General features: G+C 51.2%; 54 protein-coding genes, 3 pseudogenes and 1 riboswitch (1 of these 58 cut by a window edge). Of the genes and pseudogenes, 29 read left to right on the top strand and 28 right to left on the bottom strand.

What is annotated here, in order from left to right:
• Positions 1-7: 7 nt before the first annotated feature.
• Complete coding sequence (locus KQP84_RS23865; protein WP_215848570.1) at positions 8-493, bottom strand: GlcG/HbpS family heme-binding protein; 486 nt, start codon at positions 491-493, stop codon at positions 8-10.
• 319 nt (positions 494-812) lie between these two features.
• Here KQP84_RS23865 and KQP84_RS23860 point away from each other — a divergent pair, with 319 nt between their 5' ends.
• The gene (locus tag KQP84_RS23860; protein WP_215848569.1) at positions 813-2,018 is read left to right on the top strand and encodes a CynX/NimT family MFS transporter; all 1,206 of its coding nucleotides are present in this window, start codon (positions 813-815) and stop codon (positions 2,016-2,018) included.
• A gap of 25 nt (positions 2,019-2,043) precedes the next feature.
• Here KQP84_RS23860 and KQP84_RS23855 read toward each other — a convergent pair whose 3' ends face one another.
• Together KQP84_RS23855 and KQP84_RS23850 are read right to left on the bottom strand one after the other, a co-directional pair.
• Positions 2,044-2,385 carry a cupin domain-containing protein gene (locus tag KQP84_RS23855; protein ID WP_215848568.1) on the bottom strand — a complete coding sequence of 114 codons (342 nt, stop codon included), beginning with the start codon at positions 2,383-2,385 and terminating at the stop codon, positions 2,044-2,046.
• A gap of 60 nt (positions 2,386-2,445) precedes the next feature.
• Positions 2,446-3,447 carry a D-2-hydroxyacid dehydrogenase gene (locus KQP84_RS23850; protein ID WP_252515528.1) on the bottom strand — a complete coding sequence of 334 codons (1,002 nt, stop codon included), beginning with the start codon at positions 3,445-3,447 and terminating at the stop codon, positions 2,446-2,448.
• Positions 3,448-3,629: 182 nt separating this feature from the next.
• On the opposite strand from KQP84_RS23850, the gene KQP84_RS23845 reads away from it, so the two are divergent.
• From KQP84_RS23845 to KQP84_RS23835, 3 genes are all read left to right on the top strand, one after another.
• Complete coding sequence (locus KQP84_RS23845) at positions 3,630-4,049, top strand: DUF2946 domain-containing protein (RefSeq protein WP_215848567.1); 420 nt, start codon at positions 3,630-3,632, stop codon at positions 4,047-4,049.
• Between the two features lie 107 nt (positions 4,050-4,156).
• Positions 4,157-5,845, top strand: a complete 1,689-nt coding sequence (locus KQP84_RS23840; protein WP_309140194.1) for a DUF2534 family protein — start codon at positions 4,157-4,159, stop codon at positions 5,843-5,845.
• A gap of 135 nt (positions 5,846-5,980) precedes the next feature.
• Positions 5,981-6,658, top strand: coding sequence for a pirin family protein (locus KQP84_RS23835; RefSeq protein ID WP_215848566.1), 678 nt, complete (start codon positions 5,981-5,983; stop codon positions 6,656-6,658).
• Positions 6,659-6,669: 11 nt separating this feature from the next.
• On the opposite strand, the pseudogene KQP84_RS23830 reads toward KQP84_RS23835, so the two are convergent.
• Positions 6,670-7,619 (bottom strand): annotated as a pseudogene (locus tag KQP84_RS23830) (LysR family transcriptional regulator).
• Positions 7,620-7,766: 147 nt separating this feature from the next.
• Here KQP84_RS23830 and KQP84_RS23825 point away from each other — a divergent pair.
• From KQP84_RS23825 to KQP84_RS23785, 9 genes are all read left to right on the top strand, one after another.
• Positions 7,767-8,726 (top strand): PDR/VanB family oxidoreductase, encoded by a 960-nt coding sequence (locus KQP84_RS23825; RefSeq protein ID WP_215848565.1) that lies wholly within the window; start codon positions 7,767-7,769, stop codon positions 8,724-8,726.
• Positions 8,723-9,949, top strand: a complete 1,227-nt coding sequence (locus KQP84_RS23820; protein WP_215848564.1) for an amidohydrolase family protein — start codon at positions 8,723-8,725, stop codon at positions 9,947-9,949. Before KQP84_RS23825 ends, KQP84_RS23820 begins: the two co-directional genes overlap by 4 nt.
• Positions 9,939-10,391 carry a RidA family protein gene (locus KQP84_RS23815; protein WP_215848563.1) on the top strand — a complete coding sequence of 151 codons (453 nt, stop codon included), beginning with the start codon at positions 9,939-9,941 and terminating at the stop codon, positions 10,389-10,391. Before KQP84_RS23820 ends, KQP84_RS23815 begins: the two co-directional genes overlap by 11 nt.
• Before the next feature lie 14 nt (positions 10,392-10,405).
• The gene (locus KQP84_RS23810; RefSeq protein ID WP_215848562.1) at positions 10,406-11,281 is read left to right on the top strand and encodes a creatininase family protein; all 876 of its coding nucleotides are present in this window, start codon (positions 10,406-10,408) and stop codon (positions 11,279-11,281) included.
• Positions 11,282-11,294: 13 nt separating this feature from the next.
• Positions 11,295-12,266 carry an ABC transporter substrate-binding protein gene (locus KQP84_RS23805; RefSeq protein ID WP_215848561.1) on the top strand — a complete coding sequence of 324 codons (972 nt, stop codon included), beginning with the start codon at positions 11,295-11,297 and terminating at the stop codon, positions 12,264-12,266.
• Positions 12,263-13,105: an ABC transporter ATP-binding protein gene (locus KQP84_RS23800; protein WP_215848560.1), complete on the top strand. Its 843-nt coding sequence runs from the start codon at positions 12,263-12,265 to the stop codon at positions 13,103-13,105. Before KQP84_RS23805 ends, KQP84_RS23800 begins: the two co-directional genes overlap by 4 nt.
• Positions 13,102-13,902 (top strand): ABC transporter permease, encoded by an 801-nt coding sequence (locus tag KQP84_RS23795; protein WP_215848559.1) that lies wholly within the window; start codon positions 13,102-13,104, stop codon positions 13,900-13,902. The genes KQP84_RS23800 and KQP84_RS23795 overlap by 4 nt, the downstream gene beginning before the upstream one ends.
• A 23-nt stretch (positions 13,903-13,925) precedes the next feature.
• Positions 13,926-15,320, top strand: a complete 1,395-nt coding sequence (locus KQP84_RS23790) for an FAD-binding oxidoreductase (protein ID WP_215848558.1) — start codon at positions 13,926-13,928, stop codon at positions 15,318-15,320.
• Between the two features lie 86 nt (positions 15,321-15,406).
• Positions 15,407-16,678 carry a TonB-dependent receptor gene (locus KQP84_RS23785; RefSeq protein WP_215848557.1) on the top strand — a complete coding sequence of 424 codons (1,272 nt, stop codon included), beginning with the start codon at positions 15,407-15,409 and terminating at the stop codon, positions 16,676-16,678.
• Between the two features lie 39 nt (positions 16,679-16,717).
• On the opposite strand, the gene KQP84_RS23780 is transcribed toward KQP84_RS23785, so the two are convergent.
• A complete protein-coding gene (locus tag KQP84_RS23780) occupies positions 16,718-16,948 on the bottom strand; it encodes a hypothetical protein (protein WP_215848556.1) in 231 nt (76 codons plus the stop codon).
• 149 nt (positions 16,949-17,097) lie between these two features.
• On the opposite strand from KQP84_RS23780, the gene KQP84_RS23775 reads away from it, so the two are divergent.
• From KQP84_RS23775 to crtB, 6 genes are all read left to right on the top strand, one after another.
• The gene (locus KQP84_RS23775) at positions 17,098-17,646 is read left to right on the top strand and encodes a YtfJ family protein (RefSeq protein WP_243079266.1); all 549 of its coding nucleotides are present in this window, start codon (positions 17,098-17,100) and stop codon (positions 17,644-17,646) included.
• 228 nt (positions 17,647-17,874) lie between these two features.
• Positions 17,875-18,795, top strand: a complete 921-nt coding sequence (locus tag KQP84_RS23770) for a polyprenyl synthetase family protein (protein WP_215848555.1) — start codon at positions 17,875-17,877, stop codon at positions 18,793-18,795.
• A complete protein-coding gene (locus KQP84_RS23765; RefSeq protein ID WP_215848554.1) occupies positions 18,792-20,099 on the top strand; it encodes a glycosyltransferase in 1,308 nt (435 codons plus the stop codon). The genes KQP84_RS23770 and KQP84_RS23765 overlap by 4 nt, the downstream gene beginning before the upstream one ends.
• A complete protein-coding gene (crtY, locus tag KQP84_RS23760) occupies positions 20,083-21,249 on the top strand; it encodes a lycopene beta-cyclase CrtY (protein ID WP_215848553.1) in 1,167 nt (388 codons plus the stop codon). The genes KQP84_RS23765 and crtY overlap by 17 nt, the downstream gene beginning before the upstream one ends.
• A complete protein-coding gene (locus KQP84_RS23755) occupies positions 21,246-22,724 on the top strand; it encodes a phytoene desaturase (RefSeq protein ID WP_215848552.1) in 1,479 nt (492 codons plus the stop codon). The genes crtY and KQP84_RS23755 overlap by 4 nt, the downstream gene beginning before the upstream one ends.
• On the top strand, positions 22,721-23,650 hold the full coding sequence (crtB, locus tag KQP84_RS23750; protein ID WP_215848551.1) for a 15-cis-phytoene synthase CrtB: 930 nt from the start codon (positions 22,721-22,723) through the stop codon (positions 23,648-23,650). Before KQP84_RS23755 ends, crtB begins: the two co-directional genes overlap by 4 nt.
• On the opposite strand, the gene KQP84_RS23745 is transcribed toward crtB, so the two are convergent.
• The 4 genes from KQP84_RS23745 to KQP84_RS23730 all read right to left on the bottom strand — a co-directional run bounded on the left by KQP84_RS23745 (position 23,589) and on the right by KQP84_RS23730 (position 26,271).
• Positions 23,589-24,122, bottom strand: a complete 534-nt coding sequence (locus tag KQP84_RS23745; RefSeq protein WP_215848550.1) for a sterol desaturase family protein — start codon at positions 24,120-24,122, stop codon at positions 23,589-23,591. The genes crtB and KQP84_RS23745 overlap by 62 nt on opposite strands.
• 135 nt (positions 24,123-24,257) lie before the next feature.
• Complete coding sequence (ahr, locus tag KQP84_RS23740; RefSeq protein WP_215848549.1) at positions 24,258-25,274, bottom strand: NADPH-dependent aldehyde reductase Ahr; 1,017 nt, start codon at positions 25,272-25,274, stop codon at positions 24,258-24,260.
• A 13-nt stretch (positions 25,275-25,287) separates the two neighbouring features.
• Positions 25,288-25,872 (bottom strand): flavin reductase family protein, encoded by a 585-nt coding sequence (locus KQP84_RS23735; RefSeq protein ID WP_215848548.1) that lies wholly within the window; start codon positions 25,870-25,872, stop codon positions 25,288-25,290.
• A gap of 129 nt (positions 25,873-26,001) precedes the next feature.
• A complete protein-coding gene (locus KQP84_RS23730; RefSeq protein WP_215848547.1) occupies positions 26,002-26,271 on the bottom strand; it encodes a hypothetical protein in 270 nt (89 codons plus the stop codon).
• 324 nt (positions 26,272-26,595) lie between these two features.
• Here KQP84_RS23730 and KQP84_RS23725 point away from each other — a divergent pair, with 324 nt between their 5' ends.
• Positions 26,596-27,150: a DsbA family protein gene (locus KQP84_RS23725; protein WP_215848546.1), complete on the top strand. Its 555-nt coding sequence runs from the start codon at positions 26,596-26,598 to the stop codon at positions 27,148-27,150.
• A gap of 75 nt (positions 27,151-27,225) precedes the next feature.
• Complete coding sequence (locus KQP84_RS23720; RefSeq protein ID WP_215848545.1) at positions 27,226-27,639, top strand: ASCH domain-containing protein; 414 nt, start codon at positions 27,226-27,228, stop codon at positions 27,637-27,639.
• Between the two features lie 453 nt (positions 27,640-28,092).
• Here the strand turns inward: KQP84_RS23720 and KQP84_RS23715 are convergent, their stop codons facing one another.
• From KQP84_RS23715 to KQP84_RS23635, 17 genes are all read right to left on the bottom strand, one after another.
• Positions 28,093-29,061, bottom strand: coding sequence for a HesA/MoeB/ThiF family protein (locus KQP84_RS23715; RefSeq protein ID WP_215848544.1), 969 nt, complete (start codon positions 29,059-29,061; stop codon positions 28,093-28,095).
• Between the two features lie 9 nt (positions 29,062-29,070).
• Positions 29,071-29,829: a thiazole synthase gene (locus KQP84_RS23710; RefSeq protein ID WP_215848543.1), complete on the bottom strand. Its 759-nt coding sequence runs from the start codon at positions 29,827-29,829 to the stop codon at positions 29,071-29,073.
• Positions 29,830-29,831: 2 nt separating this feature from the next.
• The gene (thiS, locus tag KQP84_RS23705; protein ID WP_215848542.1) at positions 29,832-30,029 is read right to left on the bottom strand and encodes a sulfur carrier protein ThiS; all 198 of its coding nucleotides are present in this window, start codon (positions 30,027-30,029) and stop codon (positions 29,832-29,834) included.
• Entirely contained in the window at positions 30,029-30,958 is a 930-nt protein-coding gene (locus KQP84_RS23700) for an FAD-dependent oxidoreductase (protein ID WP_215848541.1), read from the bottom strand. Before KQP84_RS23700 ends, thiS begins: the two co-directional genes overlap by 1 nt.
• A 140-nt stretch (positions 30,959-31,098) precedes the next feature.
• A riboswitch (TPP riboswitch) is annotated at positions 31,099-31,217 on the bottom strand.
• A 100-nt stretch (positions 31,218-31,317) separates the two neighbouring features.
• A complete protein-coding gene (locus tag KQP84_RS23695) occupies positions 31,318-32,097 on the bottom strand; it encodes an ABC transporter ATP-binding protein (RefSeq protein ID WP_215848540.1) in 780 nt (259 codons plus the stop codon).
• On the bottom strand, positions 32,094-32,780 hold the full coding sequence (locus tag KQP84_RS23690) for an ABC transporter permease (RefSeq protein ID WP_215848539.1): 687 nt from the start codon (positions 32,778-32,780) through the stop codon (positions 32,094-32,096). The genes KQP84_RS23695 and KQP84_RS23690 overlap by 4 nt, the downstream gene beginning before the upstream one ends.
• Before the next feature lie 9 nt (positions 32,781-32,789).
• Positions 32,790-33,515 (bottom strand): ABC transporter permease, encoded by a 726-nt coding sequence (locus tag KQP84_RS23685; RefSeq protein ID WP_215848538.1) that lies wholly within the window; start codon positions 33,513-33,515, stop codon positions 32,790-32,792.
• 6 nt (positions 33,516-33,521) lie between these two features.
• On the bottom strand, positions 33,522-34,370 hold the full coding sequence (locus KQP84_RS23680) for a transporter substrate-binding domain-containing protein (protein ID WP_252515527.1): 849 nt from the start codon (positions 34,368-34,370) through the stop codon (positions 33,522-33,524).
• Between the two features lie 20 nt (positions 34,371-34,390).
• Complete coding sequence (locus tag KQP84_RS23675; RefSeq protein WP_215848537.1) at positions 34,391-35,578, bottom strand: M20 metallopeptidase family protein; 1,188 nt, start codon at positions 35,576-35,578, stop codon at positions 34,391-34,393.
• A gap of 340 nt (positions 35,579-35,918) precedes the next feature.
• A complete protein-coding gene (locus KQP84_RS23670; RefSeq protein ID WP_215848536.1) occupies positions 35,919-36,878 on the bottom strand; it encodes a fimbrial protein in 960 nt (319 codons plus the stop codon).
• Positions 36,879-36,888: 10 nt separating this feature from the next.
• The gene (locus tag KQP84_RS23665) at positions 36,889-39,435 is read right to left on the bottom strand and encodes a fimbria/pilus outer membrane usher protein (protein ID WP_215848535.1); all 2,547 of its coding nucleotides are present in this window, start codon (positions 39,433-39,435) and stop codon (positions 36,889-36,891) included.
• Between the two features lie 137 nt (positions 39,436-39,572).
• Positions 39,573-40,259: a fimbrial biogenesis chaperone gene (locus KQP84_RS23660; protein ID WP_215848534.1), complete on the bottom strand. Its 687-nt coding sequence runs from the start codon at positions 40,257-40,259 to the stop codon at positions 39,573-39,575.
• Positions 40,260-40,344: 85 nt separating this feature from the next.
• A complete protein-coding gene (locus KQP84_RS23655; RefSeq protein ID WP_215848533.1) occupies positions 40,345-40,866 on the bottom strand; it encodes a fimbrial protein in 522 nt (173 codons plus the stop codon).
• Between the two features lie 354 nt (positions 40,867-41,220).
• A complete protein-coding gene (locus KQP84_RS23650) occupies positions 41,221-41,826 on the bottom strand; it encodes a TetR/AcrR family transcriptional regulator (RefSeq protein WP_215848532.1) in 606 nt (201 codons plus the stop codon).
• 99 nt (positions 41,827-41,925) lie between these two features.
• Positions 41,926-42,834, bottom strand: coding sequence for an alpha/beta hydrolase (locus KQP84_RS23645; RefSeq protein ID WP_215848531.1), 909 nt, complete (start codon positions 42,832-42,834; stop codon positions 41,926-41,928).
• Positions 42,835-42,928: 94 nt separating this feature from the next.
• A complete protein-coding gene (locus KQP84_RS23640) occupies positions 42,929-43,252 on the bottom strand; it encodes an AzlD domain-containing protein (protein WP_215848530.1) in 324 nt (107 codons plus the stop codon).
• A complete protein-coding gene (locus tag KQP84_RS23635) occupies positions 43,249-43,914 on the bottom strand; it encodes an AzlC family ABC transporter permease (RefSeq protein ID WP_215848529.1) in 666 nt (221 codons plus the stop codon). Before KQP84_RS23635 ends, KQP84_RS23640 begins: the two co-directional genes overlap by 4 nt.
• 102 nt (positions 43,915-44,016) lie before the next feature.
• On the opposite strand from KQP84_RS23635, the gene KQP84_RS23630 reads away from it, so the two are divergent.
• Both KQP84_RS23630 and KQP84_RS26355 read left to right on the top strand, forming a co-directional pair.
• Positions 44,017-44,565, top strand: a complete 549-nt coding sequence (locus KQP84_RS23630) for a helix-turn-helix domain-containing protein (RefSeq protein ID WP_215848528.1) — start codon at positions 44,017-44,019, stop codon at positions 44,563-44,565.
• A gap of 275 nt (positions 44,566-44,840) precedes the next feature.
• A pseudogene (locus KQP84_RS26355) lies at positions 44,841-46,021 on the top strand (NAD(P)/FAD-dependent oxidoreductase).
• A gap of 4 nt (positions 46,022-46,025) precedes the next feature.
• Here KQP84_RS26355 and KQP84_RS23620 read toward each other — a convergent pair.
• A complete protein-coding gene (locus KQP84_RS23620) occupies positions 46,026-47,396 on the bottom strand; it encodes an aldehyde dehydrogenase family protein (RefSeq protein ID WP_215848527.1) in 1,371 nt (456 codons plus the stop codon).
• Positions 47,397-47,846: 450 nt separating this feature from the next.
• Between KQP84_RS23620 and KQP84_RS23615 the strand changes: the two genes are divergently transcribed.
• From KQP84_RS23615 to KQP84_RS23595, 5 genes and pseudogenes are all read left to right on the top strand, one after another.
• Positions 47,847-48,776, top strand: coding sequence for a RepB family plasmid replication initiator protein (locus tag KQP84_RS23615; protein WP_215848526.1), 930 nt, complete (start codon positions 47,847-47,849; stop codon positions 48,774-48,776).
• A gap of 1,126 nt (positions 48,777-49,902) precedes the next feature.
• Positions 49,903-50,190 carry a hypothetical protein gene (locus KQP84_RS23610; RefSeq protein WP_215848525.1) on the top strand — a complete coding sequence of 96 codons (288 nt, stop codon included), beginning with the start codon at positions 49,903-49,905 and terminating at the stop codon, positions 50,188-50,190.
• 292 nt (positions 50,191-50,482) lie between these two features.
• The gene (locus KQP84_RS23605) at positions 50,483-51,682 is read left to right on the top strand and encodes an AAA family ATPase (protein ID WP_215848524.1); all 1,200 of its coding nucleotides are present in this window, start codon (positions 50,483-50,485) and stop codon (positions 51,680-51,682) included.
• 7 nt (positions 51,683-51,689) lie between these two features.
• Positions 51,690-52,659, top strand: a pseudogene (locus tag KQP84_RS23600) (ParB family protein).
• Positions 52,660-53,129: 470 nt separating this feature from the next.
• Entirely contained in the window at positions 53,130-55,178 is a 2,049-nt protein-coding gene (locus tag KQP84_RS23595) for an FUSC family protein (RefSeq protein ID WP_215848523.1), read from the top strand.
• 102 nt (positions 55,179-55,280) lie between these two features.
• On the opposite strand, the gene KQP84_RS23590 is transcribed toward KQP84_RS23595, so the two are convergent.
• Positions 55,281-56,582: an SLC13 family permease gene (locus KQP84_RS23590; protein ID WP_215848522.1), complete on the bottom strand. Its 1,302-nt coding sequence runs from the start codon at positions 56,580-56,582 to the stop codon at positions 55,281-55,283.
• A 325-nt stretch (positions 56,583-56,907) separates the two neighbouring features.
• On the opposite strand from KQP84_RS23590, the gene KQP84_RS23585 reads away from it, so the two are divergent.
• Positions 56,908-57,671: the 5' portion of a sugar porter family MFS transporter gene (locus KQP84_RS23585; RefSeq protein WP_215848521.1), read on the top strand. 688 nt of this gene lie beyond the right edge of the window; 764 of the gene's 1,452 nt are visible here — the first part of the coding sequence; it begins with the start codon at positions 56,908-56,910; its stop codon lies beyond the right edge, outside the window.

Raw genomic sequence — 57,671 nt, 5'->3', positions numbered from 1 at the left:
TGACGTTTTAAGACGCATCAAAGCTTTTCAATGCTTCGAGCGCACAGGTTTCATCAAGATGGCCGCCCGGTGCACCGCCAATACCGATAGCGCCAATCACCTGGTCGCCGCTCTTCACCGGCACGCCGCCCGCCAGTAGCAGATAACCTGGAATCGCGGTCATATTGGCTGCGCCTGGATTTTTCTGCGCGGCTTCCATTACCTTGCCGCTGCTGTTTTTACTGCTTAATGCGGTGAACGCTTTCATGCGGCTGGCTTCTACCGTATGCGGGCCTGCATTGTCCATGCGCTGTACTGCTTTAACAATACCCGCGCGATCAACAACCGTTACTGCCACGTTATATTGTTGTGCTGCACAAGAGGCGATGGCTGCGCTTGCCAGGCTATTCGCCTGATTTAACGAAATATTTTTTTCAACTAGCGTTGCGTTATTTGAAGCAGCATAGGCCGAACCAGAAGCTAAAAAGGCGAGTGTCATTAAAGCGATTTTCATGTCAGTTCCTGAGTAAAGTAAGCGGCTGATAACTCTACCCACCTTAATCAACGCTGAACATTCGGGTGATTACCCTTAATGCCTGGTAAAACTACCTGGCGACTATTTTAGGTTGCTGTAATGATGGCGTTTTTATCAAAACAGTTTCACCACAAACGCGTAATAGTGTTAAGTCGCTTTATTCTCTCTGTTTTTTATCAACGCTTTACACCACCTATATCCATCATTAAAGTAGCGCGCAGACATCAAATATGATGCGTAAGCGTTAACGTCAACCAACGCACCACCTGCAGCTTTGCTGCACTTAGTGATGTTTATCATGACGACTGTTCAAACACCGGCTAAAGCCTCCTCCGTTATTTCGAGTTCTGGATTTTTCCTCTTTGTTTTATTGCTTACCGCGGCCAACCTGCGCGCGCCGATTACCGCCGTTGGGCCGGTGCTGGAAGATATCCGTCTGACATTTGGCCTAAGCGCCAGTGCTGCGGGCCTGTTCAACTTTATTCCGCTGATCCTGTTTGCTGTGTTAGCGCCCGTAGCGGCGTTTATGAGCCAGCGAATTGGCCTGGAGCGCAGCTTATGGGGCGCGCTCTGCTTAATTACTGCGGGTTCAATCGTTCGCTGGAGCGAAAGTGAAACCGCGCTCTGGTCAGGAACCGTGTTATTAAGCGCAGGGATTGCGGCGGCCAATGTGTTGTTACCGCCCCTGATCAAGCGCGACTTCACCAAACACACCGCCAAGTATATTGGTTTATATGCGGCAACCATGTCGATTACCGCCAGTCTGGCATCGGGTGTTGCGGTGCCGCTTACCGCGCTCTCCGATCTTGGATGGCGCTTGTCGGTGGGCGTGTGGGCGGTGCCAGCGATGATTGCACTCCTGGTCTGGTTGCCGCTGCTGCGCCATCGTCATCAACAGCCAACATCAACGTCATCCACAGAAAACCTGCCCACTCGCAATCCCTGGCGAACCCTTATCGGCTGGCAAGTCGCGCTGTTTATGGCGCTGCAATCTCTGGCTTTCTACACCTTGATCGACTGGTTTACGCCCTATGCGCAAGCCCACGGTTTTAGCCAGGCGCAAGCCGGATGGCTGCTGTTTTGGTATCAGGCTGTGGCAATTGTGGCCAATTTAGGTTGTATGGTGGCGCTGAAACGCGTGCGCGATGCCAGGTTGCTTGCGTTCATCGCTTCATCTGCGATCTTTTTTGGCATGCTGGGATTACTGCTGTATCCGCAGTTAGCGATAGTTTGGCTGACACTGGCAGGATTAGGCGCGGGCGCATCGCTGGTGCTCTCTCTTTCGCTGTTCAACTTGCGCGCCCGCCATCACCGTCAGGCTTCACAGTTATCCGGCATGGCACAATGCGTGGGTTATGGATTGGCGGCGCTGGGACCGCTATTTTTTGGCATACTGCATGAGCACAGCGGTAACTGGACATTGCCGTTTAGCGTGCTGGTGGCGTTGAGTTGCGTGCAAATGTTGCTCGCACCGCTGGCGGGCAGCGCGAAGCAGATTAGCTAAGGCCCAATCCCATCCGGCGGAAATTCTATTCCGCCGGAATCTCGTAATGCACCGCCAGCCACACCGTGAGTTCTTCGCTACTTGTCCAGTTAATGCGATGACGGCACTGCGCCGGAATATTCACGAAATCACCAGCCCTTAAGACTCGCTCGTCCGGCTCATTTTCCAGTTGCAAACCGGCGGCCCCCTGAATCACCATCACCCATTCTCCTTGCTGTTGGCAATACCAAAAATCAGGCGGGCTGGCTTGCCCACTGGAAACGATACGCTCAATGCACAAGTTGGGTCGGCTGAGGATGGTTTCAAACGTCTCCTCTGCCCCCTTTTTAGCCGCTTCGGGAAACGTGTGTAAAAGATTGGTGAGCATGAGAATGACTCGTTGAAATAAAAGGGATGAACAGGCGTGAAGCCTGCCCACGTTGACGTCTTAACTGACGACGTTTACCGGCGCGCCCTGCTGGAAACCCGCCAGATTAGCCGTAATACCTTGCAGTAAATTATGAACGCCGCTTTGACTTGCCCAGGCAATATGCGGCGTCAGCAGCAGCGTCGGGAGTTCAGCTTGCACCAGCGGGTTGTCACGTCCTGGCGGCTCGCTACTCAGCACATCCAGCGCGGCACCACCAATCGTTGCGTCGCGCAAGGCAGCCGCCAGATCGGCTTCGTTGATCAATCCGCCTCGCGCGGTGTTGATCAGCAGTGCCTGCGGTTTCATTTTGCTCAGGGATTCGCGGTCAATCAGCTGGCGCGTTTGATCGCTCAGCGGGCAATGCAGCGTAATCACATCGCTGCTGGCTAACATCTCCTCGAAGCTGACATAACCTTCGCGTATCGTCTCACTGCCTTTGCGCTCGGCATACAGCACGTTCATACCTAATGCTGTCGCCATACGTCCCACTGCTTTGCCGATATCACCTTTGCCGACAATGCCCAGCGTTGCGCCAGCAATATCCAAAATTGGCTGACGGTGTACACAAAAATGGGGTGAATTTGGCCAGGCCTGATGTGTGCTGTTGACGTAATCCACCAGCTGACGGCGCAGTGCGAAGATAAACGCGATGACGCCTTCTGAAACGCTGCGTGTTGAATACCCAGGCACGTTACTGACCACAATACCGCGCTCGCGACAGGCGTTGAGATCGATACAGTCATAACCGGTTGCCGCTACGCAGATGTAGCGAAGGTCGGGAAGTTGCGCCAGCGTTTCCGCTCGCAGCGGGACTTTGTTGGTGATGGCGATGGTCGCGCCAGCCAGCGCTGCGACAATACTCTCAGCATCAGTATTCGCGCGAAATTGCCAGTCGCTACACCATTCAGGTTGTGTTGGGGGATCGGCAACGTTTCGCCATCGAGGGTAACAATTTTCATTTTTCGTCCTTTTATCGTTTTTGAATAACCCACACCAAAAGCCAGCAAAGTGGACCCGCATTTTCACACGACAATGTTATTAATATGTATTTCGCGAGTAACCACTAGGTTAATGGAGGCAGCCGCGAAAGTGAATATGTTCAAAAGGTGCGAATTTTTTTGGCAATAGCGCCACTTTTTTAACCCCTTTAATGATGTCGCGTTACACTGCCGCCTCTAAATTCTGACGTAAAATGCACTCTTATGACCTTTTCTGCGCGGCTGCAACATCAACTCACTGCCTGTATTGCGATACTGGCCGTGCTGCTGCTGTTTGTTGCGCCCGTGGTGTCGAAGAACCTTGCAGAACGTCATGACAAAATGGTTATGACGCACGACATGTCAGCCATGCGTGCCGATATGTCGATGATGCATCATCACACCGATATGCCCATGTCCGATCATGCAATGACGATGGATGAAAGCTTCGCCTGCGGTTACTGTGATTTGCTGGTGCATGTTCCGTTGATGTTGTGGGTGTTTGTCACGCTGATCTGGCTGATGCTGGTGATCTCCCGCGCGCCCCCGACGCCTGCCCTTGTTCAACCGCTGTTGCGACGCGTTACTGGCATCCATCGCCCGCGCGCACCGCCACATTCTGCGTTCAACTTCACTGCTTTTTGACTTGTTCTTCTTGCGCACGTTTGCGCCGGAAGGTGTCTCCTGTCTTTTGAATAGTGTGGAATGGCTATGTCGTCATCACGGGAACTTTCCCCAGCACCCGCGGCGCGGTGCTTAATCTTTTTCGTCGCCTGCATTTTTATATCGGCTTGTTTATCGCGCCGTTTATCTTCGTTGCGGCCTTAACCGGCACCTTATACGTGCTGACGCCCCAACTGGAAAACGCGCTTTACAGCAATACCTTAACCACTCAACCACAAGGCATAGCCAAACCTCTGTCTGAGCAAGTTGAGGCTGCACGCCATCGTGCTGGACAGAATGCGCGAATTTATGCGGTACGCCCGGCGCCGGGTGAAAATGACACGACGCGCGTGCAATTTACCCAAGCCAATCTTGGCCCTTCTGAATCGCGATCCCTCTTTATCGATCCTTATACGCTTAACGTAAAAGGTGACATGACGGTGTTTGGCACCAGCGGTGTATTGCCGCTGCGCACTTTGATTGATCAGATGCACAGCAGCCTGCTGTTGGGCGATTTTGGGCGTAACTACAGTGAACTTGCGGCATCCTGGTTATGGGTAGCGGCGCTTGGCGGCATTGTGTTGTGGCTAGGCACGCGGCCGCGTCGTCAGGTTAAAAAAGCTAAAAGCGGTTTTGCCCTGACGCGTCACTGGCACGTCACGCTGGGCTTGGTGTTGTCGCTTGGCCTGGTGTTTTTCTCTGTAACCGGTTTGACCTGGTCGCAGTGGGCAGGCAACAACATCAACAAAATGCGTAGCGATTTTAACTGGCTAACGCCGCAGGTTGTCACCGCGCTGAACAGCAGCGAACCCGCAGCACCGGCCGATCCTCATGCTGAACATCATGGCGCGATGGAAGGCATGGATATGTCCAGCATGAAAATGCCGACAAAAGCGGCCAGCCCGCGCGTGATTAATCAACCGAATATTGACTGGGATCGGGTGCTCGATGCGGCACGTGGCGCAGGCATTGATGCGGCAAAAGTAGAATTACGTCAGCCAAAAAACGCTGAGCAAGCCTGGACAGTGACCGAAATTGATCGCAGCTGGCCAAGCCAGGTCGATTCCGTTTCCATTAACCCCAACGATTTCAGCATCGTCGATCACGTTGAATTCGCCTCTTTCCCGCTGATTGCCAAGCTGACGCGGTGGGGTGTGGATGCGCATATGGGCGTGCTGTTTGGCTTACCGAATCAGTTGATTCTGGCGCTGTTTGGGTTGGGCCTGTGCAGCATGATTGTGTTGGGTTATCGCATGTGGTGGATACATCGTCCGGCGGTGCCGCAGCTTAATCCAGCACAAACGCTCTCCTCCGCATGGCTGGCGTTGCCGCTGTATACCCGAAGCGCCTCGCTGATTGTGGTTCTCGCATTGGGTTATGCCTTGCCGGTAATGGGCTTTAGCCTGCTGGCTTTTGTCCTGTTGGATATTCAGCGCTGGCGTAAAGCGCAACGTGCAGCACAACCTAAAATCGAAACGCCGCTGGATCAGCAGTCGCCGCTGGCGATCATTCAGTCACGCTTCGCCGTTAAACGTAAAGAGATGCGCTATTTTTTGCGCAGCGTCACGGTGCTGGCCCTGATTGTGGGCACGGTAATGTCACGCGCCATGATCAGCGGTGTGATTGAGCAGTATCACATTCCGTTCAGCGACTGGTCGCTGACGATGTATATCACACAGGCGATGATGATTCTGCTCTACTCCACCGTGTTTACCGGTCTGTTCTCCATTCCGCTGTGGTATTTCTTCCTGGGCGAAAGCGACGAGCAAGGTAAATAGCGAGCCTGTCGCCTGCCATATTGGCGGGCGACACCTCATTCAAAAAGTTGACTGGGCTCAGCAAAACCAACGACTTCTCATTTTCAGCGGATCGTTTATGATCGTTGCCATCGACTCAATCTTTAAGGACAAACCATGAACATCATGCGTGCTAATCCTGAACAACTGTTTGAATACGGCCCTTTTACCGTGCGTCGTCAACGTCCGGGCGAAGCGCTTAGTCCGCTGGTGAGCGTTGATCTCATGACGCTAAAACTCGATGCCCGCATTCCGATGCAGGAACATCGCGATGAAGAGGTTTTCACCTATCTCTGGCGCGGTTCCATGCTGCATCAGGACAGTAATGGCGAGCGCACGTCACTCTCCGCAAAACGCGTGATGCTGGTGAACGCCGGCGAAGGCGTACGTTATGAAGAATCGGTGCCGCTGTTTGAGGCCGAAGTGTTGCAGGCGGTGATTAAACCCGCGCAGCCTGGCGGTGAAGCCATGACGCAGGTACTTGAGCGCGATCAGGGTGTGTTGCCAAATGGCTGGACTGAACTCGCTGGCCCCGAAGCGTCAGATGCTCCGCTGGAATTGCGTCAGAATGCCTATATTTATGATGCGCTGCTGGAGCGCGGCCAGACGCTTGAAGTGCCAAAGCAACCGGGTCTGATCGCCTATATCGTCGTGCTGGAAGGCGTGATCAACATTGGCGATCAGCGTTTGGGACGTGGTGACGCGGCCAGCGACCTTGATGAGATAAACGAGATCACTGGCGAACGCGATGCCAACTTAATCTGCTTCCTGGTGAAGCCAGATAGCGCCGCGTAAATCCGGCAGCGTTACGTGATGGCGCGAGACCCTTTCTCTTGCGCCGCTATCGCCTGTTCGTTTTGCATCATGGCAAAGAACGTCTCCAGCTCACGTAACATCATTGACGCAGCAATCGAAAGCTGGCGCTGCGGTGCAACACACAGCGACAGCGTGAACGGCTTCAAAACCGGATCAATCAGCGGAATGAACTTCAGTTCACCGCGCCGATGCTCATCTACAATATCCAGCCAACACATGATGCTGATGCCTACATCATCACGCACCAGCGAACGCAGCATATGAATATTGTTGGTTCGCCCTACTTCGTTCAAGGTAATCCCCGAGGTATTCAGCAGCGCTTCCAGCGGTTCAGCCAGCATAAGCGGTGCTGATGGCACGATAAATGGCCAGGAATCGCAGTGGCTAAAGCGGATCGATTCCAACTCTGCCAACGGATGCTGGCTGTTCACCACAATGCCCAGCCGCAAATCCGCAAAAGATTTAACCAGCAACTCGCGTGAACTTTGTGGATTCAGCATGATGCCAAAGTCTGCATCACCCGCGGTTAGCGCATTGGCGATATGAATATTGCTCATGGTGGTCAGGGTAAAAGAGATGCCCGGATATTCTTGCCGGATACGCTGCAAGATGGACGAAAAAAGCCGCGGTTAATGGCATCAATCGTCGCAATATGCACATGTCCATGCCGTAGCCCGCGCAGATCTTCCAGCTGGGTGCAAACGCGCCCAAACTCTTTTTGCCAGCCCTTAGCGGCATTAAGCAAAATTTCACCCGCCGCTGTCATACGTAATCCTGATGGATGACGTTCAAACAGAGGCATTTCCAATTGCTCTTCTACCCGCAAAATCTGCCGATCTATGGATGAAGCCGACACGTGCAACACCTCGGAAGCCTTGCGCAGCGAGCCTTGGCGGGCCACTTCGGTGAAATAAATCAGGAATCGGGAAAACGCGAACATAGGGGTGCTCTCTTTTTGCAACGCTTCATGCGAATTTAACAGATGGACGCTCACACTGCGGCAAAATAATAATCGCAGTCATGATAAAAACAGTGGCGCACACTGCGATATTGCAGGCCGACGCGCCCTATCGCGTACAGGTTTACCATGAAGCAGGCAGAGACTTTCGCCGTCACCGTCATCGCAAAGCAGTTCAACGGTAAAGGCAATCTGTTATTGACCCTCAAACGTGCCGATGCGCTGGCGTTACCCTCTTATACGCCGGGCGCGCACATTGATGTCGCGATCCCGCTCTGCGGCAAGCGCCAGTATTCACTCTGTTCTGCGGCTGAAGCAGAAGATGAATATCAAATATGCGTCCGCCTCGATGCTGCCAGCACCGGCGGTTCGCATTGGCTGCATCATCAGCTGAATCAAGGCGACAGCCTGACCATTTCCGCGCCGCGCAATCATTTTCCGTTACCGACTTCATCGCGCACGCTGCTGTTCGCGGCTGGCATTGGTTTAACGCCATTACTGGTGATGGCTGAAGCGCTGGCCGCTCGCGCGGCGGATTTCACCTTGCATCTCTACCTGAAAAATCGTGATGAGCTGGCGTTTTCTACGCGTCTGAAATCGTTGGGCGATCGCGTGGTTTATCACTTCTCCAGTGAAAACGAAAGTTTGCGCCAGCACATTCCCGATGATCTGCTGTTTATTGAAAACAGCGTCATTGTTGCCTGCGGCCCGGAAGGTTTTATGCAAAATTTGCAGCGCCTCAGCCAGCAATATGGCTGGAACAGTGACCAGTTTTATACCGAACGTTTCAAGCCCAGCACGGTCACTCAACCGATTAACACCGACAGCTTTGATGTTGAAATTGCCTCCAGCGGCGCACGGTTCACGATCAAGCAAGAGGAAAGCATTGCCGAGGTGCTTGAGCGTGAAGGCATTGAGATCGATCTCTCCTGTGAGCAAGGCATGTGCGGTACCTGCGTAACGCGGGTAATAGCGGGTCAGCCCGATCATCGCGACGATGTCCTGAATATGAAGCAAAAAGCGGCCAACGACTGCATCGTGCTCTGCTGTTCGCGTTCACATTCTCCCCTGTTGGTGTTGGACTTATGAGCCCGTTCAACGGCGTGACCGGCGCACGTTTGCCCCGCTGGCTTTTACCTGAAAGCTGGCCGATGCAGGGTAATCAGCCGCAGCGTGCAACGCTGCACTTTCAGGATAGCGGCGTAAAAATCACGCCTGATGACGCCGTTTCTCGCGACAATTACCTGGCGCTGAATGGCGCGCTGGTGCTGCCGCCGCTGATCGAACCGCACGCGCATCTGGATAAAACGTTTACCGTACAACGCAGCCCGGCGCAGCGTCCCGGCTTGCTGGCAGCGATTGAAGCGATGCACCAGGATCGCACCAGCTGGACGTCTGAGGATATTCACCTACGAGCGAGTCAGGCGTTGCAGTGGGCAGTTGAAGCGGGTGTAGGTTTACTTCGCACACACATCGATTGGTTTACAACAGATGCTCCGCCTGCCTGGCAAGTGGTTGGCGAATTGCTGCATCCGCTTTGCGCCATTGAGCGCGTAGCGTTAGTGCCTCTGCCGCTGTTTGCGCATGCCAAGGATGCCGAGGAAATTGCCCGCCAGGTTGCTGGCAGTAGCGGCGCTTTGCTGGGTGGGTTTATTCATAGTAGCAATTGGGATTCACAGGCTTTCTTGCAGTTGATGCAGGCAGCAGAACGCTGGCAACTCGACATCGATCTGCACATTGATGAGGAGCTAACAGAAGGCGCTCAGGGTTTGCGCTGGCTGGCAGCGTATTTGCAACAACATCCTTTTAGCGGACATATCACCTGTAGCCACGGCTGTGCATTAACGCATCAGGCCGACGGCGAAGCCACGCTCGATATCCTGAAACACCATAACGTCACGTTGATCGCCCTGCCAGCCACCAATCTGCTGTTGCAGGATGCGGTACCTGACCGCACGCCGCGCCAGCGCGGTTTAACCCTGATTAAAGAGGCAATGACGCGAGACATCCCGCTGCTGCTTGGCGCTGACAATGTGCAGGACGCCTTTTGTCCATTCGGCAGTTACGACCCGCTCGACACGCTGTTCAGCGGATTATTAAGCGCACAACTCAGTGACGCCTTTGATCAGGCTTCCGCGTTGATTTGCCGCCGCACTGCGTTACACGCCCATGCGCCTGTGTTCACGCATGACTTATTGATTTTCCCCGACGCCGACCTCGCGAGCTGGCCGCTACGCCAGCGCCAGCGCTACCGACTGGTTAATGGCGTCGTTCATTCCCTTTCCGCTGGAGAACCTGTTAATGGCGCTTGATGAAGGTGCGGGTAAACCGCTGGCCCACTATGCCGCGTGGCGACGCGCGGGTGATTACATCTTTCTCTCCGGCATCATTCCGGTTAATCCGCAACGCGGATTGATTGTTCGCGGCTACGACGACATTCCTGCCGCTGCGCAGCAACGTTTGGGTCGCAGCGGAGAGTTCTCTACCGATGCCAAAGAGGGGCCGATCCTGGCGCAAAGCTGGTACGTGCTGGAGAGCATCCGCACCACCATCGAAAGTGCCGGTGGCCAGATGAGCGACGTTTTCAAGCTGGTGCAATATTTCCGCAATCTCGACCACTTCCCGCATTACAGCCGGGTACGGAAACTGTTTTTTAGCGATGCACCGGTTTCTACCGTAGTGCAGGTCAGTGAAATGCTACCCAGCCCCGATGTGCTGATTGAAGTTGAAGCCACGGCGTGGTTGCCGCAATAACACGAGGATTTGAAATGCTTAATGGTTACATTCCGGCCAACCGCTTTTTGCCGTTTCTCAGCTGGACCGACATCGCAGCACTGCCGAATAAAGAAAACACTGTGATTGTGTTGCCGACCGGTGCCATTGAACAGCACGGGCCACACCTGCCTTGCGCGGTGGACAGCGTAATTTCGTCTGGTGTGGTGGGTCACGCGTTAGCGCGCTTGCCCGCATCGATTCCGGCATTTGCCATTCCGCCCATAACTTACGGTAAATCTGACGAACACCTGCATTTTCCCGGCACCTTAACGTTGACCGGCGAAACATTGCTGCACACTATTTTAGAGATCGGCGAATCGATTTATCGCGCCGGTTTCCGCAAATTTCTGATGGTCAACGGACATGGCGGCCAGCCGCAGCCGCTGCAAATGGCGGCGCGCGAACTGCGACTGCGCCATGGCGATATGATCATCATCATGCAAGACACCTTCAAAGTGCCAAACTGCGCCGAAAGTTTTATGGACGATAAAGAGCGTCAAATGGCGATGCACGCCGGCCATGCTGAAACCGCATTGATGCTGGCGCTGGCACCAGAAACGGTACAGATGGAAAAAGCGGTCAGCAATTATCCCCCTGAATTCCCCTGCCCAACGCTTTCCAGCACCAAACCGATGGCGGCTTGGGTTTCTTACGATTTTGGCCCAAGTGGCGTGATTGGCGACCCGCTGCCGTCTACACCCGAACAGGGCGCAGCCATTCTCGATTCGCTGGCTGAGAGCTGGGCCAAAGCGATCACTGAAGTACATGAAATGCGGTGGATAACGCGTGAAGCGCCTGCATGGGGAAAAGCGCTCTGGCACGGCAAAGTGTTAGACCATAACGATGCAGCATCACTGTTAAAACAATAATCGGGGATTGGGTATGAAAAAAACATTGAGCCTTGTTGCAGCACTTTCCGTGGCCCTTTCCGCACCAGGCATGGCCGCAGAAAAATTCACGTTTATGACTAACTGGTATGCACAAGCTGAGCATGGCGGTTTTTATCAGGCGCAGGCGCAGAATCTTTACCGCGATGCCGGATTAGACGTCACCCTGAAAATGGGCGGGCCGCAAGTGCATACCATGCAGTTGATGGCAGCAGGCCAGGCGGACTGCATCATCAGCGATAACATGCAGGCGCTGCAATCCTGGCAATCTGGCGTTGAAGCGATGCCGGTTGCCACCACCTTTCAACATTCGGCAATTGTATTTATTACCCATCCTGATGTGAAAAGTCAGGCCGATCTGCAAGGCAAAACCTTTTTGCTGGCTTCAGAAGCGTATACCTCTTACTGGCCTTGGGCGCAGAGTGCGCTCAACCTGAAAGCGGCCCGCGCCCGCCCTTATACCTTTAGTATTCAGCCGTTCTTAGCCGATAAAACGCTGGTGCAGCAAGGCTATCTGACCTCAGAACCTTTTGCAGTACAAAAAGCCGGGGCACAAGCCAACGTTTATCCGATCAGCGAGTGGGGTTATCCGCCGTACGGCAACAGCATTGTTTGTATGAAATCAACAGTGGAGAAGCGTCCGCAGGTGGTAGCGGCCTTTGTTAAAGCCTCGATGCAGGGCTGGAAAAACTACCTGCAAGATCCCAGCGCGGGCAATGTGCTGATCAAGAAAGAGAACCCAAATATGGGTGATGACCAGATCGCTTTCAGTCTCGCGCAGATGAAGAAATATCAGATGCTAACCGGCGGTGATGCGCAAACTCAGGGCATCGGTATCATGACCGAATCGCGTCTGAAACAGACCTATCAGCTGCTGGTTGAGAATAAACTGATCGATCCGGCGAAAGTCCCGTTTGAGGGAAGCTACAACCTGACGTTCATCCAAGACGCCAAGGTCATGCCATGAATAAAGCCAGCCGATTGACCTTGATGAGCCACGACAACGCGCCGGTAACGCTACCCGGTGCAAGCGCGCCGCCGGCGATTGACGTGCTCTCCGCTGAGAAGATTTATCCCAACGGCACGCGTGCATTGCTGCCGGTTGATTTGACCATTCGTCAGGGGGAATTTGTCACCCTGCTCGGGCCATCCGGCTGCGGCAAAAGTACCTTACTGAAAATGATCGCCGGATTGATTGAACCCAGCGACGGTAAGCTGATGCTTTTTCGCCGCGACCGCCGAGAAAAGCAGCGAGATTTACCGCTCTCTTTCGTGTTTCAGGAAGCGACGCTGATGCCGTGGAATAACGTGCATAAGAATGTGCGTTTGCCGCTGGATTTAGCCGGTGTGCCGCGCCCGGAAGCGGACACGCGGGTGAAAGAAATCCTTGAGTTAGTGGGATTGAGCCAGTTTGGTCACGTTTTGCCGCGTGAGCTTTCCGGCGGTATGCAGATGCGCGTCTCCATTGCGCGCGGTTTAGTAACGCGGCCCAAAGTGTTGCTAATGGATGAACCCTTTGGCGCCTTGGATGAGATCACCCGCAACAAACTTGATAGCGATCTGCTGCAACTGTGGCAAGAGCAAAACTTGACGGTGGTGTTCGTCACCCACTCGATTCAGGAGGCGGTATTTCTGTCGCAGCGAGTCATCATGATGGCGGCGCGACCTGGCCGCGTCGTTGATGACATTGCCATCGATGCGCCCTTCCCCCGTGATGATGAATTCCGGGTCAGCCAGCCATTCACGCTGTATGCCCAACAGCTTCAGCGCGGCTTGTTCAATGCCAGCCAGGAGAGCAAATCATGAAAACCCCGTTTGCTGCACGCCAGTCATTTCAAAAACTGTTTTATCCACTGTTGATGGCGGTGGCAATATTACTGCTATGGCAATGGCTGGTCACCGCTCTGCAAGTACCGGTGTTTTTGGTGCCCTCGCCGCTGGTGGTGGCGCAGAGCCTGATGCAAAATTTCCCTTCGCTGTTTATGTCGCTGCTCTACACCATGAAGATCACAGTGATTTCGTTTGCTGTGGCCATAGTTATTGGCTCGGTGATCGCCTTTTTACTGGTGCAGAACCGTTTTATCGAGACCGCGCTCTTCCCCTACATTGTTTTTTTACAAGTGACGCCGATTGTGGCGATTGCGCCATTGATCATCATCTGGGTGAAAGACACCACCTTGTCGCTGGTGGTGTGCGCCACCTTGATGGCAGTCTTCCCTATCATCTCCAACACCACGCAAGGCTTGCGTAGCGTTTCGCCTGGGTTGCTGAGCTATTTCCAGCTTAATCACGCTTCGCGTATGCAGATTCTGCTGCGTCTGCGCATTCCTTCCGCGTTGCCCTATTTCTTCGGTGCCTTGCGCATCTCCAGCGGTTTGTCGTTGATTGGTGCGGTTGTGGCTGAATTTGTCGCGGGTACCGGCGGCACCGATACGGGTCTGGCTTATCAGATATTGCAGGCCGGTTATCAACTCAATATTCCGCTGATGTTTGCTGCGCTGTTATTGATTTCACTGGCGGGGTTTTTGTTGTTTGCCGTGATGTCATGGCTTACGCGTCGCGTACTGGCCGCCTGGCATGAGAGCGAACTCAGCCACAGCTAATTTACTTACCACAGGAATGCATAATGTCTGATTCTGTTCGTCAATCCGCGCTGTCTGCGGTGGTCGCGGCGTTGCCTGCGCTCGATTGGATTAAAGAGGCCCCCAAGGTAAAACGTCTGTCGCGAGACTTTCATTGGTTCAGCCCAATCCTTAAAAATCTGTTGGACGATAAATTTGCCGAACTGGCGGTGCGTCCGCGTGATGAGGAAGAGCTGGCGGCTGTGGTAGCTGCCTGCGCTGCACAACGTTTGCCTTTAAATATTCGCGGCGGCGGCACGGGCAATTACGGTCAACTGATTCCGCTCCACGGCGGCGTGATGGTTGATATTACGAAGCTGAACGCGGTGGTGGAAATGGGTAAAGGCAGCGTACGAGCACAAGCGGGTATTCGGCTTGGCGATCTCGAAGCCTATACGCGTCCGTTTGGTTGGGAACTGCGCTGCATGCCATCAACCTGGCGCTTAGCCACGGTTGGCGGTCTGTTTGGCGGCGGCTTTGGCGGCGTCGGCTCCATCAATTACGGTCCGCTGGCCGCACCAGGCAACGTGCTCTCGGTGCGAATAATGACCATGGAAGAGACGCCACGGATTATTACGCTGAAGGCGCCTGAAGCCATGCTGTTGCATCACGCGTACGGCAGTAACGGTATTGTGCTGGAGATTGAACTGGCGCTGGCGCCCTGCCATCACTGGATCGAACGGCTGGATAGTTTCAGCGATTTCGCCAGCGCAATGGCGTTTGCGGATGCGCTCGCCCGCTCACCGGGCTTGGTTAAACGCCAAATTGCGGTGATGGCAGCACCTATCGCCGATTATTTTACCGATCTCGCGCCTGAGCAAATATCAGGCAAGCATGTGGTGATTTCGGTCGTCGGCAGTGAAAGTGACGCATTGTTGCCCGCTTTATTAACGCAGCATGCTGGACAGTCCGTGCTGCGTTACAGCGATGACCAGCATGAAGGCCATTCACTGATCGAATATTGCTGGAATCACACGACCTTACAGGCATTGAAGATTGATAAAACCCTGACCTATCTGCAAACCGCCTATGCACCAGACAACTATCTGCAACAGGTGCTGGATATGGAGCAGCGCTTAAATGGCGAGGTCATTTCGCATATAGAATTTTTGCGCGACATGAATGGCGCACTAACGTGCAGCGGCTTACCTTTGGTGCGTTATAGCGATGAACATCGTCTTAACAATATAATGCAAACTTACCGCGATAACGGCGTGAAGATTAATAATCCTCACGTGCTGCATATTGAAGAGGGTAAACAAGGGATGATTCGCCCCGATGTTGTTGCAATGAAACGCGCATTCGATCCGCATAATTTACTTAATCCGGGTAAACTGCGCGGTTGGGACGTTCGTGAGACGCTGCCCGACGTTAAAATAAACGGCGTTACCGCAGTATAATAAATCATAAATAATCTACCGCTTGCTGCATTAATAAGCAGACGGGCGGGCTTTGCTCTATTTTAGACAGGAAAAGGTTCAGGAAAATGCACTTAAAAACGCTTTCATTTGCGGCATTGTTGTTTCCGTTCACCTCCGTAGCGATGGCCGCTACGCAAAGTAATATTGACTCAAGTTGCCAATATGGCACCAGCGGCGTTGACAACTTTACCGACATATTCACCTGCGGCACGGTAAGCGGCAGCCTGCGCACGCTTTATTATTCAACCCACAATGCTTATTTCTCTAAAGGTTTTAATCAGGACACTGTGAGTTACGGTGGCAGTTTGAAATATGAAACCGCCCCATTTTATGGTTTCCGGGCGGGCGTTAGCGGAATATTTTTACGCGGAATTGATCATCCAGATGAAGCGCATACCATTAGTGATATTGGCGATAATCAAACCAATGTCGGTGAAGCTTATTTAAGCTGGCAGAAAGATGACTTTAAAATAACTGCGGGCGATCAACGCATCGATATTCCTTTTGTCGGTGATTATGACTGGCGAATAACGCCGATACTTTTTCGCGGCGTTGATGCGCATTACGGCGACAAGCAAAACTTCCTGCATGCAACCAAAGTCTGGCGTTATAAACCGTGGGGAGACGACCAGTTTCTCGACAGCACCGCATATACCGATGTAGATGAACGCACCAACGGCATGTGGGGCATTGGCGGCGGACGCGCTACGCAATGGGACGATAAAACCTTAAGCGGTCAACTTTGGTATGAAGAGTACGCGGACTATTCTCGCATCGTATTCGGTGAAAGCCATTTACGCTGGCAAGAAGCGACCTTCCAGCCTGATTTTGGCCTGCAAGTTATTCGTGGCACCAGCCAAGGTAAAGCGCTGGCGGGCGAAGTCAACAGCACTTCTTACGGTGCACAGCTGGCGCTGAGCTTTACGCCATCACTGAGCTGGAAATTGGGCTATGACCACATCGCTGCCAGCGGTGACAGCTGGAATAATGGTTCGCTGGTGACACCTTACGCGCACAATACCTCGTCTGGCCCCTACTTCGCACAACCCTTCTTTACCAGCACCCAGGATTTAGGCAGTGGCAATGCGTGGTCAACGGACGTGAACTACGTCATGAATGAAAACCTGTCGATTGGCTCGCGTTATTCTTTTATGGATCTTAAACCGGCTGCGGACTCCTCCAGCATCAATCAGTCAGAATACCTGGTTTATTTCACCTGGAACTTTACCGGCGTATTAAAAGGCTTGAGCCTGACCGATTTTGCCGGAGTACAGACTTCGCCGCTGTATGACTCAGATTTCTGGCAGAATCGCTTGTCACTGCAATACGACTTCTAACACCATCACGGGAAGGCTGTATATCGCCTTCCCCTGTTTTTAGTTGATCCCCTCATCCCATTGCGCCGCCTTTGCGCGCTGTAACGCATGCTTAAATTGCCGCACCTCTTCGCGGCGCCAGTGTCGCTGAGCCAAAGGGGCCGACTCCGTTGCCTGGGGTAAGGGAATGCCGGCCAGCGTTCCGCGATTACACATTGCTCTGACCAATCTCGGTGAAGAAACACCGATATAGCGCGCCATCTCATTCAACGTCATCAAGCCGCTACGCATTTTCGCCTCCTTTTTTCGGTAATAAGGCATTTTTGAGCTATTTCTCGGTTCATTTATTGATCTGAAACAGTGTTAAGCGATAAAGCGTCCGCCGATTCAAAAAGTTGCTACGCTGATAGCCATCAATATCCAAGAAATGAGAGGCTCACTTGCTACGTTCTGCATTGATATCACTGACACTATTTTCTTCATTAGCCAACGCACATAACGTGATGCTTGGCCAGCCGGTGCCTTCAATCTTTATCGCCGATAAAGGTGAAATGGTAATGCAGCAAGGGAAACTGAATTATCAAAAATGGCGTAGTCAGGCGCTGACCGGTAAAGTGCGTTTGATTATTCATGTCGCAGGAAGGATATCGGCAAAGGAGCAAACGGCAGGATTGATCAGCGCATTAGAACACGCCGCTTTACCGCGTAACACTTTCCAAACCACCACTATCGTCAATACCGATGATGTACTGCCAGGCAGTGGCATATTTGTGGTGCGCAGTATTGAATCCAGTAAGAAATCGACCCCATGGCAGCAATTTATTATTGATAACAGCGGTGTTGCGCAGCATACATGGCAGCTTAAACCGCAAGGTTCAACAGTCATTGTGGTTGATCAACATGGCATTGTGCGCTTTGCAAAAGATGGCGCATTAACCTCACAGGAAGTTATTCATGTGATGAGTGAATTGCGAACGCTGCTCGGATAATTGGCCACATTTCATCGGCTCAGAAACGTTAAATTTTTGGTAAAGAATCGATGAATGTTTCTGAATTCCCCACCTTTTATTAATCCTCAACTAATATTGATTATGTGGTTTTTGACCACCGTGCCTTGAATACCTGCCAACCATAATGTGGCAGTAAACATACTATGAATATGGCATCGACTTTGTTTCGACTTGCTGTGCATTCATCTGCTAATAAGGACAGCCTTAATGACGGCTTGTGCAGAAAAACAGGTCAATTATCCTCACAGCGATATTTCAATGCTATTGAGCGATATTGAACTGCGTCTTGATGAACTTTTACCGGTAGACGGTGAGCGCGATTGCGTTGGTGCGGCAATGCGCGAAGGCACTTTAGCGCCCGGTAAACGTATTCGCCCCATGCTTCTGCTGTTAACTGCACGCGATTTGGGCTGTGATCTGAGTCATCGTGGACTGCTGGATCTGGCTTGCGCCATTGAAATGGTTCATGCAGCCTCGTTAATCCTCGACGACATGCCCTGCATGGATAATGCGCAAATGCGACGCGGCCAACCCACTATTCATTGCCAGTTTGGCGAACATGTGGCGATTTTGGCTGCGGTTGCGCTGCTCAGTAAAGCCTTTGGTGTGATCGCCTGCGCGGAAGGCTTACCCGCCAATGCGAAGAATCAGGCGGTGACAGAATTGTCTCACGCTGTTGGGTTGCAAGGCTTGGTGCAAGGGCAATTTAAAGATCTCTCTGAGGGTGACAAACCGCGCAATGCGGATGCCATTTTGATGACCAATCAATTCAAAACCAGCACCCTGTTTTGCGCCTCAATGCAGATGGCATCAATCGTTGCGAATGCTTCCTCAGAAGCGCGTGAAAAGCTGCATCGCTTCTCACTCGATCTTGGGCAGGCGTTTCAACTACTTGATGATCTTGCTGATGGCATGACGAATACCGGCAAGGATTGTAATAAAGATGCCGGGAAGTCGACGCTGGTGAATATGTTGGGCGCGAAAGCGGTGGAGAATCGTTTACGCGATCATCTGCATCGTGCCAATCAGCATCTTGAAGCGGCTTGCCAGAATGGTTATGCCACGCAACATTTTATTCAAAGCTGGTTCGAGAAAAACTCGCTGCTGTCAGCTAAGGATGCTGCATGAGTCACTTCGCGGTCGTTTCGCCGCCTTTCTATAGCCATGTGCAAGCCTTGCAAAATGTCTCACACGCGTTGATAGCGCGAGGCCACCGCGTGACCTTTATCAATCAAATTGACGTTCAAACTTTAGTTAGCACGCCCGCTATTCAGTTCCGTCCTGTTGGATTGACTAGCCATCCCGCAGGTAGCCTGGCGCATACCTTAAAACTGGCGGCGCATCCTCTTGGCCCCTCCATGCTGCGCCTGATCACTGAAATGGCCCGTACTACCGATATGTTGTGTCGGGAATTGCCTGCTGCGCTAACTGCATTAGCGGTTGATGGTGTGATCGTTGATCAGATGGAACCTGCCGGTGCTTTAGCCGCAGAAGCGCTGGGGTTGCCTTTCGTTTCGGTTGCCTGCGCATTACCGCTGAATCGTGAAGCCGATTTGCCGTTGGCCGTCATGCCGTTTGATTACAAAAATGATGACTATGCCAAAGAGCGCTATGCCACCAGCGAGAAAATATATGACTGGTTGATGCGCCGTCACGATCGCGTGATTGCTCAACATGCCAACAATTTCGGCCTGACGCCGCGAAATAAGCTGCACGAATGTTTATCCCCGCTGGCGCAAATCAGCCAGTTGATCCCAGAGCTCGATTTCCCGCGTTATGCCCTGCCCGAGACTTTCCACGCCGTCGGCCCGCTACGCTCGCTTACGCAATCCACTTCATCCGCTGAAAACTATTTTGATGATAACGACAAGCCGCGCATTTTTGCCTCGCTGGGCACGTTGCAAGGCCACCGCTATGGCTTATTTAAAACCATTGCGCGCGCCTGTCAGGAAGTGGATGCACAGCTGCTGCTGGCGCATTGCGGTCGCCTTTCACCTTTTCAGGCGGAAAAGCTGGCGCATAACAGCCATACGCGCGTCGTGGATTTTGCCGATCAGTCGGCGGCTCTGGCACAAGCGCAAGTGGTGATTAGCCATGGCGGACTCAACACTGTGTTGGATGCGGTAAATCATCTCACGCCGCTGTTGGCGTTGCCGCTGGCGTTTGATCAGCCCGGTGTTGCCTCACGCATTGTTTATCACGGCATTGGACGAAGCGCTTCACGCTTCACCACCAGCCATGCAATGGCGCGCCAACTGCGTTCGCTGCTGAGTAACGATCACTATCGTCAGCGCATGCGCACGTTACAGCCCGCGCTGCGCCAGGCGGGCGGAAGTGAAACCGCGGCGGCCATTATTGAACAGGCAGTCAACACGCGCCGTCCGGTGTTGCATCCCGCATTTAAAGGAAGCCTGTATGCAACCGCATTATGACCTTATTTTTGTTGGCGCTGGATTAGCAAACGGCTTGATTGCACTGCGCTTACAGCAGACGCATCCTGAACTTTCGCTGTTGCTGATTGAAAGTGAACAGCAAGCGGGTGGCAATCATACCTGGTCCTTTCATGCCGACGATCTCACGCCGGAACAGCATCGCTGGATCGCTCCGCTGATTGCTCACTCCTGGACGCACTATCACGTGCGGTTTCCGCAACGCACTCGCCGTCTTAACAGCGGCTATTTTTGTGCTACCTCACAGCATTTTGCCCGCGTGCTGTATGAGCGATTTAGAGACAACTTGCTGACGCACACTCAGGTGACGGCAATCACGCCGGTGAGTGTGCAACTCGAAGATGGACGTATGATTACCGCCGATGCGGTGATTGACGGGCGCGGCTACCAGCCGGATGACGCCCTGCTGGTGGGTTTTCAGGCTTTTGTCGGTCAGGAATGGCAGCTTAAGCAACCGCACGGCTTAACGGCGCCAATCATCATGGACGCCACAGTTGACCAGCAGCAAGGCTATCGCTTTGTTTATACCTTGCCGCTCTCTGCAACCCGATTGCTGATTGAAGATACGCATTACATCGATAACGCGACGTTAAAGGCTCCGCAGGCGCGCCAGCACATCAGCGCTTACGCAGCGCAACAGGGTTGGCAGCTTGATCGGTTAATGCGCGAAGAGCAAGGCGCGCTGCCCATTACGCTGACCGGTGATCACCAGGCATTTTGGCAGCAACGTCCGCTGGCCTGTTCAGGATTACGTGCCGGTCTTTTCCATCCCACCACCGGTTACTCCCTGCCGCTGGCTGTCGCCCTGGCCGATCGTATTGCTGCAAGCAGCCGCTTTTCCGCTTCATCGCTACAGGATCTCATCCGCCACTTTGCCCACGAAGCCTGGCAGAAACAGCGTTTCTTTCGCATGTTGAATCGCATGTTGTTTTTAGCTGGACCGGCTGATCAGCGCTGGAAAGTGATGCAGCGTTTTTACGGATTACCAGATGGCCTTATTGCCCGCTTTTATGCGGGAAAATTAACCTTGCCCGATATGGCACGCATTCTTAGTGGCAAACCGCCGGTCCCTGTCGTGGCAGCTTTGCAGGCTATTTTGACTACACCTTCCCGTCTACGAGCGATACGATGAAAAAAACTGCAGTAATTGGCGCAGGCTTTGGTGGCCTCGCATTGGCTATTCGCCTTCAGGCGGCAGGTATTCCCACCCTTTTACTTGAACAGCGCGACAAGCCTGGCGGTCGCGCTTACGTTTATCAGGACCACGGTTTTACTTTTGATGCCGGGCCAACGGTAATCACCGATCCCAGCGCGATAGAAGAGTTGTTTACGCTGGCTGGCAAACAGATGAAAGAGTATGTCGATCTGCTGCCGGTCGCGCCGTTTTACCGTTTGTGTTGGGAAAATGGCAACATTTTTAACTACGACAACGATCAGGCGCAGCTTGAGCAGCAGATAGCGCAATTTAATCCGCGTGATGTCGAAGGTTATCGCCAGTTTTTGGATTACTCCCGCGCCGTTTTTAAAGAAGGTTATCTGAAACTCGGGACGGTGCCGTTTTTATCCTTCCGCGACATGATCCGCGCCGCGCCGCAGCTTGCGCGTTTGCAGGCCTGGCGCAGCGTTTACAGCAAAGTCGCAAGCTATATCGAAGATGAACATTTGCGGCAGGCTTTTTCCTTCCACTCATTGCTGGTAGGCGGAAATCCTTTTGCCACTTCCTCGATTTACACGTTGATTCATGCACTTGAGCGTGAATGGGGTGTCTGGTTCCCGCGCGGCGGCACCGGCGCGCTGGTCAATGGCATGGTGAAATTGTTCGAAGATTTGGGCGGTGAAGTCGCGTTGAATGCAAAAGTCAGCCGGTTAGAAACTGAAGGCGAAAACGTCAAAGCGGTACATTTGCAGGATGGTCGCGTATTCCCCACGCGTGCCGTCGCGTCGAATGCCGATGTGGTGCATACCTACAATGACTTGCTCAGCGAGCATGCGGGTTCAACTGCGCAGGCCCGTTCGCTTAAGGGCAAACGCATGAGCAACTCGCTGTTTGTCCTCTACTTCGGCTTAAATCACCATCACGATCAGTTGGCGCATCACACCGTCTGTTTCGGCCCGCGCTATCGCGAATTGATTGATGAGATATTTAATCATGACGGCTTAGCTGAGGATTTTTCGCTTTATCTTCATGCGCCTTGCGTCACCGATCCATCGCTTGCGCCAGCGGGTTGTGGCAGTTACTACGTGTTAGCGCCGGTACCGCATCTGGGAACAGCCAATCTCGACTGGTCGGTAGAAGGCCCACGCCTGCGCGATCGCATCTTTGACTACCTTGAGCAGCACTACATGCCGGGGCTGCGCAGCCAGTTAGTGACGCACCGCATGTTCACCCCTTTCGACTTCCGCGACGAATTAAACGCTTACCAAGGTTCGGCGTTTTCAGTTGAGCCGATTCTTTCTCAAAGCGCCTGGTTCCGCCCACACAACCGCGATAAGCATTTGCATAATCTTTATTTGGTGGGTGCTGGCACGCATCCAGGTGCGGGCATTCCTGGCGTCATCGGGTCGGCCAAAGCCACCGCAGGGTTAATGCTGGAGGATTTGGCATGAATAATCCGTCATTACTCGACCACGCGGTGGAAACCATGGAAGTGGGCTCGAAAAGCTTTGCAACCGCGTCAAAGCTATTTGATACCAAAACCCGTCGCAGCGTATTAATGCTCTATTCCTGGTGTCGTCATTGCGACGATGTGATTGACGATCAGCAATTGGGCTTTGCTTCAGACATCGTCTCATTGCAAACACCAGAGCAACGTTTAGCTCAGCTTGAAGTTAAAACGCGTCAAGCCTATGCCGGATCGCAAATGCATGAGCCCGCTTTTGCGGCGTTTCAGGAAGTCGCAATGGCGCACGATATTTTACCTGCTTATGCTTTTGATCATCTCGAAGGCTTTGCCATGGATGTGCGTGAAGTGCGCTATGAAACATTCGATGACACGCTGCGTTATTGCTATCACGTGGCGGGTGTTGTGGGATTGATGATGGCGCAGATTATGGGGGTACGGGATGCCGCGACGTTGGATCGCGCCTGCGATTTGGGGCTGGCGTTTCAGCTCACTAATATTGCGCGTGACATTGTTGATGATGCGCAAGTCGGCCGCTGTTATTTACCCGAACAGTGGTTGCAGCAAGTGGGTTTAAACGGCATTAACTATGCCGCTCCAGAAAATCGTCAGGCTTTAAGCCGGGTCGCAAGGCGCTTAGTCAAAGAAGCGGAACCTTATTATCATTCGGCAACCGCTGGATTAGCGGGCTTGCCACTGCGTTCAGCTTGGGCGATTGCGACTGCAAAAGGGGTTTATCGCAAAATTGGGGTCAAAGTGAATCAGGCGGGCAAAAAGGCGTGGGATCGTCGCCAGTCCACCAGCAAGCCCGAGAAGTTAGCGTTGCTGGTGTCGGCTTCAGGTCAGGCGGTTATGTCTCGGATGATGACTTCGCCGCCGCGCCCTGCTCATCTTTGGCAGCGTCCGCATTAGATTTCTTACCGTGCCGCTCTCTTAGCGTCGCCTGCAATTTAGACAGCGGCGGCGCATAGAGGAAACCAAACGAAACGCAGCCCTCTTTACCGCGCACAGCATGATGCATGCGGTGCGCCATATATAAACGCTTGAAGTAGCCACGGCGTGGAACATAGCGGAACGGCCAGCGCTGATGCACTAACCCATCGTGAACAATGAAATACATAATGCCGTACAGCGTCATTCCCGCGCCAATCCACTGCAGCGGCCACATCCCTTCACTTCCCAGATAAATCAGCAAAATTGCCAAGCCGGCAAAGGCAACTGCGTAAAGATCGTTGAGCTCAAACCAGCCTTTATGCGGCTCATGATGCGACAGATGCCAACCCCAACCCCAGCCGTGCATGATGTATTTATGCGCCAGCGCGGCAGCAATCTCCATGCCTACGACAGTAACCAATACAATCAAGGCATTCCAAATCCACAGCATAGTTTCTCCAGTAGGTGCTTCCTGCAATGGGCATGAGTGCGCAGTATCACTATTTTATCGCCGTGTTCAATTTTAACAGAGAATTGAAAAAGCAGAGGAGAGAGAGAAATTGGCGCGCCAAAGGCGCGCCTGCCGTTAAAAATCAGCTTTGAGGACAATACGATAATTGGCCTTACCGGCACGCAGGTGATCCAGCGCGTCGTTGATTTTTGACATGGGGAAGTATTCCACTGTTGGCGCAATATTAGCGCGCCCAGCCAGTTTCAACAGCTTACGCAATTGACCCGGCGATCCGGTTGACGAACCCGTCACCGCATGGTCGCCAGTAATCAGACTAAAAGCAGGCACTTCGAATGGCTTCATTACTGCACCCACGGTGTGGAACTTGCCGTTCGGTGCCAGAGCATTGAAGTATGGCTGCCAATCAAGGTCAACTGCCACCGTACTGATAATCAAGTCAAACTGGCCTGCCAGCGCTTTTAAGGCTTCTGGATCGCGGCTGTTAACAACATGATCCGCACCCATGTCCAGAATCGCCTGCGTCTTGCTGGCTGATGAGCTGAACGCAGTAACTTCGGCCCCAATCGCACGCAAAATTTTAATCGCGATATGGCCCAATCCACCAATGCCGATCACACCTACGCGGCTGGAAACAGAGACGTTATGCATCAGCAGTGGTTTGAATACAGTGATGCCGCCACACAGCAGAGGTCCCGCAGTTGCGACATCCAGTTTTTCTGGCAGCGGAATAGCCCATTGCCAGTTAGCGCGCAGCGAACTGGCAAAACCACCATGATTGTTGATCGTAGAAACTTTACCCTGCTGGCAATTTACCTGCTCGCCATTGATACACGCGTCGCAGTGCTGACAGCTTTTTGCGAGCCAGCCAATGCCAACACGCTGACCAAGGCTCAGTCCCTTGTTTTTTGCACTGTCACCCAGCGCAACAACACGACCAATCACTTCATGACCCGCTACCAAAGGATAAGTAGACGCGCCCCATTCGTTATCGATCATCGATAAATCGGAATGGCATACGCCGCAATACTCCACTTCAACTTCAACATCTTCTGCATCAAGTGGGCCTGCATCGTAGTCGTATCGTTCAAGTGCCTGACCGGCTTGCATCGCAGCATAGCTTTTAACTGTCATAGATTACCTCTGTTTAGAAATCGGCTTTTGCCGTAAGCGTGTTCGCTACTGTCACGAACTTTCCACCACCCAAATGGTGCAATGTGTGTAAATCACGGTTGTCAGCATTGAAATGCCAGCGCCCGTCAAAGAAAACTCGACTGTCAGCCGCCGCTGCGACCACTTCGCCAAACAGAGTGTCATACGCCTGTTGCGCTTCTGTTTCTGGCAGCAGACGGCATTCAAGCCAGGCGACACAACTCTCTTCCAGTAATGGCACGCCAAGTTGCGGTCCCTTAATGGCCTGAAGAGTAAAATCGCTGAATTTATCTTTATCGCGTCCTGATACGCTGCCCACGGCATACGTGAGATCGACGAATGCGGCTGCCGGCACGCAAATGCCAAAGGCGCCACCTGATTCGATCAGCTCGCGGGACCAGGTTGCTTTGTCTACCACAATAGCGATGCGCGGCGGGGTGAACTCAACCGGCGTAGACCAGGCCGCAGCCATGACATTACGGCGCTGTGATGTGCGATCTTGACTGGTAATAAGAATCGTAGGTCCGTGATTAAGCAGACGGCTGGCGTGTTCTAACGCCACCGGGCGGAAATGCGACATGGAACATCCTTTAATGCGGAAATAGGTAAAGCATAACCTGAAGAATAGGTCATAAACTGCTGTAAATGCGTCACATTAACGGATTTTGTGCCGCATTCACTTGCCGCATCGTGCCTCATGAAAATAAAATCACAGCAGATCGTGATTCAGAGGGGTTCGAAACGCATGTCGCGCCGCGCTCATTAATTGGCTGGCTGTTACCGTGGCGGGTAATCGCATCAATATTTTGCTCGCCTGCCAGTAACACAGCACCATTGTTTCATCATCTTCGATCTCTGCCAGTTCACGCAGCCTGGCGCGCAATGACAACACGTTCAATGTTTGATGTTCATCTAGCATGTCAGCGATGGTCTGATTAATGATGTGATGGAGGGTTTTCCAGGACAGATCTGTGTGCAAAATTAACCTCTTTTAAGGCTTATTGGCTCCGGGCAAATGAACATAAAAATTCGCTGCAGAAAACCTGCAACGCAAAAGCAGAGAAGTATGGCAATAACTATAGACGCTTCTGGCTGCTGTCGCCGGGATGCAAAGGCATAAATTTAAAGCCGCTGAGTTTACCGATTTTTGACGCCTTTTGTCCTGTTTTAAACCTGACTTTTAGTCACAATAAAGCGAGCGCTAAAATTCTTGTAACAGATCTGCAGTAAACTTAACGGGCTGATACGACTAAGATTTGTTGATACGTCTACTTTTCATCCTCCCTTAAATAAAGGAAAAATCATGAGCCAGAATGCCACACTCTCTGCCGATCCGCTGGTTTGGGGCCACGGCCCCCACATTTTTGAAGTGTTTCTGGAACCTACCTGCCCTTTCTCGGTCCGCGCTTTTAACAAATTTGACGCGCTGCTGAGCGAAGTGGGTGAGGAGAAAATGACACTGAAAATTCGCTTACAGTCACAACCCTGGCATCTCTTTTCAGGCGTGATTGTGCGCTACATTCTGGCGGCCTCTTTTCAGGGTAAAGAAGCAGCAAAAGCAGTGATGAAAGCCGTTGCCGATCATCGGGAAGAATTTGAATTTACCGATCATTGTAGCGGTCCTAACATGGATGCTACGCCTCATCAGATTCTTGCTCGCCTGAAAGATTACAGCGGAATTGATGCGTATGAGGTATTCGCGCGCGCCGATCTGCAAACCGAGATCAAATGGCATTGCAAATATGCACGCCAGAACGGCATCCACGTTTCACCCACTTTTATGATCAACGGCTTGGTGCAGCCCGATATCGGCAGCGGTGATGACATTACTGACTGGGCTAAACGCATCCTGGCTTAATCAATGCTGCCCATTATCACCAAGATTGTTGATAATGGGCGCATAATTCAACGCCCTAAACTTAAGGATTCAGCGATGGCATTGACGCTCGAACAATTAAAAATCAAATATCCCAACGCCCTTGCCTGGCCGTTTGGCGATTCAGCCGAGTTGGCTAATCAGCTTGCTACATTAGTGATCGCCGGTAAAAAGGTCGCCAGCTGCGGCTCTTTGCAATCCTGGAACGCAGATGACCACAAACCGCAGCCTGGCAGCTACAGTATTATCCTCAACGGCAATAATCAGCCGGTGTGTGTTATTCGCACTACCGGCTTGTTCCTGACACGTTTTGATCGCGTAACGCCTGAAATGGCGATGCTGGAAGGCGAAGGCGATCTCAGCCTTGATCACTGGAAGCAAGAGCATCAGCGCTTTTTCCAAAACGAAGGCAGTTTTCATCCTGAGATGGAACTGGTATTTGAGACCTTTCAATTAACTGAAGTGGTATAAATTCACCGATCAGGATTGATGAAAGTAAAATATGAGGTTTAGAGAATAAGGGTAATGTTATGCAAAATAACGCTTTCACCGTTACGCTAAACCTCATTAATAACCCTTTTAACGCGTTATAGGTATTTTCGATTCTGCTTTTTCAAGGCTTTTGCTCATGTCCTCCTTAAAAGCGGGTAGCAGCGCAGATTGAGCGCCATTCCAATAACCATTAACCGCCATGTTGGCTTGCATAATGGTTAGTAGTATTAATTTCAATGCACGATCTTCATTATCTGGCAGCCCGCTATTAGAACTCATCCGCGACCAACAGAACATCGCTACTCTTCGTATTGACAATGAATGGCAACAAAGCGGAGGGAGAGCTTTCCCTATTGGGAAAATAACATTCACGGCTAAATGCGTCTCTACTGATAAATGCAGGTCTTAATGCACGCATTACTCACGCAATGTTTAACATTGATTCGCTGCAATTATTGCTAATCGGCGATGCCCACGTTGCTCCAGTGCCTGTGCAGCCTTAGCCGCACGTATTCCGCTGGCACACACCAGTACAATGCGCTGTTCTTCAGGTGCCTGCCAGGCTGCGAGCTCATCAGGCAACAGACGCAGAACGTCGTCAGCGATGCTGGTTGGCGCTTCCATAACACTGCGCAGATCAATAATACAATCTTCAGGCGTAAGCAGTTGTAGGTCGATAAACGGCACGCCGGGATGCGCCGGTTCTTCCGCATAATCAAAGCGGAACTGCCTCACGTGCCACTCGACAAAATCGCACTTGATCATACAACCGAGGGGCGACGGCTTGAGTTGCAGCAAGATGCTGAGCGCCATTTGTGCCTGTAATGCACCAAGCGTTGCCACGGCTGGCCCCATTACGCCCGCGGTATTGCAGTTGGCGGATGCAGTAGGCAACTGAGGGAAAAGTGCCCGATAGCTCGGTGCATCTGCACAGAAGCTTCCGACATAACCTGTTCGGCCCAGTACCGAGGCGCAGACCAGCGGAATATGGCGCGGATAGCAGACGTCAGAGAGTTGATAGGTAATAGCGAAATTATCAGCCGCGTCGATCACAATATCGATGCCATCAAGCGCATGACTTATCATACTGGCGCGCAGTGTGTGCGGATGTGCTTCTACAATCGATTCGGGATTGCGCTGCGCTAGCGCACGCTGGGCGCATACTGCTTTTGATTGACCCACATCTGCCATGCTAAACAGCGTTTGCCGGTGAAGATTATGCAGTTCAACCACGTCACCGTCGTAAAGCTTTATAAATCCTACCCCAGCGCCCACCAGCAGCGGCAGCAGCGTTGATCCCAAACCGCCCGCACCAACCACCAGCACGCGTGCGCTTGCCAGACGCTGCTGTCCGGCATCGCCTATTTCCGGCAGCATTGATTGCCGCTGATAACGACTCATCTTTTATCCTCAACTGAACTCGGCCAAACCGAAAATGGGTGTAGAAGCGGCTGCCATGTCGCGGCGTTCCATCATCCCTGCCTGCTGCGCTTCCAGGCCAGCATGGATTGCTGAGGCAAACGCACCCGCCATACGCACCGGATCGCGTGCTTTTGCCACAGCCGTATTGAGCAGGATCCCGTCAAAGCCCATTTCCATCGCCTGTGCCGCCTGGCTCGGCGCGCCAATGCCGGCATCAATGATCAACGGAATGCCTTTGAACCAGGCACGCATAGAACGCAATCCTTCAATATTGCGTAATCCCTGACCGGAACCGATAGGCGCGCCCCAAGGCATCAATAATTCACAGCCCGCTTCCAGTAATTTTTCGCCAACAATGAGATCTTCCGTGGTGTAAGGGAAAACGTTGAAACCGTCGGCGCAAAGAATGCGTGCGGCTTCGACCAAGGCAAAAGGATCGGGTTGCAGCGTGTCGGCATGCCCAATGACCTCCAGTTTTATCCACGATGTATTGAAGAGTTCGCGTGCCATTTGCGCGGTGGTTACCGCCTCTTTGACTGTGTGACAACCTGCAGTGTTAGGCAGAATTCGCGTGTTCAGCGGCTTCAGCAGTTCACGGAATGCACCACCTGCACTGCCCTCGCGGCGCAGGCTAACCGTAATAATTTCTGTGCCCGATGCGCTAATCGCTTGCGCTAACACATCAGGCGACGGATAACCGGCGGTTCCCAGTAAAAATCGCGACTGGGGTTGGAAATCGTAAAACATACTTAACCTCCCTGCATCGGTGACAAAATTTCTAGCTGACAACCTGCGGTGATGTGCTGAGCGTCGTAGCGAGATCGCGGTACAAATTCACCGTCCACGGCGCTGGCGACGCAGCTGGCATCTATCTGCTGTTCTTGAAGCAGTTCTGCCAAGGTGTTGGCTTCCGTTTCGATCGGACGACCATTAAGTTGAATACGCATTACAAAACCTCCTGGGCCAGTTGCTGCATCAGTTTTTCAGCCATAATGGGTGCCAGCAAAAAACCATGCCGATACATACCGTTTAAGAAAAATATGCCGTGTTGGTAGCGAACCTCAGGCAGGTTATCGCGATAGGCGGGACGCAGACCGGTGCCGCTTTCAACAATGCGAGCTTCAGCCAGTGCCGGATGAAGGGTGTACGCCGCGCTAAGCAATTCCATCATGGCGCGCGCGCTGATTGGGCTGTCGTCATGACTTTCCACCATGGTGGCACCAAGCATAAAACGTCCTGCTGCTCGCGGCACCAGATAGCAAGGGAATCGAGGGTGTAACAGGCGAACCGGGCGCGAGAACTGAACTTCATCAGTTTGCAGGATCAGCATTTCACCGCGCACAGCGCGCAGTGCAGGCTGGTCTTCGGCAGCGTGGATGCCGCGACAATCAATGATTTTTCCGCTGGGTTCGCCGTTATGAAAAGAGACATTGGCCTGCAGCAATTTTGCGCGCAGTTGCTGCATAGCATCACGTGGATTTAGGTGCGCTTCGCCTGAAAAGAACAAGCCGCGTGCGAAGCGATTTTCCAACGCAGGTTCGATTTCGCCCGGTGCAACCCATTGATGCTCCGACGTCATTTTTGCGAAGCGCGTCAGTTCCAGGCTATCACGCGGCGGCGCAATAACTAACGTGCCGTTGTGTTCAACGCCATCAACACGTTTTGACCACCACGCAGCGGAATGCTGTCCCCAATCGATAACCGTTTGAGGCGCGCTTTCAGCTTCGCACCAAGGTGCCAGCATGCCACCAGCCCAATGCGAAGCCGGAAGACAATCCTCTTTGCTGATCACTTCGACGGATTCACCCTGTTCGACCAGCAGCGTGGCGACACATAAACCAGACACACCGCTGCCTAAAACCGACCAGCGGCTCATGATGCGGAGGCTGCGAGTAAGGCAGTTTCATTGGGAGAGTTCATCACATTGGCCTCGTCGTTTAACAGCGAAGACCCGTGATACATGAAAGGAAAAAGGCGAGAGCAGTGCGGATCGGCCCTTGCGGCAAGGAGCTCAACGCACTGAGATCCAGGTCTTCCTACGCCAGTATCAACTGGGTCAGGTTCTAAGGGTCGCTAAGCCGCGCATTGCGCTATTAGCCTCTCAGTCTCTTTGGCGAGACTCCCTGACGGGTTCTAGTTTTATTTTAAGGACGGGGATTCGTCAAGGGCACGTGAAGGAAATCCTGATTAAAAACGTCACTCATCCTTGAATGAACGTGATCAAATAAAAGAACGTTATCCCGCGTTGCGCTGGAAATGGCTGTTTACAAAGGCGCGACAACGTGGCGATACAGGGTCGAGAAATACCTGCTCCGGTGCGCCAGACTCCTCAACGATTCCTTGATGCAGAAACACCGCTTTGTTCGATACTTCGCGGGCGAAACCCATTTCATGGGTCACGATGATCATGGTGCGCCCCTCTTCCGCCAGGCTGCGGATTACGCGCAACACCTCTCCTACCAGTTCTGGATCGAGTGCTGAAGTCGGTTCATCAAACAGGATCGCTTTTGGTTGCTGCGCCAGCGCACGCGCAATCGCAACGCGCTGTTGTTGCCCACCCGAAAGTTGTGAAGGCCAGGCATCGCGCTTTGCATACAATCCCACTTTGTGCAGCAACGCTTCGGCTTCTTCAATCGCCTCTTTGTGATTGCGCTTTTGCACATGCACCGGCGCTTCAATAATATTTTGCATCACGGTTTTATGCGGCCACAGATTAAAACTTTGAAACACAAAGCCAAGCTGCATACGCATCAGCTTGATGCGACGACGCTGCTCACGGCTGAGCTTTTCCTCCGTGTTATCGATAGAGACGATTTCATCGCCCACCGTAATCTCGCCAGCCTGGGGCACTTCCAGGAAAGGAATGCAACGCAGCAAGGTACTTTTACCGGAGCCACTGGCGCCAATCAGCGAAATAACATCACCGTCGTGTGCCGTCAGGCTGATATCGTGCAGCACTTCATGGCCCGCGTAACTCTTTCTGAGATGACTCAGCATAATCGTGGGTTTGGTCATGACCGCGCTCCAAAATAGTAAGGTGATAAACGTCGTTCCAGCATTGAGACGCCTTTGCTAACCAGCATGGTGAGCAGCAGATAAATCACGGCGGCGCTCAGGAACACTTCCAGTGCGCGGAAAGTGGACGAAACAATGGAATCCGCAATACCGGTCATCTCCATCAGGCTGATAGTGCTGACCAGTGAAGTGGCTTTGATCATTGAGATGATCTCATTGCTGTAGGCCGGTAATGCCTGGCGAATGGCAATGGGCAGCGTGATGCGGGTGAAGATCTTATGCGACGACATGCCAGAAACTTTTGCCGCTTCCAGTGACTGAATGCTGACGGCACGCAAGCCGCCACGCAAGATTTCTGAGGTGTACGCCGCATCGTTGAGGATCAGCGCCAGTAATCCGCACCAGTAAGGATCGCGCAGCAACGGCCAAAAAATACTTTCACGAATGGCGGGTAAGCTGCCCAAGCCGTAATAAACCATGAAGATTTGGATCAGCAGCGGTGTGCCGCGAAACAGCCAAACGTAGAAGCGGCAAACGTAACTGCCGATGCGCGTTTGACGCAGCAGATTAAGCAGCAGCGCCAGGATAGCGCCGCCGAGCAAGGATAGAACCGCCAAATTAATGGTCAGCGGCAATCCTTTGAGCAACGCCAGTAGCGTCTCCTGCAAGAAAGTGAAATCCACGTGGGCTCCTTAAAGATTCGCGCGCTGTTGGCCGCGCAGGGCAAATTTTTCCACGTAGCGGAAAACCAAGTCTGAACAGGTGGTGATTATCAGGTAAATCACGGCCCCGACGCTGTAGAAGAAGAAGGACATCTGCGTTGAGTTAGCGGCGGTGGAAACCTGATTCATGGTTTCGACCAAACCGGTTACTGACACCAATGCCGACTCTTTAATCACCGATTGCCACTGATTTCCCATGCCGGGAAGCGCGGTGCGCAGCGCCTGTGGCACGATCATTCTACGGAACATCATCAGACGTCCCATGCCCGTCACCGTTGCGGCTTCCAGCGTGCCTTTTGGAATAGCGTAAAAGGCGCCACGAAATACGCTGCTCTGATAAGCCCCGGAAATCAGTCCAATAGCAATTGCGCCTGCGATAAAACCATTAACGTCGAACGGCCCCTGAAAACCCAGCGCGGTGCCAACAGAAGAAACCACCTGACGTCCACCAAAGTAGAACAGGTAGATCACCAGCAACTCAGGTACACCACGAAATACTGTGATGTAGCCCGCTGCCAGCCGCTGTTGCCAGCGCGAACCGGCGATCTGCATCCAGCACAGTAAACTGCCTAAAATAGCGCCCAGAAACCAGGCGCACAGAGAAACAGTGACAGTAACCGTAGCGGCGCTAAGCAACACGCCGCCCCAACCTTCATCACCGAAGCCAAGTATTTGCCAATCAATATTCATAAACATCGGCAATTAGGCTTTTGGTGCGACGTCTTCGCCAAACCATTTAATGGAGAGTTTGCTCAGCGTGCCGTCTTTAATCATGGATAACAGCGCCTCATCCAATGCCGCTTTCAGCTCGGCATTGCCTTTACGCAAACCAATTGCTGAACCCGCTCCCAGTACGCCACCCGTGAAACCGTAGCCGCTGCTGCTGATAGCGTCGGTGTGTTTTTTCACAAACGCATTGAGATTGGTACGCGAGGCCATAACCGCATCAACACGGCCATTCATCAGGTCGGCGAAAGTTTCCGGGCCAGCTTGATAGGTACGAATTGTCGCAACGTCGCCCAGATACTTTTGTAAGAAATCAGCCTGAATTGTGGCGACCTGCACGGCAATGGTTTTGCCTTTGAAGGTGGCTTTCAAATCATCAATAGACTTTTTCATGCCAGCTTCATCGTCAGCGGCAACCACAGTACCGGTGCCCGGCAACGAAGCTAAAGGTGAGGTTTTTGCTGTGACAAAGCTGGAGACGCTAACGGTATATTCGTGGGTGAAATCGATCGCTTCGGCACGTTTAGGCGTAACAGTGACCGCATCAATGACGGCATCATATTTACCGTCAATCAGGCCGGGAATCATACCTGACCATTTTTGCGCAATAATTTCATATTTGAAACCCGCACGTTTTGCCAGCTCCGCCACCATATCGGGCTCATAACCAACAATTTTGCCGCTTGGCGTAGTTTGGTTAAACGGCGGATACGCGGCTTCAGTAGCAAATTTCAACGTGCCAAAATCTTTAGCATACGTAAGCGCTGACGTACTCAGCAGAACCATTCCCAGGGAGACAGCAAACAAGCCTTTACGCATCATCATCTAAACCTCAATTTTTTATATTAGGAGAGCAAGTCAATCGCGAGGCGTGTTAACGCCTGCGTCCCGGCGGCAATACTGCGTTCGTCCGGTTGATAATCGGAGTTATGCAGATGATCGTCGCGTCCAGGCGTAGCAGAACCAATATGAATCTGGCATCCCGGAACGCGTTCAGTAAACAGTGAAAAATCTTCCGCGCCAAAGCTGGCGCTGGGTTTTGCGATGATCGGCTTATCAAATTGATGCGAGAGAATGGTTTCCAGCGTATCGATCAATGTGTCATCGTTCATTAATGGCGGAACGCCGCGCTGATAGTTGATCTCAATCCGCACGTTTTGCGCCAAAGCGACACCTTCGCACATCCGCTTGAACGATGCTTCCATATCAGCACGCACTTGTGGCGATTTGGTGCGGATGGTGCCCTGAAACAGGCAGCTGTCGGGAATAATATTATGCGTGGTGCCGCCCTGAATATGACCAATCGTCAGCACTGCGGAGTGCGCGGGGTCACGCTCGCGTGAAATGATGGTCTGCAGTTGGCTGATCAAATGCACGGTGGCGATGATAGGATCGCTGCCCATGTGTGGACGTGCCGCATGGGTGGAAACGCCATGAACCGTCACGTCAAACTCATCGCTGGATGCGGTGCTCGCACCGCGCGTTAACGCGATTTCACCGGCTGCCAGCTCTGGTTTATTGTGCAGCGTAATTGCCCAGTCAATGCCTTCGGCTGCACCATCGGCAATCATCGCTTCTGCACCGCTGTCAGGCGTCTCTTCTGCTGGCTGAAAAATCAGGCGTACCGTGCCTTTTAGCTGTTGACGATAGTGCGGCAAAATAGCGGCTACGCCGAGCAGCGTCGCGGTATGAATATCGTGACCACAGGCGTGCATTTTTCCGGGATAGGTGCTGCTGAACGGCAAACCCGTTTGTTCTTGAATCGGTAGTGCGTCCATGTCGGCACGCAGCAGCACGACTTTGCCTGGCTCAGCGCCATGAATATCTACCATCACGCCGGTTCTGCCTACGCCGGTTTTGGGCTGCAAACCCAAAGCCAGTAATTGTTGCGTGACCAAATTGGCCGTGCGAACCGTATCAAAACCTAATTCGGGATGTGCATGAATATCACGACGAATCGCCACTAAATGGGATTCTAGTTCTTTTACTCTGGCGTTGATTTCCTCGGCCAGCAGCTTTTTATCTTCATTCATAGCAGGCTCGATAATAAGGTGTCAGCGTTGTTTTCCGCGGACAGGATAATATTTAAGGCGGTTATAAGCCGTTTTGTGAAATTTGCGACCGTTTATTTATTCACAGCACGTCAGATAAAGCAATGCAGAATCGAGCCGATTACAAGCTTAAAAATCAATGAGATAGGGTAAGTGAATAGGGAATCGAAGAATAATGCGGCGGATAAACAATATTATTAATAATTAATCTCGCCGCATAAATTTAACTACTTATGTTACTGAACAATTAGGCTGGTTCAGGTTGTGAAAAAGTCGCCAGCAACGGGTTTGGATACGCGAGGTGGCGATACGTTGCGTGCCGTTAATTATATGTCATGGTAAACGTGGCAGAGGCGTTTGTCTTTCCGCCAGCGATGGAAGCAGCCGTCTGATAATAACGCGCGGTTAACGGTAGCAGTAAATTCCCTGTCATTGTCGCGGTGCCAAAGTTCAGCTCGGTACCGAGATCCACCGGCGTGCCGTCTTTAAGCAGCTGAATCCCTATGCCTGACGCCTGGTCCGTTCCGGCGTTGAGAGCCAGTACGCCTGTCGGACCCGCGAGTTTTCCATCCAAAGTCATTTTTACCTGCGTGCCCGAAGCGCAGTTTACCCCGACAGTAAAGTCTTTGGGTTTCGCAACCGAGCCTACGCCGCTGAAATCCGCTTCCACAGCGTTATCCAACCTAACGTTAATGACCGTGTTATTAATGGAGCAGGCAACGGGAATGATATAGGTGTCGCTCCCCAGATAGGCCGTAGCATGAAACTCCGGGTAGGAAACAATTTCGTACTTTATGAGCGTTCCCGCTATCACCCGCCCGGCCCCGACGCTACCCGGCACAGTTTTGACCAGCTGTGCCACTACCCCTTCTCCATCTATATAAAAATTCTCGTTAGGGGACATATCATCCAAAGTAGGGAATTTTGTAGAAGGCTCCCCTATACGGAGGCCCACGCCCCGGATATTCGTGTTATAGACATTATTCCCGTAAGCACTGAGTGTGGGAAAGCTTAAGAGCGTCCCCTGTATGGCGTAGGCGCTATCGCAGACAAACAAAGCCTGCGACCCGTGATAACCGTCCGTTCTGGCAACGGCAAGAACGGTACCCACCGGAGCGTCCGCCCGCACCATCACGCTGCCAAAGGTGAGCGGTTTGTTCTCAGGGGCGGATATCCCGGCTCCCCAATTACAGGCTGCCATTGCCGACTCAGACAGGATAAATAATGGGGATAGGATCAGGCTGAGCAACAATGCCTTCGATTTTTTATCAGATGTGGTCATGGGTAACTCCTTATTCGCAGAGCGCAGTGACGATTTTCACAGCGACGGTTTGTTTTGTTTGCGCAGGCAGGGTGAAGGCGGCCTGGCACTGCTGCGTTGCGCCACTGCCCCATGACACGTTTAACCTGCCGCTTTGCGGCACGCCGCTCAGATATACCTGGCCGCCATCTCCCACGATCCCACTGTTGCCAGCGTCGCCGTCAAGGGTCGCCATGGCGCCAAACGGGACCGGATCTGCGCTGCGGTTAAGGTTGACCAGCACGCGGCTGCCGGTGCGGGTTTTAAAATCGGCCAGCACCAGCGCGCCCTTCGTCGGCACCACCGACGACGTGGCGGTATCGATGTCCATGTCTTCGCCGTACGTACCGGTATCAAGCGCAATGCGGTTATGGCGGTAGGTTGAGGCGTAAGGCACCACACTGTAGCCACGCCAGTCGGTTTTCACTCCGGTGTGGTTTTCAACCCTGACGCCGTCTGCGCCCGGCGCGCGGACCAGCACGGCCGTCTCACCGGTGGCCTGACCAAACGTGACGCCGTACGGGTGCACCACCACCGAGCCCTGTGCACCATAGTTCACCTGGCGGGCATTGCTGGCGTAGTTATAACCGGCGCTGACCTCGCCGTAGGTACCTTTATAGGTGCCGCTCAGGTCGCCACCATAGCCCTGACCGCGACGGTCATAGCGCTGCTGGACCCTATAGTTCAAGTTGTTATCTTCAAGCGCCGTGCCACTCAAGCCGGCATTGTGCGTGGTGCCGCCGCTCTTACTGCGGGTCAGGCCATAGCGTGCCCAGCTGCCCGCCATAAACCGGTCAAGCGGGATCTGCACGCTGAACGCCAGCTGGCGGTCTTCGCTGCCCAAGCCCGGCGTTCGAGACAGGGTATAGTTCAAGCCGTAGTTAACACCGCCATGGGTCAGATAATAGCCGGCTGAAATATTGCGCTCACTGCCGGTTTGCTGCCAGTAGTCCTGCTGCGAGGCAGAGATATAAACGCTGCCGTACTCTCTAAGCGACTGGTTAAGGTTGAGCATCGCCTGGCTGCGTTTGTTGTACCGTAAACGCCATACCTCATCCTGGCGGACGTCCACTTCGTTCGCTTCCTGCATGCTGAAGAAGCCTGACGTGGAGTAGCGATAACCCGCCAGCGTGAAGGTGGTGCCTGTCGCGGCAATATCTTTGGCGTATTGAAAGCGGAAAGACTGGCCGCGGTGCGTGGAGTCATCGCGTAATGTGGCCTGTGCCTGCGTTGCATCCATGGAGACAGAGCCCCAGTGACCAAAGCTGTGCCCCAGTCCCAGCGCCGCTGACTGATAGTTGCCAGACGCCTGCACCCCGCCGTACACCGTGCTGGACAGTGGCAGGCCATAAATTGCCGTTCCCTGTACAAAATTCGGCGTATTGCCGCTCAGGTAAGCGGTGCGGTAGCGCCCCGCCGTCGCGGCATATTTCAACTGCCCTTCGCGCTGCATGATAGGCACCGCGGAGAAGGGCTGCAGAGAGACCCGCTCTGAACCGTCAGCTTCGCGGATAACCACTTCCAGATCCCCGCTCGAAGCGGTCGGATACAGGTCAGTAATGGTGAACGCACCCGGCGCCACGTAAGTCTGGTAAATCACGTAACCGTTCTGGCGCACTGTCACCTGCGCGTTAGACTGCGCAATGCCACGGATAACCGGAGCAAAACCGCGCAGGCTGTCGGGCAGCATATTGTTGTCAGATACCAGCTGCACGCCCCTAAACGACACGCTGTCAAACACCTCGCCAGGCGTGGCGCTGTCGCCGAGGGTCAGCTGGCCTTTTAAGGGCTGCACGTCACGCTGTGCGTACGTACTGATGCTCTGCCAGCTGGCTCTCTTCTGCCCGCTGCCTGCATAGGTGGAATAGTTACGCAGGCGCCAGGCACCGGCGTTAAAGCCGCTGCGCAAATTGAAGAAGTTACTGCGGCTGCGGCCCGTGCCGTAGTCAGTGTTGGCCCCGCTATAGCTGTAGTTCAGCCGGGCCGAGGTCAGCCCCTGATCCCACAACGCAGGGTTAACAGCGTTACGGGCCTCAATGTTCAGCGCCGCCTGCGGAATGCTCACATCAAGGCGCTGCTGGCTGAAATCAAAGCGGCTGTCGGCGTCAGGGATAAGCTCACCCAGGTTGCTCAGCGCCTGGTCCTGACGCATCAGATTCAGCAACGGGAAGGCTTCATTTTTCACCCCCATCGCGCTTAATTCGGCGGGCGTGAATTCGGGCAGCAGCCTGCCCCCGTCGTCGACAAACGTGACGTCGCGGGTGCCGACCTGGTTGCCGTTGAGATAAACATCAACGAGATAGACGCCGGGCAACTGCCCGCCAGCGGTGGAAAACTGCCTGAGGTCACTTTCGGCCGCGCTGCTCTCTTTTAATTCCAGCGCAGCAGGGTCGAAATAGTCTGCAGCGGCAGCGGGTGAAGCCGCCAGACAGAGGCCGGATAAAATACCGGCAGCCACAAAACAGGCTACTGTCGAATAAGGCAACCCGCTGACCGCCTGAATTTCGTCCTGAAACGTATTGTTAATAGGGTGACGCATTGATTTTATTATTGATTTTTTTATCTTTGAGGTCATCGTTCATATTCCCGCTTGGTGATTTTCAGGCGCAGCCGCTCAGGCCCGGCAGAAAAATCAGCCGGGCGGAGTAAGGATTAGCTAAAAGGAGGGGTGGTTAATTACAGCTGACGCGTCTCGGCGCCGGTCACACCACCAAAGTCATTTATGGCTGTCCAGCTGACTGAACCGCCTCTGGCCTTCATTAACGGCAGCTCCAGGACGGATTTCGGGGCGATCATGCCCGGCGCTTTCAGTGGCGTGCCGCCCACGGTGATGCTGTTAAACGAGACGTAATAGGGCGTGGGATTCGTGATAACCAGCCTGTCACCGCGAACGGCAAACGCCAGCTTCTTATAGGCACTGCCGGCATTCTCTTTCAGCGCGGACGGACGGTAGAACAGTTTGATTTTGGTCTTGACGGAGATGAGTAAGCGGTTTGTGTCGGTGCTTTCAGACGCCGGAATAGACTTGATGTTTGCCCAGAACACTGACTCCCGGTCTTCCGGTAAGCTTCCGCCCGTGCGCACAATGCGGACAATGTTTTCTTTGCCCGCATCGAGGCGAAACAGCGGGGGCGTAATAATAAACAGGGGCTTGTCTGCCGTGGCTTCCGGATAGGTTTCCACCCATGACTGAATCAGGAAGGGTGCTGTTTTTTCAGGGTTCTTTACCGAAATGGAGGTCTCTTTTTTATCCGCATGATAAATAATGCGCGTCCCACCGATAATCACGCCCGCCTGGGCGGACTGCAGCGCGGCTAAACCAAGAAGACTCAAAAAACACAGGCCCGTTAATAAGCGAGACATCTTTTTCCTTCACTCTTTTATCGTTAATCCGGTAAAAAATAACCCGCCACGAGCGGCAGGTTATTGACATCCGTGTTCCGGGGTATCAGTTATACAGCACGGTGAAGTCAGCAGCGGCGTTCGCCGAGCCTTCCGTCACGGTGGCAGCCGTCGACTGATACTTGGCGAAGTAGGTCAGCGTGGTGTCGGCTGCGGTGCTCAGTGGATAGGTTTTAGACTTGGACGCCAGCGGAATAGCCGTGGTGCTGTCATCTTCGAACAGGGCAATGGCCACGTTTTTAGCGGTAGAGGCCGGGCTCAGCGCCAGCAGGTTGCTGTTTACAGGATCAGCCGGGCCGCCGAAGCTTACTGCGGCGGTGGTTGCCGCGGCCGGACAGGCGCTCAGCACCACGGTGATTTTGCCGCTACCTGAGGTAGAGCCGGCCGTGCCGAAGTCGCTGGTACCGACGTTACCAAGGGCAACGGTCTGGGCTTGAGACGCGGCGTCGATGGTACAGGAAGCCGACGTCACGCTGCCGGTGAAGTCGATAGTGCCGCTTGCTGCGTTTGCCGCAGAAGCGAAAGCGGCACCTGCCAGGATGGCCAGTGCGATAATGTTCTTGTTCATGGTGTTGCTCTCCATGCCCGACTGTGAGGAGTCCAGGCTGTTTAATGAGGTGTGCTAAGTGAATCAATCGCCGGCAGTGAAATGTCCGTTCGCTCAGCTGCCGGGCTGAAAACATGATGCAGGGTTTACCGGGAAACATTAATCAGCCCGGTCTTCTTGTCGCGTAGGAAACGGATGATACGTGGCAGGGATAATTTGCCGGGGCCAGCGTGGTAGGTTCAGAAAAGGCTCTCGTGAAGGACCGGAAGGCCCGTTTGGCATGGTAATTTACGTAGTCGTACTGTGAAGCACACGCTAACGATTTTCTCCTGAGTCGTTTTTTAGGGGATGATCACGCCTTAATGAGTTAAAATTTTAGTTAAGGATCTTTAACGCCAACGGCACAATGCTTTCATCAGGACGCGTTTGGGGAATTTTTCCCGCTACGCGCATGCCCAGCACAATGCACAGCATCAATGAAGCTGTGGCATCCGCATTCAACTCCGCGTTGATTGATCCATCCTGCTGACCTTGCTGAATTAGAAGCTGGATATTATTTAGATTACGCATCAGTGCTTCGCTGACTGCATCAGCAAGATCTTTATCAAGTGTTTGCAGTTCAACAGCACTACCTGCAACCAGACAACCGCGCTGCCCTTCTATATCTCGCACCGATTCAACATAAAAAACCAATAGCGCTTCCAGACGTGATAAACCTGTTTCGCACGTTGCCAGTCGGCTACGTAGATCGCTGTTGCGCAGCGACAGATAGCGGGAAAAGACTTGTGTAAATAGCTGATTTTTATCGCTGAAAGCTTTGTAGATGCTGCCAGTGGTAAGCTGCATCGCTTTACTGAGATCGCTCATCGATGTGGCATGAAAGCCTTTCTCACGGAACACCAGCATGGCGCTATCCAGCACCGCTTCCAACTGGAATTCACGAGGCCGTCCCCGATCTTTGAGAGTCGTTGGGTCACGCATCAATTTACCTTATTTAGGAAACAATCATTTCCCATAAGCTAATGGAAAACCATGATGATGTGAAGCCTGAAAGTAGCGACAATAAAGATCCTGCTCTTCTCAATTTTGATTATTCGACATGATGCGCAGCGTATCGGTGAGGGAAGACGGTAATATTTGCCCGTGCGTTTGGCCCGGATAACGTGACAGATGCAAATCTCCACCTTTGTGTTCAAGTATCTGCATTAATTGGCCCTCTTCGTGCTTGAGATCACTCGAGTGGCCTTTACGTTGTTCGGTCACGCCATCACCTTCCATCAAATAAAGCGATTTGTGCTGCAAGCGCGCCGGATCACTCTCTTTAGCCAACGCGATAATGCGTTGGTTTGCCCAACCTAATGATGGCGCAGCAGCAAAGTAGTTGTGAAACCATGTTGTATTGTAATAGGAATCAAGCACAAACAGGCCACCGAAGGAGTGTCCCCAAATGCCGCGTTTAAGAGGATTGCTGGGGGCTCGCTTTTCGACATACGGCACGATTTCATTTAAAAGAAGCTGACGAAACTCAGCGCTTCCGCCGCCCTTTCTGCCTCGCATCCGCTGATCTTGTTCAAGATTTTCCCCTGCCGGTGTGTAGTCAAAACTGCGCGCGGCCACGTCAAAAGGGAGATTAGTGTCGTAGCCTACCGCCACCAGCACGGGCGGCTCTTCGCTGCTCATCTGTTTTAACATCGGCTCGGATAAGCGCGCCATTGCCGCGTTGCCATCTAGCATATACAGAACCGGATAACCTGCTGCGGGAGCGGCTTTTTTAGGAATGCCAATCCAGACTTTATAGCGACGCTCGCCATCAGCAGAGGTGAAGAAATGCGTCTGAAATTGATAATAAGTTGACCCCATGTCAGCGATGTTTTCGCCCAGCGGCTTGAGTTCAGGCCGGGCTAACAAAGACGTCGAAGGAAGTAACACCACCAGCGCTAACAGCAAAGATGAGTAGATTGAGCGCAGAGAAAAGAATGCGTTAAACATGAGATCGAATGCCTGAAATTATTAACTATTATTTAACTTTCATGCATCCTGGCATAATTTTCCCCGCGACAAAATCCCGAGTTCAGTGTGGGAATTAGGGTACGCCAAAGTAACGTAATAGAGCCGTCATCACTGCAGCGCTGATAATAATCGTAATCAGCGGGGCTTTGCGCCAGGCGAGAAAAACGGCAAACAGAACGCCAAGTACGCGCGCCATTCCGGCAAAATGTTGTCCTTCGAATAGCGTGCTGGTGGCGGCAACGGCTAACAATAATACCGTTGCAGCATCAGCCAGCAGGCTTTGAGTACGCTCGGTTATGGCTAAGCGATTGCCCAACTTCACGCCCGCAAAACGGATTAAATACGTCCCAACCGCCAGCAATGCAATTCCGGCGATGATCAAGCCGTGCTGATTCATTTGCGTGATCTCCAGGCGAGCAAGCCCAATAACGAAAACAGTACCGGCATGCCTGCGGGAACAAATGGCGTGGCGGCAAGCGATAACACTGCCCCTACTGAAGCCGGAAGCCGGGTACGGCGTTGACGCAATGCCGGAAAGATCAACGCAATCAGAATGGTGGGAAATACGGCATCCAGGCCGATGGTGGAGATGTCAGGAATGAACTGACCAATGGCGGCTCCGGTCATTACGCTGATCGGCCAGATTAACCCAATACCTATGCCGCAGATCCAAAATGCTGCTCGCCGCTGTTCAGGCTGAGGCTGAGAAATGCCAAATACTACGCTTTCATCATTCATAATATGGCAGCCGAGCAGACCACGAGAACCGCGTCCTACCAAATCTTTAACCGCGATGCCAAACGGTAAATGGCGTGCATTAACCAGAAGCCCTGCCGCTGCCGCAGTAAGGGGACTCCCGCCGCTTGCGACGATACCGATAAACAAAAACTCTGACGCTCCCGCCAGTACCAAGGTAGAGAGCGCAAGGGGAACCCAAAGCGGAAACCCATCGGCAGTTGCCAGCGAGCCGTAACTCAAGCCAACAATCCCATCAGCAATACAGACCAGGAAAATAGCTTTTACGACGCCTTTTCCCACTATCTCTTTTTGCGGCAACATAATAATTTCATCTCATAACGAACGATTTATCCATTATAATGAACCTGTGTAAATAGCATTACAAGACGAACGTTACGTTCGATTTATCAAACAGGAGTAAACGTGACGACGCCCATTAGCATCATTGCCAACGGTTTAATCCGTGAGCGTCAGCGTGCAGGCTTATCGCTGGCAGAAGTCGCTCGTCGAGCCGGAATTGCGAAATCTACACTTTCTCAACTGGAAGCAGGCAATGGCAATCCCAGCATTGAAACGTTATGGTCGCTTTGCGTAGCGTTGAATATTCCCTTCGCTCGCTTGATGGAACCTGAAGCGAATCGGATGCAGGTGATTCGCCGTGGCGAAGGGCCAACCGTGACGGCTGAACATGCAGATTATCAGGCCGTTTTATTAGCAACCTGCCCACCCGGTGCACGACGCGATATCTATCTGCTGCATATCCAACCTGGCTCCGAACGCCAGTCTCAGCCGCATCCACCGAATACGGTTGAACATTTGATTCTGACGCAAGGGCGAGCTTTAGTCGGCCCCATTGATTCGCCGGTTGAACTGGAAGTGGGTGATTACATCAGCTATCCGGGTGATGAGGCACATATCTTCCGCGCGCTGGAGCCCGATACCTTAGCGGTACTGGTGATGGAACACATTTAAAACACAGAGCCACCTTGCGATGGCCTTTCAAATGCCGACGTCCTGACGTTTATTCACTCTTCAAGAATGGGGACGGCGGATCGGCTTTCCGCCTGGTTTGACAAGACCGGTGCCTGAAAGATCCAAGCGTTCGTGATTGAGCTGTATGATCTTTGTTACAGAGTTGGGTTGACGTGAATCCCGGCATCGTTGATCTTAATTTTCTCACTTCAGGGCTGCTGGCTTACATGCAGATGAGCCAGCCTCACTGTTTTCTTCTCGGGAGGTGTTCAACAATGCCACAGCGTATTGCTGTTATTGGTGCAGGCGTACTGGGATTATCCGTGGCGCGTTCACTGGCTATTCAAGGTGCTCAGGTTACGGTATTTGATAAAAGCTTACCCGGCAGTGGAACCAGCCAGATTAGCTATGCATGGGTAAACGCTAACGGCAAAAGTCCGCAAAGCTATCACCATCTCAATGCCAGCGCGATTGACGAACACAAACGGCTACAACATGAAAGCGGCTTAAACGCGCCGTGGCTTCTCGAAACCGGAACCTGGGAGTGGGCAGCTGATGCTTTCACCCTTAAACAATTAGAATTGCGGGCAGAAAAGCTTGCCGCGCTGAAGTACCCTTTTCGCGTAGTGGATCGTCATAGCCTGTTGCAAGCTTTACCTGAAATACAACTCGATCCGCGCATTCAACAAGCTTGGCATTTCTCGTCTGAATGTTTGATCTATCCCAGTTTGTTCGTTGCACGGTTATTGGCTGATTTGCGCGAAAAAACGTAGAGGTATGCGTCAACCGCGAAGTCATCACCCTGGATGAAACCGAAGAAAATGTAACGTTGACGCTGTCTGACGGTCAAGAATGGCAAGGTGATCACCTTGTTTTAGCTACCGGACGATGGTCATCGGAATTAATTGGGCAACTGGGACTTGAACTGGATATGACGGATGCGAATCGTGCGGATAAAACCGCCTGCAGCTTTCTCGCACACACTAATCCGCTCCCCATCCAACTCAATAGCAATATCATCACCCCAGAACTTAACGTGCGACCCGATGGGGGCGGCCGATTGATGCTTCAGGCGCTGGATTTGGACCACCACGCTGATCCTGCCCGGCCGGCTGATGTGAATGGCATGATTGGCGTTGAAATGTTGCGGCGTTTACGTCGTCTGTTTACCAATGCGCAAGGTGCCCGAATAGAGCGAATTGAAGTGGGTCAGCGCTCACGTCCTGCGGATGGCTTGCCTGCTCTGGGTTTTGTCACGTCAGCTCAACGTGTTTATCTGATGGCAACCCACAGCGGTATGACACTTGCACCGCTTTTAGGTCGTTTAGTGGCTGAAGAAATAATCGCCGGCGCTCGTTCAGATATGCTTACTGATTTCGCGCCGGACAGATTATTGCGTCCACGCAGTGAAACAAAGGGATCGGCTGCGCCAGCTTATTTACCCGCAGCGCAGTAATCCGTTAGCGGCGATTTTTCCATACAGTCTGGATGTTGCAGAACTCATGCACGCCGAAATGCGACAGTTCACGACCGTATCCACTTTTCTTCACGCCACCAATTGTTACGCGAGGATCAGAGGCGCCGTTGCCATTGATAAATACTGCGCCAACTTCCAAATGCTGCGTCATGTGATCGGCAATGTCATCATTGCTGGTCCAAACTGTTGCACTCAATCCAAACTCGCTGTCGTTAGCGATTTGTAAGGCATGCTCTGGATCGCGAGCCACCGCAATCGCAGCGACTGGCCCGAATAACTCCTGTTTGAAGGCTGTCATTTCCGTGGTGACGTCAGACAAGATGGTTGGCGCGTAATAGTTTCCCTGCCCTTCCAGCTTTGATCCCCCTAACACCAGACGAGCACCCTCACGGATCGTTGCCTGCACTTGCTCATTCAGTTCGTCACGTAAATCAGCACGCGCCATAGGACCCAGGAAAGTTTTTTCATCCAAAGGGTCGCCCAACGTTAATGCTTTTACGGCAGCGGTAAACCGTGATTCAAATGCTTCAGCAATGGATGCTTCGACAATAAACCGTTTAGCCGCCATACAGACTTGTCCGGTATTCTGATATCGACCAATGACCGCCGATTTCACCGCTTCATCTAAGTCAGCATCCGCTAATACGATAAAAGGATCTGATCCACCCAGCTCAAGCACTGTTTTCTTTAATGCCGCGCCAGCTTGCGATGCAATTGCTGCACCTGCACGTACGCTGCCTGTTACAGCAACAGCGGCAATACGGTCGTCTTTAATTGCAGCCGATACGCCGTCGTTATCGACATTGATGAGATTGAAACCGCCTTTTGGAAGATCGGTCGCATCAAACAGCTCAGACATCAACGTAGCGCTTCCCATGACGTTAGGTGCATGTTTTAGCATGTAGGTATTACCCGCTAACAACATGCTCACAGCGCCGCGTAGAACCTGCCAGAATGGGAAGTTCCATGGCATGACGGCAAGGATGACGCCGATTGGGCGAAATGTCTGCCACGCATCGGGAACGTGAGTAGGTTGATCGGCCAACATTGCTGGCCCATGTTCTGCATACCAGTCGCACAAATTGGCGCACTTAAGCACTTCTGCGCGCGCTTGTGTGATGGGTTTCCCCATTTCTAACGTTACGCTGCGTGCAAGCTCATTTTCACGTTGGCGAATTTGCTGACCCAATTGACGTAACACAGCAACGCGGGTTTCCATGCTGCTGTGTCGCCATTGAGAATAAGCCTGAGCGCTGGTATTTAATGCTTGCTCTAATTCAGCCGCATTTTGCATAGGGTAACGTGCAAGGATCTCACCGGTGGTGGGATTACGAGAGATAGCAAAATCAGTCATGGTGCCTCGTTATTTGTTTAATAGTACATGACGATAACCATACGCCGCAGATGTGCTGATGAAAAATGAATAATAGTGAGCAAGTTGTTTATAAATCGTGAAACGAGCGAAATTTCTTTACGCTGATGTTGGTCTGGAAAAGATCTTTATTTATCTGAGATAAAGCGGAATGAAAGGTTAGCATTTCCAACGTTATCCACTTATACAGTGAGTAGATCCTAAATAACGATCATAAAGAGATCCTATATAGATCCTAAGAGATCCCCGATCGTCGCAGGCCGCATGGGACAAGGGCTGAGAAGGTGATCGCGTTCACTGTAATCAGTAAAGTGTTCACTATAATCAGTACTTTATTCACTGTGCACAGTAGAATGTTCACTGTAAACAGTGCTAATGTTCACTGTAATCAGAAAGCGATCCCTTTCATCCACAGAATGAAGATCCCAGGCTATGGCAGATAAAGAGAGTGAAAACAAAGCGTTACTAGAACCTTTTCTGTCGGTAACCAAAAACAGTGGTGAAGTTATTCAACTTCATCCCAACAAGAATAATACCGTCCAACCCGTTGCTTTAATGCGACTTGGTTTGTTTGTTCCGACGCTGAAATCCACAGCGCGCGGCAAATCTGGTGCAATGGCCTCCACAGACGCGACTAAAGAGTTAAAAAATCTGTCATTGGTGAAAGCTGAAGGGTATGAAAAGATTACCATTACCGGCGCTCGACTGGATATGGATAACGATTTTAAAACCTGGGCCGGCATCATTCAGTCATTTTCACGTTATCCCACTAAAGGCGATACCGTAACGCTGCCATTTATTGATTTTGTTAAGATGTGTGGCATCCCCTCGGCTAACTCTTCAGCGGCTTTACGTAAGCGCCTTGATGCTTCTCTGCGCCGTATTGCGACCAATACTTTATCTTTCGAAGGGAACGGCAAGGCGTATCATACTCACCTTGTTCAATCAGCTTATTACGATCGTGAAAAAGATATCGTGAGGATTCAAGCGGATCCTAAGCTATTTGAGCTCTATAACTTCGACCACAAGGTCTTACTGCAACTTAGGGCCATCTCACGTCTTAAGCGTAAAGAATCCGCCCAGGCGCTCTACACGTTTCTTGAGAGCTTGCCAACGAACCCGGCTCCCATTTCACTTGCACGTTTGCGTATGCGTCTTAATTTAGGCTCAAAAACCACAACGCAAAACCATGTAGTACGTCGTGCAATGGAGCAGCTCAAAGAGATTGGCTACCTCGATTATTCTGAGGTTAAGCGTGGTCGTTCTGTGTTTTTTATTATCCATAGCAGAACACCAAAGCTTGATGGTATTAGCAACTTAGAAAGCATAGATGCACTTGATGACATCGAGTTCGAAGAGTAACCCTGCCCCTCACTGTAATCAGTAAAACCCGCGTGGCACTGTCACTTTTGTGCAAAAAGTGACAGTGCATCTTTCCGGTTCGTTTACTGTAATCAGTGATTCTCAATGTTCACTGTAATCAGTTACGTTCACTGTATTCAGTATTTTCATGATGCCTGCTTTTTTTACGTGTTCCTTTCTAAAGAATATTAACACTGTTAATTCAATGAATTACGAGTTAGCAAGTACCAGCATTGTTTATGACGAGATTCATGATGAGCACTGCAACCCGTTTACTACTGATTACAGTGAACAGCCGACGTGTTTAAAGGCACAGTCTTACTCTTTCTGATTACAGTGAATATTTCCTTGCAGACATTGCGCTGATTATAGTGAATGTAATCTACTTAAGTTATTGAATATCCACTATATTTAAAACAAATAAAGAAGCGAATACGTATTTTAGCTGCATTTAGCTCGGGTGTTCACTGTATTCAGTGACAAAAAGTGACAGGGTGAGCCGTTAACTGCTTATAGTGAATGTTTTAAGCGTTTTTTACTGATTACAGTGAACGTTGCCCCGGTTTTTACTGATTACAGTGAATGTCTTGCCTGGTACCTGTAAGTCAGCCATTCAGCTTTAATCACTCAACGCCTCAAAATAGAGGACGACAACAGCTGATTACAGTGAATCTTTGATGTGAGGTTTGATGCAGTATGTTGGCTGCTGAAAACGTAAAAGCGGACTTATCGCGTTAACCGCCCTGTTATTCAAACCCTGCATTTACTGAATACAGTGAATGTTAAACGGTGCCTGGTTCGAGAGCGCACGCAAAACCTGAAGATCTTTCTGTCATGCTTGTATCGACGATCCTGAATACAGTGAATATGTGGCGAAGAAACATCCTTCTGATCCTGTTTAACCCCTGTTCTACTGATTACAGTGAATGTTGAGATCGGTAAACCCGGTTCGGATCCTACTGATTATAGTGAATGCTTCAGACTGTTACGGGCAGTTTTGCTGATTACAGTGAACGTTCATGGCTGTCTTCCAACAAAATCTTCTGATTACAGTGAATGTTTATAACAAGCATGAGATCTGTTTTTGCTGATTACAGTGAATGTTGGGCGGGTTTTTGGCGGCTGTATGAGATTGGATGTTTCGATCAAAGCGTTGCTACTGATTATAGTGAATGTTTACTTCCTCTCTTTTCTGCTTACGCAGGGTAATTCTTTACTGACGTTACGTCGCAAGCTCATGCTGTTGGTTCGTTGGTTCACTGACTACAGTGAACGATCCAATGTCTTTGCCCTCCTCTTGTTTAAAAATTCCTGGCGTGCTGATTACAGTGAACGTTTAACTGATTACAGTGAATATTTAGCTTTTACTCATTACAGTGAACACCTCAATTATCTTGTCGCGTACTTTTACTGAATACAGTGAATCTTTGTCTGCAAATGTCATCGAAACTTGCCTGGCGACGCTCAGTAGTCACATTTCAAACGCGTTTAAACCCACTAGTTAACTTCCACTGAATACAGTGGATGAGCATAACATGCTGTTTAAAAAGCATTCAGGCCCATACTTAGGCAGTCATCGTATGACGTAAAACCACTATTTTACGTTAAAAGTGTCACCACTTAACATTTCTTCTTTTGTGATTATTAATTGCCTCATGAGCAGGATTTCGGTATAAAGTCACAAATCCTACATGTGTGGAACAAGTATGGCTAACGATGATAAGCAGGTCATGAAGGTCGCTCAGCGTTCAGAACGGATGCTGTTAAGCCTTACGGAACAAATTCAGGCACAAAAACAAGAGCTACACGAAAATACCTATTATCAGGTTTATGCAAAAGCGGCTCTTGCCAAGCTCCCTAAATTAACGCGTGCAAGTGTGGATTACGCGGTTAACGAAATGGAAGAGAGTGGTTATCAATTCGACAAACGTGCCGCCGGCTCCTCGGTAAAATATGCGATGTCGATTCAAAATATTATCGACATTTATCACCATCGTGGCGTTGCAAAGTATCGCGATCGTCATTCTGATGCTTACACTTTGTTTGTCGGTAATCTCAAAGGTGGCGTATCAAAAACAGTTTCTACTGTCTCTTTAGCACATGCTCTGCGCGCCCATCCTCATCTTCTGTTTGAAGACTTACGTATTCTTGTCATTGATCTCGATCCACAATCCTCGGCCACTATGTTTTTGAATCATGAACGTTCAGTAGGCTTGGTAGAAGCCACTGCTGCTCAGGCTATGCTGCAAAACGTAAGTCGAGATGAACTGGTTAATGAATTTATTGTTCCTTCAATAATTCCTGGCGTGCATGTATTGCCTGCGTCGATTGATGATGCATTCATCGCTTCTCGCTGGGATGAACTGTGTTCCGAACATTTGCCGGGACAGAACATCCATTCTGTTTTATACGATAACGTTATTGCTAAATTGACCAAGGATTACGACTTCATCTTTATAGACAGTGGTCCTCATCTGGATGCGTTTCTTAAAAATGCCATTGCAGCCTCTGATTTGTTGATGACGCCGGTACCTCCAGCACAAGTTGATTTTCATTCGACACTTAAATACCTCACGCGTCTGCCGGAGCTGATTGGCATTATTGAAGAATCGGGTGCGACTTGTCGTCTCCAGGGAAACATCGGTTTTATGTCCAAGCTTTCTAACAAAGCTGACCACAAGCTTTGTCACAGCCTGGCAAAAGAGATTTTCGGCGGTGATATGTTAGATGCTGCCCTTCCCCGCCTCGATGGATTTGAGCGTTGTGGAGAATCTTTTGACACTGTTATCTCTGCTAATCCTTCAACGTATGTTGGAAGCAGTGAAGCATTAAAAAATGCCCGATCTGCGGCAGAGGATTTTGCTAAAGCCGTGTTTGACCGTATTGAATTTATCCGCCTGAACTGAGGTTTCTATGAGCGCAAAAAGAATCACTATTGGCCGAACCTTCAGCCAGACTCCTTTGGAAACAGAGGACACGTCAGAGACACATGCACAAACGTTTGTTCTTTCGACAGGAAAACGCGCATTGTTTCGTTCAGAGCGCATTCCTGCTAACGAAGTTGAAGATAAAACGTTTGTGGTAATGGAAACCAATGGGCGTGACCAGGCGGGATTAACACCTGACTCTTTGCGAGACATTATTCGCACAATTAAACTTCAGCAGTTTTTTCCTGCTATTGGCGTGATGCAAGGCGGGAAGATTGAGATCCTTGATGGGTCTCGTCGTCGTGCAGCTGCAATACATTGCAGAACCGGTCTTGAGGTTTTAGTTACCGACGCCGAAATCACTGCTGATGAAGCCCGTAAGCTGGCACAGGATATTCAAACGGCTCGTGAACACAACCTGCGTGAAGTCGGTATGCGCTTATTGGCGTTAAAGGATGGCGGTCTTTCTCAAAAGGAAATCGCAGAAAATCAGGGTTTATCCCAGGCAAAAGTCACGCGTGCATTACAGGCTGCCAGTGTGCCCTCCGATTTAATAGCACTTTTCCCAAACCATTCAGAACTGACTTATCCCGACTACAAAGCGTTGCTTCAAGCCGCAGATAAGTTGAATGAAACGGGTCAGTCTGTTGAGACGTTAATTGATAATATCGCAATGGAGATTGATGTTGTCTGTTCTCGTGAAGGCCTGGCAGAAGACGAAGTTAAAAATAATATCTTGCGATTGATTCGGAATGCCAGCCAGACATTAGTTAAAGAACCTGAAAAAGATAAAACGACATCAACAAGCTTGTGGCCATTTGCTGATAAAGATCGGTTTGCACGAAAAAACGCGTGGTCGAATGTTTAGCTACGAGTTTAACCGGCAGTCAAAAGATTTGCAGGAAGAGCTGGATAAAGTTATCTCTGAAACATTGAAAAAGTATTTAGCGAATTAAAAGGTGATTTTAAGTGAAAAGGCCTGAAGGGATTTCCTTCAGGCCTTTTCTGTATTAAGCGTTTAAGTTTATTTTCTTTATATCCCATTCAAAGGCAGTCCTTCACGTTAGCCCCAATTTCATCAGGAATTTCAGCCTGAAATCGCCAAAAGTTTCGATAACTGGGCTACAGAGAAAAGAATTAAATGCACGATAGAATGAACCATTGAGACATCAATCTACCCTATCGCAATGATGTTTAACTGACAGAAAAACGTTAAGGCGAGCCCGGGCACTAAATTTGACTAATACGCTAGTCAGTAGGAATAAGTCTGCATCTAACCTACGAAAAACAGGCAGCAGGCAGGATAATCAATGAATATCCAACATACTTAGCACGGTAACGATTTGTATTAATAATTGAAATGAAACCTCAAGTTGCTTCTGTCAGGATACGGCGAAAAGATGCCTTGCAGAGGTGACAATCCCTTATGAAGTGGTTTTCGAAAAGTGCGGTTTTATTCTCAAGTAAAACCTGTCTAGCCGCATTTTTAGCGTTTTATGTCGCATTGGAATTGAATCTGGACAAACCAGCCTGGTCCTTAACAACCGTCTATGTTGCCTCACAACTCTATTCAGCCTCTACCGTATCGAAATCGATTTTTCGATTTTTGGGTACGTTGCTGGGTGGACTCTTTATTCTGCTTATCTATCCTGCAACCGTGCTGGATCCCATGTTATTTAGCTTCTGTATTTCTTTATGGGTGGCAACCTGTTTGTATCTTTCGCTGCATGATCGTACGCCTAAAAGTTACGTTTTCATGCTGGCCGGTTATAGTGCCGCCATCATGGGCTTCCCGGATGTTACGTCACCAGATGCTATTACCTACACAGTGATATCACGCATTGAAGAGATTACTGTCGCCATTGTCTGCAGCAGTTTGGTCCATCGACTCATTTTCCCTGTTTCGATGGGCAGCGTGCTTGAGCGAAGCGTAAAGGAATGGTATCAGAACGCCAAAAAGCTTTGTATCCAGATGGTCGTTACACAGCCACAAGAAAAATCGGTTGAGCGCGAAGCGATCCTGATTCAAATGGCTAACTATCCGCTTAATGTCGAAACCTTGATCACGCACTGTGTTTATGAAGGTAACGCAGCGCGTCGTTTAATTCGTTTGGTCAGCGTACAGTATCAACATTTGACCTATATGATCCCAACGCTGACCGCCATTGAAGCTCGCCTCAGTCAGCTTTCTGAACTGAATATTGCTTTTCCTGATTATATTGCTGACGCGTTTAGCCATTTTTTGATGTGGCTAAATGAAGAAGAAAACCCTGAAACGACACATCTTTTAAAAGGTGAATTTGAAACTGTTCAACGAAAGCTGAAAAGCGATTGGCAATTTCAAAAATTAAGCAGTGAGGAGAGTATCTTACTCAATGGTTTGATTGAAAGGCTGGGTAACTTTGTCCGTATCGCTAATGCTTATCAGACTGTAGACGAGCGTGTAAACGAACTCACACCCGACGCCAAAGTAGGTAAAGTTGCTCGTAAACACAAACATGTCGACAAAGGTATGTTGCTGCTCTCTTCCTTTACCGCCTTTTTTGCGACTTTCGCTTCATGCCTGTTTTGGATTGGCAGCGGTTGGGTTGATGGCGCTACCGCACCTATGATGGCAGCGGTGCTTTGTTCATTTTTTGCTGCTATGGATAGCCCAATAGCGCCAATGAGGTTGTTTTTAAAAGGCGTTGTTTTCGCAATCGTCATCAGCATCCTTTACTGTTGTGTACTGATCCCAGAAGCGCTGACCTTTGAAGCCTTAGTCATTTGTCTCGCGCCGGGGTTAATCGCGCTTGGATTAGTGATTGCTAATCCTGCTACCAATCTGATTGGCTTAATCATCGCTACGCAAATTCCTGGATTTATTGGTATGAGCCACCACTTCAAGCCGGATTTACTGCTTGTAGTGAATGCCGCGCTTTCAACACTGGTAGGAATTGCATTTGCAGTGGTGATTACAGCAATGATTCGTAACAAGCGGCCTTCGTGGACAGCAAAGCGTGCGGTGAGAAAAGGGGTGCTTGAGCTTTTACAATTTATATCGGCCATGAAGTTAGGTCACGCAACGATGCTAATGCGTCAGCAATATGTAGCGCGCATGCTGGATAAGGTAAATATTATTCTGCCGCGTAAACGCCTTGATCCCGATCCACTATTAACTTCAGGCAGCAATTTGATCACTGAGGCTTGGCTCGGCGCTAACTGCTATGACTTCTTTGTAAAATATCGGGAAGTGATAAATGAGCAGAACATCACTCTTGACCCTTTTTTCCATGAACTTAGTCTGTTCCTAAAGCAGCGACTCAAATCTCTGCAAATCCAACCACACGGTGAATTACTGCAGGAACTCAACCGTATGTTGCTAACATTAGAGAGGGCGTCACACGCTGCGCCTCAGCTTTATCAACCCTTGTTTCATTTATTCAATGTACGACTGGCATTGTTTCCACAAGAACGGTGGCCAGTAGCGGCTTAGGTCACAACGGATAAAAATCAGTAATAAAAGAGCCCATCACGCGCGTAATGGGCTCTTTTTTGATGCCCGCCTTTAGCCAGGCAACAATATATACTTCAGAAACTAGATGTAGCACAGTAATAAAAACCACAGATAATTCAGTGGTAATAAAATAAGGGCACTGACGATTGCCACTAGCAGACATAACTTCACACCCTCACGTACGGGCACTTTTCCCAAAGCAATCGCGACAACAATCGGTGATGCCTGATAAGGCAATAATGGCGTGGCATAAGCAAAGACCTGGATCATGACCACTGTAGTCAGCGAAAAGCCGGAAGCATCAGCGAATTGCTGCGCCATCGGGGTAAACATCGCCGGAACACCATTGGCCGTGACGACAAAGTTCAGTGCGCTAGTCAGCGCATTCAACGATATAAAGCTGATAAAAGGGGAATCCGGTGCCAAGGGGGTAATAGCAAGTAAACCATTGGCAATGGCCTCACCTAAACCAGAGTCGACCACAACAGTGGTAACACCGAGAATGGCGGCGACATAAAGGCAGGTGCGAAAATTAACGCCGTTGGCAAACTCATTGCCATCAATGAAGCCTACTTTCGGCAGCAGACAAATACAGGCAGCCGCTAAGCCAATCCAGGCTGGCGAAATACCATGCCAGCCATCGGTGATCCAGAGTAATAAAGTCAGAGCGGTGATAAACATTAAGCGCCATTCAGCTGCCGTAAATGCAGACGTATCGGGGCGTGTGATCCGGTGAACAGGCTTCGCGGGAAACAGGTAAATAATAGCTATTGTCAGCAATATGCCTTTTGCAATCCCAAGTACAGGCGTATGCAATAACCACCACGGCATCCAGTTAAAATGAAGATGGAAGGCGTTATCGGCGGCACCGATTAAAACCAAATTAGGAACGTTTGCCGGCAAAATGCTGGAAGAGAGTTGAAAGGTTCCTAAACCCACCGCGAGAGCCAAACCAATCCATCCTCGGGTCCCTTCTTTAATCCCAACCTGATTAGCCATTGCCGCTACCACAGGCATAAGCAAAGCAATCCTGCCCATATTAGACGGCATGATAAAAGCCAGTAGATAACTCAGGGTGATCACGCCACTGACCATGCGCGGCCACGATTGACTCAACGCCACCGAAAGAAAACTTGCCCAGCGATCGGCAAGGCCAACTTTGCGCATTGCTAAGCCAAGAATAAACCCGCTGAGAACCAGCCAAAAAGCCGGGGAGGAAAAGCCGCTAAAAACGCTTTCTGCTGGTGCGATGTGAAGAAGCATGGCGGCTGCAAAAAACAGCAGGGCAGTTATAAACTCAGGTAAACGCGCGGTCGCCCACAATATGATAGTGACTGCGACAACGAAGGTCGTAAGCCATAGATCTGAAGACACGTGCATCATTTCCATTCCGTGAAAAGTAAGCCAAAGAGTAAGTGATAATGATTATCACTAACAAGTTAAGTGAGTAAGTGTTTTATCTTCTGCTATTTGCAATAACTTAAATGACTCAACGTCGTGATGAATAAACCACTTACTCTGACGCATTTTCAATAACTCTTATCTCTGTTTAGCTGGGAAAAAATAAACTTTCAGCAGACGTTCCGTCGAGCCACCGATTCGTTAAATACCGTCTACACTCTTTGACCTTAATGGTAAAAATGTTCCATTTTCATTCCGTATGAAATTTAACCATATGGATATTTAACTTTTTGATTACAGGGATTATATGAGTACGAAAACGCCGGTTTCTTCCGAAACGGATGAAACTACAACTGCTGATACCGTCCGTCAGCGCATTTTCTTAGTGGTACTTGTTGCCACTATGGGCGCGCTGGCTTTTGGCTATGACACGGGAATTATTTCAGGCGCACTGCCTTACATGACTTCACCTCCCGATCAAGGAGGATTAGGTCTCAACTCGTTCACTGAAGGTTTAGTGGCTTCGTCGCTGGTATTTGGCGCAGCCATTGGTTCTTTTCTGAGTGGTTTTTTCTCCGACCGCTTCGGGCGTCGTATTACGCTGCGCAGCCTCGCTGTTTTGTTCGTGCTGGGTTCACTGGGCACCGCGTTGGCTCCTAGCGTTCCAGTCATGGTCGCGATGCGATTCTTGCTGGGTATTGCAGTCGGCGGTGGTTCATCAACGGTGCCGGTGTTTATTGCTGAGATTGCAGGGCCGAGATTACGCGCACCGCTGGTGAGTCGTAATGAGTTGATGATCGTGACTGGCCAGCTTATTGCTTACGTCGCCAGCACATTGCTCAGCTATTTACTGCACGATGAACACCTTTGGCGCTACATGCTAGCCATTGCGATGGTGCCAGGTTTGCTGCTGTTTATCGGGACCTTCTTTGTTCCCGCTTCGCCACACTGGTTGGTAGCAGAAGGACGGCTGAAAGAAGCGAAAAAGATATTGAAGTATCTGCGTGAAACGCCGCGTGAAGTTCGCCACGAAATGGCGGAGATGAAGAGGCAAGCCAAAGCTGCGGAACA

Source organism: Candidatus Pantoea bituminis (assembly GCF_018842675.1).
GTDB lineage: Bacteria > Pseudomonadota > Gammaproteobacteria > Enterobacterales > Enterobacteriaceae > Pantoea > Pantoea phytostimulans.
Note: the sequence above shows the minus strand (reverse complement) of the source record. Positions and strands in the feature narration are given on the sequence as shown.

What these genes read in the sequence shown, in the direction of transcription:
- KQP84_RS23675 (WP_215848537.1), bottom strand. Translation starts at nt 35,578, where the DNA reads ATGAATGAAGATAAAAAGCTGCTGGCCGAGGAAATCAACGCCAGAGTA.
- KQP84_RS23670 (WP_215848536.1), bottom strand. Translation starts at nt 36,878, where the DNA reads ATGACCACATCTGATAAAAAATCGAAGGCATTGTTGCTCAGCCTGATC.
- KQP84_RS23640 (WP_215848530.1), bottom strand. Translation starts at nt 43,252, where the DNA reads ATGAATCAGCACGGCTTGATCATCGCCGGAATTGCATTGCTGGCGGTT.
- KQP84_RS23720 (WP_215848545.1), top strand. Translation starts at nt 27,226, where the DNA reads ATGGCATTGACGCTCGAACAATTAAAAATCAAATATCCCAACGCCCTT.
- KQP84_RS23665 (WP_215848535.1), bottom strand. Translation starts at nt 39,435, where the DNA reads ATGCGTCACCCTATTAACAATACGTTTCAGGACGAAATTCAGGCGGTC.
- KQP84_RS23860 (WP_215848569.1), top strand. Translation starts at nt 813, where the DNA reads ATGACGACTGTTCAAACACCGGCTAAAGCCTCCTCCGTTATTTCGAGT.
- KQP84_RS23785 (WP_215848557.1), top strand. Translation starts at nt 15,407, where the DNA reads ATGCACTTAAAAACGCTTTCATTTGCGGCATTGTTGTTTCCGTTCACC.
- KQP84_RS23680 (WP_252515527.1), bottom strand. Translation starts at nt 34,370, where the DNA reads ATGATGATGCGTAAAGGCTTGTTTGCTGTCTCCCTGGGAATGGTTCTG.
- KQP84_RS23855 (WP_215848568.1), bottom strand. Translation starts at nt 2,385, where the DNA reads ATGCTCACCAATCTTTTACACACGTTTCCCGAAGCGGCTAAAAAGGGG.
- KQP84_RS23795 (WP_215848559.1), top strand. Translation starts at nt 13,102, where the DNA reads ATGAAAACCCCGTTTGCTGCACGCCAGTCATTTCAAAAACTGTTTTAT.
- KQP84_RS23780 (WP_215848556.1), bottom strand. Translation starts at nt 16,948, where the DNA reads ATGCGTAGCGGCTTGATGACGTTGAATGAGATGGCGCGCTATATCGGT.
- KQP84_RS23850 (WP_252515528.1), bottom strand. Translation starts at nt 3,447, where the DNA reads ATGCGGGTCCACTTTGCTGGCTTTTGGTGTGGGTTATTCAAAAACGAT.
- KQP84_RS23845 (WP_215848567.1), top strand. Translation starts at nt 3,630, where the DNA reads ATGACCTTTTCTGCGCGGCTGCAACATCAACTCACTGCCTGTATTGCG.
- crtB (WP_215848551.1), top strand. Translation starts at nt 22,721, where the DNA reads ATGAATAATCCGTCATTACTCGACCACGCGGTGGAAACCATGGAAGTG.
- KQP84_RS23725 (WP_215848546.1), top strand. Translation starts at nt 26,596, where the DNA reads ATGAGCCAGAATGCCACACTCTCTGCCGATCCGCTGGTTTGGGGCCAC.
- KQP84_RS23620 (WP_215848527.1), bottom strand. Translation starts at nt 47,396, where the DNA reads ATGACTGATTTTGCTATCTCTCGTAATCCCACCACCGGTGAGATCCTT.
- KQP84_RS23685 (WP_215848538.1), bottom strand. Translation starts at nt 33,515, where the DNA reads ATGTTTATGAATATTGATTGGCAAATACTTGGCTTCGGTGATGAAGGT.
- KQP84_RS23815 (WP_215848563.1), top strand. Translation starts at nt 9,939, where the DNA reads ATGGCGCTTGATGAAGGTGCGGGTAAACCGCTGGCCCACTATGCCGCG.
- KQP84_RS23765 (WP_215848554.1), top strand. Translation starts at nt 18,792, where the DNA reads ATGAGTCACTTCGCGGTCGTTTCGCCGCCTTTCTATAGCCATGTGCAA.
- KQP84_RS23635 (WP_215848529.1), bottom strand. Translation starts at nt 43,914, where the DNA reads ATGTTGCCGCAAAAAGAGATAGTGGGAAAAGGCGTCGTAAAAGCTATT.
- KQP84_RS23610 (WP_215848525.1), top strand. Translation starts at nt 49,903, where the DNA reads ATGAGATTGGATGTTTCGATCAAAGCGTTGCTACTGATTATAGTGAAT.
- KQP84_RS23615 (WP_215848526.1), top strand. Translation starts at nt 47,847, where the DNA reads ATGGCAGATAAAGAGAGTGAAAACAAAGCGTTACTAGAACCTTTTCTG.
- KQP84_RS23710 (WP_215848543.1), bottom strand. Translation starts at nt 29,829, where the DNA reads ATGTTTTACGATTTCCAACCCCAGTCGCGATTTTTACTGGGAACCGCC.
- KQP84_RS23735 (WP_215848548.1), bottom strand. Translation starts at nt 25,872, where the DNA reads ATGTCGCATTTCCGCCCGGTGGCGTTAGAACACGCCAGCCGTCTGCTT.
- KQP84_RS23695 (WP_215848540.1), bottom strand. Translation starts at nt 32,097, where the DNA reads ATGACCAAACCCACGATTATGCTGAGTCATCTCAGAAAGAGTTACGCG.
- KQP84_RS23655 (WP_215848533.1), bottom strand. Translation starts at nt 40,866, where the DNA reads ATGAACAAGAACATTATCGCACTGGCCATCCTGGCAGGTGCCGCTTTC.
- KQP84_RS23715 (WP_215848544.1), bottom strand. Translation starts at nt 29,061, where the DNA reads ATGAGTCGTTATCAGCGGCAATCAATGCTGCCGGAAATAGGCGATGCC.
- KQP84_RS23650 (WP_215848532.1), bottom strand. Translation starts at nt 41,826, where the DNA reads ATGCGTGACCCAACGACTCTCAAAGATCGGGGACGGCCTCGTGAATTC.
- ahr (WP_215848549.1), bottom strand. Translation starts at nt 25,274, where the DNA reads ATGACAGTTAAAAGCTATGCTGCGATGCAAGCCGGTCAGGCACTTGAA.
- KQP84_RS23605 (WP_215848524.1), top strand. Translation starts at nt 50,483, where the DNA reads ATGGCTAACGATGATAAGCAGGTCATGAAGGTCGCTCAGCGTTCAGAA.
- KQP84_RS23835 (WP_215848566.1), top strand. Translation starts at nt 5,981, where the DNA reads ATGAACATCATGCGTGCTAATCCTGAACAACTGTTTGAATACGGCCCT.
- KQP84_RS23660 (WP_215848534.1), bottom strand. Translation starts at nt 40,259, where the DNA reads ATGTCTCGCTTATTAACGGGCCTGTGTTTTTTGAGTCTTCTTGGTTTA.
- crtY (WP_215848553.1), top strand. Translation starts at nt 20,083, where the DNA reads ATGCAACCGCATTATGACCTTATTTTTGTTGGCGCTGGATTAGCAAAC.
- KQP84_RS23770 (WP_215848555.1), top strand. Translation starts at nt 17,875, where the DNA reads ATGACGGCTTGTGCAGAAAAACAGGTCAATTATCCTCACAGCGATATT.
- KQP84_RS23700 (WP_215848541.1), bottom strand. Translation starts at nt 30,958, where the DNA reads ATGAGCCGCTGGTCGGTTTTAGGCAGCGGTGTGTCTGGTTTATGTGTC.
- KQP84_RS23800 (WP_215848560.1), top strand. Translation starts at nt 12,263, where the DNA reads ATGAATAAAGCCAGCCGATTGACCTTGATGAGCCACGACAACGCGCCG.
- KQP84_RS23595 (WP_215848523.1), top strand. Translation starts at nt 53,130, where the DNA reads ATGAAGTGGTTTTCGAAAAGTGCGGTTTTATTCTCAAGTAAAACCTGT.
- KQP84_RS23825 (WP_215848565.1), top strand. Translation starts at nt 7,767, where the DNA reads ATGAAGCAGGCAGAGACTTTCGCCGTCACCGTCATCGCAAAGCAGTTC.
- KQP84_RS23820 (WP_215848564.1), top strand. Translation starts at nt 8,723, where the DNA reads ATGAGCCCGTTCAACGGCGTGACCGGCGCACGTTTGCCCCGCTGGCTT.
- KQP84_RS23755 (WP_215848552.1), top strand. Translation starts at nt 21,246, where the DNA reads ATGAAAAAAACTGCAGTAATTGGCGCAGGCTTTGGTGGCCTCGCATTG.
- KQP84_RS23590 (WP_215848522.1), bottom strand. Translation starts at nt 56,582, where the DNA reads ATGATGCACGTGTCTTCAGATCTATGGCTTACGACCTTCGTTGTCGCA.
- KQP84_RS23805 (WP_215848561.1), top strand. Translation starts at nt 11,295, where the DNA reads ATGAAAAAAACATTGAGCCTTGTTGCAGCACTTTCCGTGGCCCTTTCC.
- KQP84_RS23810 (WP_215848562.1), top strand. Translation starts at nt 10,406, where the DNA reads ATGCTTAATGGTTACATTCCGGCCAACCGCTTTTTGCCGTTTCTCAGC.
- KQP84_RS23745 (WP_215848550.1), bottom strand. Translation starts at nt 24,122, where the DNA reads ATGCTGTGGATTTGGAATGCCTTGATTGTATTGGTTACTGTCGTAGGC.
- KQP84_RS23790 (WP_215848558.1), top strand. Translation starts at nt 13,926, where the DNA reads ATGTCTGATTCTGTTCGTCAATCCGCGCTGTCTGCGGTGGTCGCGGCG.
- KQP84_RS23865 (WP_215848570.1), bottom strand. Translation starts at nt 493, where the DNA reads ATGAAAATCGCTTTAATGACACTCGCCTTTTTAGCTTCTGGTTCGGCC.
- thiS (WP_215848542.1), bottom strand. Translation starts at nt 30,029, where the DNA reads ATGCGTATTCAACTTAATGGTCGTCCGATCGAAACGGAAGCCAACACC.
- KQP84_RS23645 (WP_215848531.1), bottom strand. Translation starts at nt 42,834, where the DNA reads ATGTTTAACGCATTCTTTTCTCTGCGCTCAATCTACTCATCTTTGCTG.